The following is a 57421-nucleotide window of genomic DNA, read 5'->3' as shown; positions in this document are numbered from 1 at the left end:
GCCGCCGATGGCGTTCGCCTCCATCACCAGGTCGACGGGGGAGGCGAACTCCTTACCGTTGATCGTCACCGGGCGGCCCTGGTCGAAGCCGATGGTCACGTCCTCGGTGGCGATCTCGACCGAGGGGTCCCAGAACCGCACGCCCATGATCGGGTCGACGGTCTCCACGCCGGTGTCGAGGTGCTCGAGGGTCTTGGCCTCGTGGGTGGCGCCCCAGATGTTGGCGTCGGTCGAGTACGCCTTCTCGGTGCTGTCGCGGTAGGGCAGGTCGTGGGCGAGGAGCCACTCCGACATTTCCTTGCGGCCGCCGAGCTCGGTCACGAAGTCCGCGTCCAGCCAGGGCTTGTAGATCCGCAGGTGCGGGTTCGCGAGCAGGCCGTAGCGGTAGAACCGCTCGATGTCATTGCCCTTGAAGGTGGAGCCGTCGCCCCAGATCTGTACGTTGTCCTCGAGCATCGCCCGGACCAGGAGGGTGCCCGTGACGGCGCGGCCGAGCGGCGTGGTGTTGAAGTAGGAACGCCCGCCCGAGCGGATGTGGAACGCCCCGCAGGTGAGCGCGGCCAGACCCTCCTCGACCAGCGCCGCGCGGCAGTCGACCAGGCGCGCGATCTCGGCACCGTAGGTCTTGGCACGGCCGGGCACCGAGGCGATGTCGGGCTCGTCGTACTGGCCGATGTCGGCGGTGTAGGTGCAGGGGATCGCGCCCTTGTCGCGCATCCACGCGACCGCGACCGACGTGTCGAGACCGCCGGAGAAGGCGATGCCGACGCGCTCGCCGGCGGGGAGGGAGGTGAGGACCTTGGACATGGAAAGAGTATGCATCATCGCGCATATTCATGCAACACGGGGGCGCGGGTCGTCATCCGGGCCGCCGGGGCATGGCGACGTACGACCGTGATCCGTATGTGATCATCAGCCTTTACTCCCCTGACCAGGGGATTCACCGGATGAGCGGCAAGGCGGGGACACTAGATGACATACCGGCGCGCGGCGATACCGGCACTGGCCGGAGGTTTGCTGCTCACAGCGCTTCTTTGGTGGGCCGGAGCGAGTGCGCAGGCACTGCACCTGCCGGGCACCACTGGCGTGATCGGCGGCCGGGCCGCCGCTGAGCTCGAGCACTGGCTCGTCCCCTGGTCGTACGACCCTCCGGGCTCGCTTCCGCTCGGCGCCGAAGTGTCCGGCGGGATCGGGGACACGGCCGGGACCGACAGCACCCGCTACCTCGCGCTCTACACCACCGGGCTGCAGATCCGACCGCGGTGATCGCACTGTCCCTGGTGGTCCTCTCGTATCAGCCGGTCGCCGCCGCCCTCCAGACGGTCTCCCCGGACGGCGGGCTGTTCGCCGAACCGGGCGATCTCCTGCGACAGTGGCTGCTGCTCGGCGCCTGGGCCGGCCCGGCGGGCGCGCCGCTCGGCGACTGGCTCCTGTACCGGGCCGCCGACGTCCTGCTGCTCGTCGTGGTGTGGTGGGCGCTGCGGCGGCTGCCCGCACTGCTCACCCGGGCCACCTTCCCTGCGATGGCGGTGGGCGCGGTCTGCGCGACCGTCCTCGGGCTGCTGGCGAGCCAGCTGCTGCGGGTGGCGACGGACGGGGCGGGCCTGCGTTGGGGGCTGCTGCGGTTGTTCGCCGGCATCGGTGGTGGCGTCCCGGCCGCCCTGGTCTTCGGGCTGGTGGCGGGATTCGCGGCTGCCGTGGCGCTGCGGGTGGCCGTGGGCCGCGCGGAGACCGCCGACGTCACCGCCTCCGACCTGGGCTCGGCCCGGCCCTAACCCGTCGTGCGGGGACGGCACTCGGCATGATCGTCGCTGCTGAACCGGCCCGTTGTCCTTGAGCCGTCAGTGGCCGATGCGCGCGACCAGGAGCGCGATGTCGTCATCGGCCGCCGCCGGAACGAGGTGGGTGATCAGTGAGTCGCACACATGGTCCAGTTTTTGAGTCTGAGGATCCGCGAGGAGCTGCGTCAGCTCGGCCAGCCGCTCGTCCAGGTCGCGTCCGCGGGCTTCGATCAGTCCGTCGGTGTAGAGCACGAGGACGCCGCCGGCGGGCACCTCGATCTCGGTGGGGGTGAAGGCGACTCCCCCGACCCCCAACGGGACGCCGGGCGGGGTGTCCAGGAGCTGGACCGTGCCGTCGGGCAGCGCCAGTACGGGCGGCGGATGTCCGGCCCGCGTGACCGTGCAGCGTCCCGTGGCCGGATCGCACTCGATGTACAGGAGCGTGGCCAGCATCGGCTCGGCCAGATCGGAGAGGGCGGCTTCCAGCTGGTGCAGCAGCCGGACGGGCGACAGGTCGAGGCGGGCGAGGGCCCGTACGGAGGCGGACAGCCGGCCCATGACCGCTGCTGCGGCGATGCCGTGCCCCATGACGTCGCCGATGAGCAGGGCCGCCTTCCCGCCGGCCAGGGGCACGACGTCGTACCAGTCCCCGCCGACCTCGTTGACGTCGCTCGCGGGGAGGTAGCGGTGGCTGACCGCGATGCCGGGGGGCGGGGAGATGTGCTGGGGAAGCATGCTGCGCTGGAGGATCACCGCGGTCTCGTGCTCGCGATGGTAGAGCCGTGCGTTGTCGATGCTGAGCGCGGCGCGTGCGGCGAGTTCGGCGGCGAGGGTGACGTCTTCGGAGCCGAAGGGTCCGCTCGGGCCGGTGCGGTAGAAGGTGGCGACGCCGAGCACCGACTCCCGGGCCACGAGGGGTGCCATGAGGAACGAGTGCACACCTGCCGCCACCAGTTCCGCGGGTTTGGCCGAGTGCGGGGCCGCGGGGGCGATGGCCGGTTCGTCGAGGCGGGCGATCAGGAAGGGCTGCCGGGACGCGAGGGCCTGGGTGTAGGGGGCGGCTGCGGGGAAGGTGAGCGTCCCGCCGAGGCGGGCGAGGACGTCGGTCACCCTCGATCCGGACAGCGGAGCCTTGCCCAGCCGCCGCAGGGCGACCCCGCCGCTCAACCCCGTGCCGGGCTCGTCACCGCGGGCGAGGGCGTCCAGTACGTCCACGGTGACCGCCTCGGCGAGACGCGGCACGGCCAGGTCGGCGAGTTCCTGCGCCGTGCGCTCCAGATCCAGACTGGCGCCGACGCGCATGCTGGCCTCGCTGAGCAGGGCGAGCCTGCGCCGGCCCGCTTCGGCTTCCACGTGGTCGCGCTGCTGCTCGGTGATGTCGACGAGCGAGGCGATGACACCGATCGGCATCCCGGCGGGATCCTCCACCCGCACGTAGGAGCACGACCACACCCGGTCGTGGTCCGCCGCGGCCGGCGTCCGTCCCACACGGCGGCGGTCCAGGACCGGCTCCCCGGTCTCCATGACCTGCCGCATGGCCGCCTCCATCTCCAGGGCGTTCACCTCGGGGAGGATCTCGGCCAGGCGGCGTCCCACGTGCGCCGACTCGGGCAGCCCGTTCATGGCTTCGAGCGCGGCGTTGACCTGCAGGAACCGCAGCTGCGTGTCAAGGATGGCGATGCCGACGGGTGAGCGGGCGAACAGGCCGTCCCAGACCGCCGACGACCCGCGGATGCGCCGCGCCGCGTGGGCGTCGGCCGCGAAGACCAGCACCGATGCCGTGCCGTGCCGGCGGTCGGACACCGGAGAGGCCCAGATCTCCAGCTCCAGCGGATTCCCGTCGCGGTGCCAGGCGGTCACCGTGCCCATCACGCCCCGCCCGGACGCAGCGGCCTCCCAGAGCGAGCGCCCGAGGCTGCGGTCGGCTCCTGGATGCAGCAGGTCGGCGATGTTGCGCCCCAGCATCTGCGGCGGGGTATAGCCGAGCAATTCCTGCGCGATCTGGTTCCAGCGCACGATCGTCCCGTCGGCGCTGGTGGCGATCAGGGCGACCGGCAGCGCGCCCAGCCATCCGCCGGCGGCCTGCGCGGCTCCGCTGATCAGCTCGTCGACCGGGATGTGATCGTTCATGTGGCACCTGCACCCAACGCCGTGCCGCCCTTGCCCTGCCTTTCTCGGCGTGCCCTTCTCGGCGTGCCTTTCTCGCCCGCGCCCTGCCCCGCCCGTGCCTTCGTCGGACGTGTCGGACGTGTCGGACGTGGTCAGGCCCCGAGTCGCTCGGGCAGGGCCTCCGCGATCCGTGTCTGCACGAGTCCATCGTCTGCCGTTCGGCGCGGCGCCGCCTCCTGACCGTATGCGGCGACTGTGCTTCACCCATGAGGCGGCCGGGGGCCCAGAAGGCTGTCAGCAGCGACGGGTCTGGTACGGCACGGGGGCGGGAACCGGTGCGGGCGGTGCCGGGCACCGGCTCAAGGCGACGAGGAAGGTCAGCACGATTCCCCCCGCCACGACGAAGAGCGTGGTGCTGATCCCCTCGGCGGTGGCGATGCGAAGCCGTTCACCGGAGAGGCCGTCGAGGCCGGCGGTCGCTACCAGGACGAGGAGGGCGAGGCCGACGGCCGCGCCCGCCCCCGAGCCGGTGGAGGCGATGCCGGAGGCGATGCCTTGTTGTCGGTCGGGGATTCCGGTGGCGGCGGCGATGAACATGGTGGTGAAGACCACCCCGTCGCCGATGCTGAGTGCCACGAGGCCGGGGACGAGTTCGGCGTACGTGCCGTTCGGCGAGATCGCGAGGCCGAGTGCGACCGCACCGAGCGCACCGACGGCGAGGGCTGCGGCCAAGGTGCGCCGGAGGCCGAACCGCGTCACGAGCTGGCCCGCGGTTGTCGAACCGGCCACGACCACGGCCGTGGGGATGAGGAAGCCGGCGCCGGTCCGCAGAGCGTCGTAGCCCAGCACCTCCTGGAAGTAGAGGGACAGGAAGTAGAGCACGGAGCCGAAGGTCGCCATGAACATGAACGCGATGACGACACCGGTGATCAGATTCGGGTTGGAGAGCAGCCGGGGTGGCATGAGCGGGTCGGAGCTGCGCCGCTCGATGACGACGAAGGCTCCGATCAACAGGAGGCCCGCCGCCGCGCTGACCAGGATGACCGGCGAAAGCCAGCCCGATCCGGGGCCCTGTACGAGGGCGAACACGATGAGTGTGACGCCGAGAGTGACGCTGAGCGCACCGGGCAGGTCGAACGTGCGACCCTTTTCGCGTTCGCCGTCCCGGGGGATCACTACGAACGCGAGCAGCAGCGCGGGGCCGGCCAGGGCTACGTTGACGAGGAAGACCGATTCCCAGCCGAACGCCTGCGTCAGCAGACCGCCGAGCAGCACACCGATGACGAGCCCTGCCGCGCCTGACCCTCCCCAGACTCCCAATGCGCGGTTGCGTGCGCGGCCTTCGGCGAAGGTGGTGTTGATGAGTGCCAGGGTGGTGGGGAAGACGAGGGCCCCGCCGAGACCTTGGACCGCGCGTGCGGCGAGGAGCATTCCGGGGCTGGTCGAGAGTCCTCCCACGAGCGCTGCCCCGGCATAGAGTGCGAGGCCGGTGGCCAGGATGCGGCGCCGTCCGAGCAGGTCGGCGGCGCGCCCGCCGAACAGGAGGAAGCCGGCCGAGGCCACTGCGTAGGCGCTGATGACCGACTGGAGCGTCTGCGCGGAATAGCCGAGGTCGCGTGCGATGTCGGGGAGTGCCACGACCACGATGTACTGGTCGAGCGAGACGATCAGCATGGCGAAGGACAGGAGCGACAGCGTCCCCGTCTCACGGTTCCAACCGAAGCCGCCGGGCGCAGATGACGTCTCCTCGGGTCCCACGGCAGCACTCCTGATGGTCGGTCACGTCTGCCCATACGGGCCCGCCGGGACGGCCGTGCGGGGCGTACGGGCGTACGGGCACCTCCCCGAGGAGCACGGTTCCCAAGACCCTACACAGCTCACCCACACCATTCCCGTCAGCGACCCACGCCCGTCGGGACCACACCGCGGATGAGCCTGGCTCGTCGCCGGCCGATGGCGTACGTGGCGAGCCTGCCGGAACCGCTCAGGCGGGGAGGAAGTACCCGGTCACGTCGGCGAGGAGGCCGTCGCGGTGTACCGCGCTGCTCACACCGGTGGTGCGCGCCGACCGGCTTGCGCTCGTCGGCGCGCACGAAGGGTGAGCGGGCGGTCCCGTCGGCGCACCGCCCCCTCCCCCGCCGGGAAGGGGGTTGTCGGGGCCTACCGCAACAGCCGGGCGGCACCGACTCGGTGCAGATGGATGATGATGTCGTGCGACCGAGCGAGCGCGATCCGGGTCTCCGGCCCGCTGGGCCCCGGATAGGCGCCGCCGATGCTGCGGGTCGTACGGGGTGTGGCCAGCCAGGTACGGGCCGCGGGCGGGGCGGTACGCAGGTCCACGACGTAGTCGCGGTGGCGCACCCTGTCCAGGGTGTATTCGTTGCTGCCCGGTTTCGCGGGACCCACGGTGAAGGCTCGCAGTTGTCCGTCGTCTCCGACGGCGTTGAACGAGCCCTCGTCGAAGGTGGAGCCGATGCTCACATAGTTCTTGCCCAACTTGTCGCGCAGGTAGCTTCCTTGCACCTTGGGGTAGTGCTTCGGGTCGTGGGTCCGCAGCGCGACATGCCCGTTGTGGGCCGCCAGCACCACCTTGTTCCCGGTGCGCCTCTGCCACCAGTCGACGTTGTCCGCCATGATCGCGTCCCGGTAGTCCATGGCCTGCGCGCCCTGCTGCGGGTCGTCGAAGTCGAAGGCGTATCCCCTGGCCGTCTGATCGATGGCGGTGGCGTGCTGTACCGCCCAGGCGTAGGCCTCCGCGTCGCCCTCCGCCCCGGGCCCCTGCTGCGTGATCAGTTCCAGGGCACGTCCGGTCCTGTCGGCGATCTCCTTCCGTTCGGCCAGCGGCCGACCGGGATATTCCTTCATGTGGGCATCGGGGGTGGTCGCGGGCCGCAGGCCGCGGTACAGCTCGGTGAGGCGCGGCAGCAGCGCCGGGTGGGCCTGGGCCACGTAGCCGGTCACCTTGTCGTAGAGCTCCGGACCGGCGTACCCGAAGTCGTCACCCATGAACTGCACCGGATCGTGCGGATGCTGGAGGTTGTAACCGCGCATCCACCGCAGCAGGTTCAGGTATTCGGCGCTGTTCCAGAAGATGTAGCTGCTCTGGAATTCCTCGCGCATGATCCGCTCCGGATCGCCCTCGCCGCGCAGCACATAGTCGTTGAGCCGCAGTCCGGTGCTCCAGCTTCCCTCCAGGGCGAAGCTGCGGAAACCCTTCTCCTCCACGAGGTAGCGGAAGACCCGGTGCTTCATGGTGAGGAATTCGTGGGAACTGTGGGTGGCCTCGCCCAGACCCACCACCCGGGCGTCCTTCACCATGCGGCCGACCGGGCGCAGATCGTCCAGGTTCCCCTGGGGGTCGGTAGAGCGCAGAGGGTGTGCGTCGCGTTCCAGGGCGGGTACCGGCGACCGTGCCGAGGAGGGGGGCGCGGCGGCGACCACGGCACCGAGGGAAAGGAGCAGCACGGCCAGGGGTGTTGCCTTGCTTCGTTTCATGGTCCAAGACTTCCCGCCGGGAGGGACGGCGGCCATGGCCCCAACCCCCGGGCCGGGTCTGGAGCTACCCCTACCTGCGCTCCGGCGCCTGGGTGCGGCGGCACACGGGGCTGCTCGCCGAACGGGAAGTGGACTACGGGTACCGGCTGCTGGTGGCGGACCCTGGATCGGCTTCGGATGAGGAAAGGACCGTGTGACAGCGCCGGCCCAGGATGTAGCCCGGCCCGCGCGGCGCGCTGTGCGCGGGCCGGCGCGGGCGGCCGGGCGGGACGCTTCGCTTCCGGTCGAAGCCGAAGAGTCCCTCCCGTGCGCCGGCGGTCAGCGGTTGTCGTGCAGCTCTTGGTGCATCTGCGGCTGATCGTCCTGGCCCTGGGTCAGGGCGAACTTCTGGACCTCGTTGTACCCCTTGGACGCGATGCCCAGGATGTCCTTGTAGGGGTTGACGCCCACCGCCTTCTTGGCGGTGCCGCCCAGCAGGCCGCCGCCCACACCGCTGACGAGTCCGTGGCCGGCGGACAGGGGCTCGGCGGCCGCGCCGAGGATGCTCTTGGGCAGGCCGGCCATGTCGGCGTACTTGTCGGTGAGCGCGTGGCGCACCATCGCGATGAAGGCGTCGTGCGCGCCCGGCGGGTAGAACTTCTTGTAGAAGTCGACGGCCTGCTTGGTCATGAAGACGCCGTCATCGGTCTTCTTCCACTCCTTGTCCCGCTCCTGGTTCCACAGCGCCTCCACCTCGTCGGCGTCCTTGGGCAGAAGCCACTTGTCGGGGGTGCCGAGGTAGTGGTTGACGTAGTGCCAGGCGCACATGAACCCGCGCGCGTCGTCCTTGGAGACGTCGATGCCCAGCCGTGCCATGCCCTGGAGGATCTGGGTGGAGAAGACGCAGGCGGCGCCGGTGGTGTACTTCTGCGAGACCGGCTCGCCCCACTTCGCGTAGTCCCACTCACCGCCCTTCTTGTGGAGCTGGCGTACGGAGGCGTGCACGAGGCGCACCTTGGTGACGTTCGCGGCGAGCGTGCCGTCCCGCATGACGTTCTTGTTGCCCATGTCGAGGAACAGCCGGGATGACTGCGACAGGCGTCGGCCAGGGCCGTCGACGCCGCCCAGGCGGCCGGTGGAGCGGAGGGTGAACGCTCCGGTCGGGGAGAGGTAGGTGCCGATGAGGCCGACGGTGCCCTGGAGCATGGACACTTCGCCGTGGTGGTGGGCGAAGAAGCCCTCCGCCGCCTTGACGTCCGTCTCCGACCAGTCCGGCGGCGCGGCGGCGGCCTCCTTGAGGAACTCGGCCAGCCGCGGGGGCAGCTGCGACAGGTCCTGCCCCGGCTTGAGCGTGCCGATGGTACGGAACAGGGCGTTGACCCCGTCGATCTCCTTGTTGTCGATCAGGCTGGAGACGAGTTCGTCGGCTTTCGGGTCACCGACCTTGCTCGCCGCTTCCAGTTCCGCGGCGATCGTTGCTGTCGTCAGTCCCACAGCAGGACTCCCATCGGGGGTGCAGGGGGTTTCGCCGCAGCAGGCGCGCGTGTCGGCCGGCACCCGCCGGCGGCGGCCCGGCGCAGACCGCCGGGCAAGGGAAAGCCTGTGGCTGCCGCGGCGCGCAGGGAACTCCCTCCGGCAAAGGGATCGTTTCCCCCTCACCCGATCAGCCGCCGATCCCTTCCTGACCAGCGCCGGAAGGCACCGTGCGCCGTACCGGCCGGGTACGGCGCACGGAGGTGGGGGGCGGGGCTACTTGGGCGTGACCCAGACCTGGCGCTTGTTCGTGTTCGCGGTGTAGAGCTGGACCACGGTGCCGTTGGCGGTCGCGCCGCCGGTCACGTCGAGGACCTTGCCCGACGCCACGTGGACGATCTGGCCCTTGGCGTTGACGGACCAGCGCTGCGCCGCGGAGCCGTTGCAGTCGTAGAGGCTGATCTTGTTGCCGTTGGTGCTCGCGTTGCGCGCGTTGTCCAGGCACTTGCCGAACGCGCGGAACGTGCCGTCCTTGCCCAGGATCCACGACTGCGCCGCGGAGCCGTTGCAGGTGTAGAGCTGGATCTGCGTGCCGTTGACGGCCTTTCCGCCCTTGACGTCCAGGCACTTGGCGCCGAGTCCGGTCACCCTGCCCTGCGGGGACAGCGTGGCGCCGGCGCCGGCGGCGAGGAGGCGCAGGCCCTGGACGTCGAACTGCTGGACGTAGGTGCCCGCGCGCTTGTCCTGGTAGGCGTACGTGGGTGAGCACATGACCGGGAACTGGCCGGAGTCGGTCCCCTTGACGCAGTCGCTCTTGGTCAGGCTGCGGTTGGCGTGCGTCAGGCCCAGCGTGTGTCCGAGTTCATGGCTGATGTGGTTGCGCATGTACGTCTCGCCCATGGCGGCGGTGGGCTTGCCGGCCGAGGTGAAGAACTCGTCGTCGATGTAGGCGTGCCCGCTGGTCACGGTCTCGGCCAGGGAAGAGACGGTGAAGCCGCAGCTGAGGTTCGCACTGCCGGAACCGTCCCGGACGACCTTCCAGCCCGTGCTGCCCATGCTGCCGCCTTCGGCCGGCGGGACGCACGGGCGGTGCAGGAGCCCGACGACCACTTCGCCCCGGGGCCTGGCGTAGTCCCAGCCGACGGGCTTCGTGTCGACGGTGACGGGCAGGTTCGTGATGCGCCGCAGGTCCGCGGCGGAGGCCTGCACGTACGGGGCCAGCCAGTCAGCGGACTTCTGGTCGTAGAACTTGATCGTGTAGCCGGTCTGCAGCCACTTGGTGGCTCCGCTCAGCTTCCACCCTTCGCCCTGGGGCGGTGCGGGTGCGGCGGCCGCGGCCGACCTCGCCGCGGGCCGGGTCGCCTCCGCGCCGAGCGACATGACGCCGTTCTTGAAGGCGGTGCTGTCGCTGCTGTAGGTGGCGGAGTCCTCCGCGTGGGAGTCGGGCGCCTCCCCGGTCGGCGGCGCCGACTCGGAATTCGCCGAATCGGAACTCGCGGACTCGGACACGGTGTTCCCCGTGTCCCCGGTGTCCTCGGTGCCGAACGCGCTGGAGGGGAGTTGCAGACTTCCCGCGATCGCCGCCGCGGCAGCCGCGGCGACGATGGATATCCGGTGCTTGCCTGTCAATCGCAAGTGCTCATTGCCCTCTCATCGAGAATCACTTCCCGCCCCGGCCCCGGCACTGCGGTGGCACGGACGGGCGAGAATCGAATAGATGATAGGCCAGCACGTCAAAGCCCCCCGCACGCGGCCGAGTTGGCGGCCCGACCTCACCCGGTCAGGCGGGCTCGCTGTCGAGGCCGTGGCGTCCGGCTCCGGAGGCGAACCGGGCAGCCCCGGTCACCGCTTCGGCGGCGAGCGAAACGGTACCGTGACCGAACTCGACGGCAAGGGCGGTGCTCTCGTCGAGGCCTTCCTGTTCGAGGACCGACAAGCGGTCGTGGCGCATGCAGGTCTGCGGGAACCGCGCCAGGCGCGCCGCGAGTTCCTGGGCCTCCTCCAACGCCTTTCCGAGAGGGACCACGCGGTTGGCGAGGCCGATCCGGAGAGCCTCCGCGGCATCGACCGCCCGGCCGGTGAGGATCATGTCCATCGCCCTGCTCGTGCCGATCAGGCGCGGCAGCCGTACCGTTCCGCCGTCGATCAGCGGTACACCCCAGCGGCGGCAGAACACTCCGAACACCGCGCTCTCGTCGGCCACACGAAGGTCCGCCCAGAGCGCCAGTTCCAGACCGCCGGCTACCGCGTGTCCGCTGACGGCCGCGATGACCGGCTTGGAGAGCCGCATCCGGGAGACGCCCATGGGGCCGTCGCCGTCCGCGGCGACCCGGTTGCCGTTGCCGTCTGTGATGGCCTTCAGGTCGGCACCGGCGCAGAAGGTTCCTCCCTCACCGTGGAGGACCGCGACGGACGCTTCCGGGTCGGCGTCGAAGGCGCGGAACGCGTCGGCCAGCGCCGTCGCGGTGGGACGGTCCACCGCGTTGCGGACGTGTGGCCGGTTCAGGCTGATCGTCGTCACCGCGCCGCGGCGGCGGACGCTTACAGGATCGGAGGTCGTGTCGTGCACAGGATCGGAGGTCGTGTCGGGCTCGGATGCCATGGGGTGGTTGTCTCCTGGCTCGCGGTGGGCGGAAGGGGTGGCCGCCGGGCCTTCGTGCGTGGCAGCGGTCGGCCTCGCCGTTCATGACCGGCAGCCTAGCCAGCCCACGGCCCGGCCCACGTGTCTATGCCAGGAGACGTTCGAGGCTTTCGTTCGAGAAGAATTCCGCGGGCGAGGTGACCCCCGCCGCCACCCTGGCGAACCCGTCCATGGCCGGGCGGCTGCGCGACACCGCGCCGAGCAGCTGCGCCATCTCCGGTGGTGGTGGGTCCAGTGAGGCGAGTTGGGCCGTGAACTCGTACATCGGCATGACCTGGGTGTCCCTGGTCTCCTGGTAGTCCTTCATCGCCGTGTCGAAGCTCCGCCTGCCGGTGAAGGTCTGGTCGAGCGCCTGCGCACACAGTTCCGCGTCACGGAAGGCGTCCTGGATGCCCTGGGCGGTGATGAAGTCCTTGAGGTATCCGGCGTCGCCGACCAGTGCCCAGCCCTGGCCGTAGGGCTTGCGGAGGAAATTGGGGACCGCCGTCCCGACGAGGCGTTCCCCGCGCGTGGCGGACGCGGCCCGCTCGGCGAACGAGGGAACCAGCGCCATGGTGGCCAGGTAGCCCGCCTCGACGTCCGACCGGTTGGCCTTGAAGTCGCGCATCGGCAGCCCGCAGATGACCACGGTCCGGCCGTCATTGGTGGGCCAGGCGGCGAAGGCCCGGTCGGGCCGGACATAGGTCTCGAACCGGCCGTCCATCGGCAGCCCGGTCCAGTAGGAGTAGTAACTGCACTGGAGTTTCGGCTTCTCGGCGTACCGGACGGCGCCGACGGTCTTCGCGACGAGTGAGTGGATCCCGTCCGCGCCGATGACGACGCGGGCGTACTCCGTGACGGTGCTGCCTCCGCCCGCGCCGCGGCCCCTGATTCCCGTCACCGCATCGCCCTCGATCACGAGGTCCTCGACGGTGAAGCCCTCACGCACCTGCGCGCCGGACCGGTCGGCGGCATCGACGAGGATCTTGTCGAGGAGCGTACGGCGCGGGGCGTACGAAGCCTCGAACCCGCAGCCGGCCGGGGATCCTTCGATGACGAAGGGCCCGAAGTCGAAGGAGTACGTGGCGATCGCCGGACAGCCGGTCGCGACGACCTCGGGGAGCAGCCCCCAGCGGTCCAGGGCGGCGAGGCCGGGCGGGTGGATGAGATGGGTGGAGATCGTGTCGCTCGGGAAGGTCGCCCGGTCGACGAGGAGTACCCGGTAGCCCCGGCGGGCGAGGAGCATCGCGGTCGGTGCGCCCGCACACCTCGCCCCGATCACGATCGCGTCGTACATCCGGTTCGTCATGACGTCGCCTCCCGCCTCTCTGTCCCGTGGGGTCCCGTGCGGTCCCTTGGGGGTCCCTTGGGGGTCCCTTGGGGATTCGTACGGTGAAACGCTAGGCCGCGCGTCCCGCTCACCGCTTCCACAGAATGTCCACTCCTGAGGCGTGGGTCATTCTTCCCAGGCGTCAGACGAGGTCGTGCCGGTGGGCGTACGCGGTGGCCGCCGATCGCGAGGACACTCCGAGCTTGGCGAAGATGTTGCTGAGGTGGCGGGCCACGGTCTTCTCGCTCAGGAACAGGTCGTCCGCCACGGCCCGGTTCGACTTCCCCACCGCGACATGACGCAGTACGTCCAGCTCACGGGGCGTGAGCAGGCCCGCCGTCCTGGTCGTGGCCTTGAGCGCGAGCTTCTCGGCGCGCAGCAGGTCCGGTGCCGCCCCCAGCTCCCGGAAGACCGACTCGGCGGCCTCGATCTCCAGCTGTGCGGTGATCTCGTCGCCGGTCTCCCGGCACGACAGACCGATGAGCAGGCGGGTCCGCGCGGCGTCGTACGGCACGTCGAGCTCCCGGAACGTCGCCACCGCATGGCCGAGCACCACCTGGGCGGCGCGCGCGTCACCGGACGCGAGGAGCACAGCTCCCCTCGTCTGTCCGCTGACGGCGTTCAGCAAGGAGGAATCCATGGCCCCGGCGGCCGCGGCCAGTTCCTCCGCGGCCGCTCGCGCCTCGTCGACCTTCTCCGCCGCCAGCATGACCTCCGCGTACGCCGGCAGCAGCCGGCAGCGCGACGTACGGTCCTCGGCCGCGTCGAGCGCGGTGCGGATCGCGCGCTCCGCGGCGCCGGTGTCCCCGGCCGCGAGCAGTGACAGCGCGACTCCCGGCTGCGCGGTGTGCCCCAGTCTGCTGGCCTCGCGGTAGGCCCGCTCCGCCTGGTCGTGTTCACCGCGCAGCCGATGCAGCTCGCCGAGCTGGTAGTACGCGGCGTCGGCAGACTGGGTGGCCGCCACCGAGCGCATCCACCGGCAGGCGCGGTTCGCCTCGTCCAGGGCATCCGTCCAGTCTCCGTGCAGCCGCATGATCTCGACGCGGTGGGCCAGGCAGATGCCGCGGTACGGGACCAGCTCCTGCTGGGCCGCGCACCACCGGGACAGCTCGGCCGTCCATTCCCGGGCCCGGTGCAGATCGAATGCCTCGTGGCAGGTCGCGATGACCGCGCAGTACGCGAGCCCGGTCACGATCGGGGACACCTCGCCCGCCGTCACCGCGACCATGGCCTCGTCGAGGAGCCGTACCCCCTCGTCCACCTGCCCGAGCCTGATCCGGCTCTCGCCGAGGGAGACCAACGCGAAGTTCGTCAGGTCCGGGTCCCCGAACCGTGTCGCGAGGGTCAGCGCCTGCTCGGAGACGGCCTCGGCGTTCGCCGTGTCCCCCGCCAGGTAGCTCCGGAGCCCCTCCAGCGCCAGGAGGTACCCCTCCTCGACGCAGTCGGCCTGTCCGGCGTCGAGGAGCCGGCGCGCCCGCGCCGTCCAGCCGGCGGCACGGGCCCACTCCCCGCTCAGCACCAGGTCCAGCCCCAGCCAGAACACGCAGCGGACGGCCCGCGGCACATCGTCACGGGTCAGCCACGCATGGTGTGCCCTCGTCCACAGGTCGTCACTCTCGGGAGCCTTGCCGATCAGGTGCGCGGCGAGCGCGAGCCGCTCAAGGTCCTCCGGACCGAGCGGCTCGTGCCGGTCGGCCTCGGACAGGATCGCGAACACATCCCCCCACCTGTGGCGCGACGCTGCCTCATCGGCGGACCGTGGCGCTTCGGCTGGCTCCATGGGCCCAGTCTCCCAGCATCCGGAAACGCGCCCCGGGAACCACACCGACACACCTGGGCAGCATGGAGCGCATGGGCAACACGGATGCCGCAGTCCGAACCACGCACGGCCCGCGTGCGTCCTGAACGGCATGCCCCTCGCCACAGCCGTCGCCGTTCACCGGGTGGCGCACGCCCTGCGCCAGCTGGTCCGCTTCGGCCTGCGCCAGGCCGCCAGTTGCGCGTTCGCCGTGGCCCTGCTCGCCGGGGTGGGCCTGTCCGGACTGCTCCCCGAACTGCCGGTGGCACGCTACGACCTGCTGTTCGGCTACGGGATCCTGCTCAGCGTGGTCTTCCGCCTGATCGGCTGGGAACGCGGACGGGACCTCGCGGTGATCGCCGGCTGCCACCTGCTGGGCCTGGTCTTCGAGTACGTGAAGGTGTCGCTCGGCTCCTGGTCGTATCCGGAGCCCGCGATGCTGAAGTTCGGCGGCGTCCCCCTCTACGGGGGCTTCCTCTACGCGGCGGTCGGCAGCTACATCTGCGCCGCGTGGCGGCTGCTCAGGCTGGAGCTGAGCGGGTATCGCCCGGCCGCGACCGCGGTGGTGGCCGGCGCGCTGTACGTGAACTTCCTCAGCCACCACTGGCTGCCCGACCTGCGCTGGCCGCTCGCCGCCCTGCTGGTCGCGGTCACCGCGCCCGCCCGGGTGCGCTACACCGTGGGGAAGCACACCTACTCGATGCCGATGCCGTTGAGCTTCGTCCTGATCGGCTTCTTCCTCTGGCTGGCCGAGAACATCGCGACCTACGCCGGTGCCTGGCGGTACCCGTACCAACTGGACGGCTGGGAGCCGGTGTCGCTGCAGAAGTTCGGCGCGTGGGCGCTCCTGGTCAGCGTGCTGTGCGTACTCGGAGCCGCCGCGCGGCACCGGCCAGGGCCCCGCGCCGTGGGAACTGTATGACGTTCCCGCCGGGACACGGCTCGCGGATGTCGTGCCCGGGGCCACCGCCGCGCGGCCTGGCCGGTCGGCCCCTCGGCGGGCGTCGCTAGGCGGTGAGGAGCCCGGGCAGTTCGCGCATGTCGTGGAAGACAGTGGTGTCGGGGCCCTCGAGCCGTTCCGCGGGGGTCAGACCGCCGGCGTAGCCGAAGGCGCGCATTCCGGCGGCGCGCGCGGCCTGCACTCCGGGGCGGCTGTCCTCGACCACCACGCACGCGGCCGGGTCGACGCCCATCTGCCGGGCGGCGTACAGGAAGAGGTCCGGGGCGGGCTTGCCCTGCGGGACCTCCGTGGCGCTGTAGATACGGCCGGCGAAGCGTGCGTAGAGACCGGTTCGACCGAGGGTGTGGCGCATCTTGTCATGCGAACCGCTGGACGCGACGCAGGTGGGCAGGGTGATCGCGTCGAGTGCCTCGGGCAGCCCCTCCACGGGCAGCAGTTCCGCGTCGACCGCCTCCCGGTGGAGTTCCACGAACCGGTCCGCCCAGGTCACGGCTGCCTCCTCGCCGAGCCGGGCGGCCACCTGCTCGGCGACGGACGCGTTGGAACGACCGATGAACCGGTCGATGACCTCGTCCTCGGTGATCGGCCAGCCGAGTTCCGCTCCCAAGGCCACCTGGACGCGCGCGGCGATGCGTTCGCTGTCGACCAGCACTCCGTCACAGTCGAATATCACGAGCTCTATGGGCTTGATCATCCCCGTAGCGTAAGCGGTCTCGCCCCGCCCGTAGGCCGGTCGGGAGACAGGCCCTCAGGGCGTGACCACCGAGGCGGACCTCACGTCAGAGCGGGGCCCGGCGCGTTCACGGTCTCCCAGAGGCTGCCCAGGTGCGCGTGCAGGACGTCCTGGGCTTCCTCGGGGGTGAGGTGGCCGATGAGGACGTGCGCGGTGAGGCCGTCCGCGAGGGCGAGGAGGGTACGGGCCTCGTGCCGCGCGTCGAGGGGCACGGCGCGGTCGGCGCCCTCGCAGGCTTCGGAGATGAGGCGCGTGAACGTGTGCTGCAGCGCCGCGTAGTTCGCCTTCAGCGTCTCCGCGAGTGCCTTGCTGACGGCCGCCTGGGCGACGAACGCGAGCCAGACCCTGGCCTCGGCGCGGTTCTCCTCCCGGAGCAGTGAGATCTCGGTGGCCGCGTGCCCCAGGGCGGAGGCGGCCGACTGGGCCGGGCTCCTGACCAGGCGCGCCCGTACGCGCTCGCCGATCCGCTCGCCGATGTACCCGAGAGCGAAGACGAGCATCTCCTCCTTGGTGCGAAAGCACCGTTGGACGGCTCCCATCGACACCTGCGCGCGGGCGGCGACGTCGCGCAGGGTCACGCCCTCCAGTCCGCGTTCGTCGGCGAGATGGCAGACGGCGTCGGCGATGAGACGGCGTCGGCTCTCGTGGTCCACCTGCTTGGGCATGCCCTGTCGCCTCCCTGATTCACCGCGTCCGCTCCGCGTCGGTGCGAGCGCTCCGCGTCGGTGCGACCCACTCTATTCGATGCACCCGCATCGGATCCCGGGGTATCGTTCCGATGCAAGCGCATCGGAACAAGGGTGGAGATGGGGATGGGGAGCGTGCGAGTCGTGCAAGAGGAGTTGTGGCAGAAGCCCGCCACCGCGCAGGCGGAAGCCGTGCGGAGCGGCGAGGTGTCGGCCGTCGAACTGGTGGAGAGCCACCTGGAGCGGATCGCCGCGGTCAACCCGCGGGTGAACGCGGTCACGCAGCTCCTGGCGGAGCGTGCGCGCGAGGCCGCGGCGGACACCGACCGCCGGCGGGCCGCCGGTGAGGTGCTGGGGCCGCTCGCGGGCGTGCCGTTCACGGTGAAGGAGACCACCGCGGTCGAAGGCGTGCCGACCACGTTCGGCGTGGAGCGCTTCCGTGATCTGGTGGCGCCTGCCGACGCTCCCCCGGTGGCCCGGCTGCGCGCCGCCGGGGCCATTCCGATCGGGCACGCCAACATACCCACCCTGATCCTGGCCGGGATGCACACGCGCAGCGAGCTGTTCGGCGACACGGTCAACCCCTGGGACCCCGGCCGGACGCCGGGTGGCACCAGCGGGGGCGACGCGGTGGCCGTCGCCACGGGCATGGCGGCCCTCGGCCTCGGCAACGACTCCGGTGGCTCGATCCGCGTCCCGGCCCAGTTCTGCGGTGTGGCAGGGCTGAAGCCGACCACCGGGCGCTTCCCCGCCGACCACCGCCTCCTCGGTCCGGACGACCCCGGCCCGGCATCCCAGATGCTGGTCACCGACGGCCCGTTGGCCCGGACCGTGGGCGACCTGAGGCTGGCGTACGAGGTGCTGGCGGGCACCGACCCGCGCGACCCGCGAGCCGTACCGGTGCCCGCGTACGGCGAACCCCTCCGCGGACCGGTGAAGGTCGCGGTCGTGGCGGACCCGGGTGGGCGCGGCGTCCACCCCACTGTTCGCGCGGCCGTCGAGACGGCGGCCGACGCGCTCCGCGCCGCCGGATACGACGTGCGCGAGGTGGCGGACGTACCGAGGCTGGACGAGGCCCTCGACGCGTACGGCCGGATCACGGTGACCGAGTTCGCCCCGACCTGGCCGGCGGTGCGCGGCCTGCTCGGCGAAGGCGGGGACCGCTACATCGAGATGGCGATGGAGCAGACCCCGCCCGCGAGCGCGGACGAGTTGATGAGGCTGATGGGCACCTGGCTGAACATCCGCCGCTCATGGGCCGAATTCCTGTACGAGTACCCGCTCCTGCTCGGCCCGTCCTTCAGCGAGCCGCCGGTCGAGCCGGGGCTGGAGTCGCGCGACGGGGCGGGCCGGGACCGGGTCGCCTCGGGAATGCGCCTGTGCACGGTGACCAGCTTCGTGGGCGTACCCGCCGTGGCCGTGCCGACCGGGCTTGCCGACGGGCTCCCCTGCGGAGTGCAGATCGTCGGACGCGCCTTCCGGGAGGACCTGTGTCTGGACGCGGCGCAGGCGGTGGAGGACCGGCTCGGCCTTCTCACACCGATCGACCCGCGCGCGGCCGGTCCGGCGGTTTGAGCCCGCGGCCGCGTGTCAGGCGCCGTCGCCGGTCTCCGTCGGCAGGTCCTCGAACGCGGCCAGGGCGTCCGTCAGCGTATCGAGCGTCTCGTCCGCCAGGTCGCGCAGGAAGGCGGGGCACACCCAGGCGTCCAGGGGCTCGTCCCCGCCTGCTCCGCCGTCTTCCTGACCCTCTTGGACGTCCTCCTCGTCCTCCTCGTCCCACCCGTGATCCTCGGATATCTCGGCACGGCCGCCCGGGCTGCGCAGGAGGTAGCCGACCCGGTTCGCGTGGTCCGGATCGTCGGTGTCGGGATGCTCACCGGGGCCGTGGGCGCACGGACCGTCGCTCAGCAGCGCGACGGCGGCCTCGACTCCCTTGATCATCGCGTCGATCACCGAGCGCTCGGTGATCCGCTCCGACGCCGCGTACCAGCAGGTCGCGTTCATGGTCACGAGGTAGCCCGCCAGCACTCCGCGGGTCGGCCGGGTGGGGAGGCAGGCGGCCTCGTCGGCCAGCACCTCGTGCGGATCGCAGTAGGGGTAGTCGTTCACGATCCCCGACAGGGTGCTGATGCAACTGTGGTGGTACTTCGGCGCGCCCACCGGGATACGACGGACGGTGAGCGGGGCGATCACGTCCGCGGCGAGGCGCGCCCAGCCCGCCACGTTGCCCGGGCACAGCACCCGCCCGGGGTCGATGTCGCCGTCCCGCGCCGGGAGTTCGCCGGTCAGCAGTCCGTCGTCACCCAGCCAGATCTCGTCCTCCATCGAGTCCATCTCAGCCTCGTACGGGTGGTCCTCGTGCGAGCAGGCCCGGCCGCCCAGCTCCTTCGCCGCGGCGCGCAGGGCGTCGAGGGCGGCGCGCTCGGCCGCCTGCCCGGGACGCCAGGCGAGATGGCCCGACATCGCCAACAGTCCGGAGACCCACACATGCGCCTGCTCCCCGCCCGGGTCGGCGGAGAGCCTGCGGGCGCAGTCCAGGACGAAGGGGTCCGCTTCGTCCGCCGGGGACGTGTCGCGGATGTGCTGCCAGGCGCCGGCGAGCTGCTCGACAGTGAGGTCGGTAATGTCAATCACGACGGACACGACGAAGCCGTCGTACGGTGCGGTTCCCGGTTCTCCGTTCCCGGTTCGGACTCGGCCGCCCGCCTGCCCGCCGCCGCCCGATGCAGTGTTCATGTCAACGCCACTCCGGGATGGCTGTTCGCTGGGACGCCGGTCACGAGGCGTGCCGATCGTGGTCACGATCTGTTCCCGACGTGAAGGAGCCACTTCGTGCCCCTCCCCCGCATCCGACGGTCGAGCGTGATCGCCGGCCTCGTCGCCCTCGCGGCGCTCACCGCGACGGTGCCCGCGCAGGCCCACACCCCTCGGACCGCCTCGCTGCCGGCCGTCACCCCCCGGGCCGAGACCGCCCCCCTGTACGACGACGAGGCCGGCGGCAACGCGAACGCCGACGACCCGGCGATCTGGCGCAACGCGGCGGACCCCGGCCGCAGCCTCGTCCTGGCAACGGCCAAGGAGGGAGGACTGCGGGTCTACGACCTCGACGCCCAGCAGGTCCAGGCCGTGCCCGCGCCGAGCGGGCCGGCACCCGGCGACGCACCCGGCCGCTTCAACAATGTGGACCTCGTCCACGGGCTGCGGCTTTCGACGGGCCGCGTCGACCTGGCCGTGACGAGCGACCGCGGGAACGACCGGCTGCGCTTCTACCGCATCGACCCCGCCCGGCCCGGCGGGCCGCTCACCGACGTCACCGACCCGGCGGTCCGGCCGGTCTTCTCCGCCGACCAGGCCGAGGTCAACGAGCAGCGGACGGCCTACGGCCTCGCCACGTGGACCGACCGGGCCACCGGCCGTGCCTACGCCCTCGTCAGCCGGCGCGAGACGACCACCATCGCTCTGCTCGAACTCGTCGCCACCGGCTCCGGCACCGTCGACTACCGCAAGGTCCGCACGCTCGACCTGCCTTCCTCCTTCCGTCTGCCCGACGGCGCTTCCTGGACACCGTGCCTGGAGCCCGGTGAACTGCCCCAGGTCGAAGGCATGGTGGTCGACCCGGCCGACGGCACGCTCTACGCGGGCCAGGAGGACATCGGCATCTGGCGCCTGCGCGCCGACCTCACGACGACCCCGCAACTGATCGACAAGGTCCGCGAGTACGGGCGGCCCGGCACCTACGACGAGGAGACCGAGGAGTGCGCGCCGGGGCCCGACCCCGGATTCGGTGGCCGTCGGCTCGCCGCCGACGTCGAAGGGCTCACCCTGATCACGCAGCCCGACGGCGACGGTTACCTGCTCGCGTCGAGCCAGGGCGACAACACCTTCGCGGCCTACGACCGTGAGGTCGACGAGGACAACGAGTACGAGGGCGGTTTCCGCATCCCCGCGTCCGGCACGCTGGACGGCTCCGAGGAGTGCGACGGCGCCGCGGCCCTCAACGCCCCCCTCGGGAGCAAGTACCCCAAGGGTCTCCTGGTCGTCCAGGACGGCCACGAGACGCCGCAGGCCACGGCGCGCACCGCCACCGGCTTCAAGTTCGTGGACCTCGGCAAGGTCCTGCAGGCCCTGGACGACTGACGGGGCACGACGGATAGCCGCCGCCGGCCCGAGGAGCGCTCCGGCCGCGACTCGGACCGGCCGCTGTCCCGTCCGGTCCGCTGACGCCGCAACGGCGGATCGCGCCGGGAGGGGTGGTGGCGGGTTCAGGAACCGGCCGGGCGCGGGCCGGCGACCGCCTCGGCGAGCAGGCGGCGCCCGCCCGGAGTGGTGAGGACGCCGCGCAGGGCCGTGTCGCGTACGGCGCGGGCCGGTGCCGAGCGCAGCGTCCAGGCGCGGGTGGCGAGGTCGGTGCGGGCGAGCACGCGCAGGGCGTCGGCGCGGCGGGCACGGCGCCAGGCCGTGAGCGCGTCGGCCGCCGGGCCGCCGCGGGCGGTCGCACCGGGCAGCACGGCGGCGAGGGAGACGGCGTCCCGCAGGCCGAGGTTGAGTCCCTGCCCGCCGACCGGGCTGCACACATGGGCGGCGTCGCCGATCAGCAGTACCCGCCGGCTCCCGTGGGGTGCGGCGAGGCGCCGATGGGTGCGGAAGGTACTGGTCCAACGGCATTCGCGGACGGTCGCCGTCCATCCCCGGGCCGCCGCCTCGGCGGCGAGCACCGCCGGGTCGTCCGCGCCGCTCGGCGCGGGGCCGTGCGGCAGGTGCAGGACCACCCGGGCCCAGCCGTCGAGGTGCATCGGCAGTACCACGAGCAGGCCGCGCGGTCCGCCGATCATGTGCACGCGCGCCGGGTCCAGCGAGGGTCCCTCGACCCGCAGGTCGGCGAGCTGCCAGGTGCCGGAATGGGTCCGGCCGCGAAACGCCGTACCGGCCAGGGCGCGCAGGGTGCTCGACGCGCCGTCGGCCGCCACGACCCAGCGGGTGCGCAGCGGGTCGAGGGCGTCGGACCGTACGGTGACGCCGTCGGCGTCCTCGTCGACGGACCGGACGGCCGTCGCGCGGTGCACGCGCACCCCCGCGCGCTCGGCCTCCGCGGCGAGCAGGCCCTCGGTCGCGCATTGCGGGACGGTCAGGATGTACGGGTACGGGGAGCGCAGCCGTGCCAGGTCGAAGCCGCCGAGCCTGCGCCCTCGCGACCACATCTCCACCGTGTCCACGCGCCGGCCCAGCAGGTGCAGCGACTCGGCCGGCCCGCTGGGGGCCAGGGCCTCCAGGGTCCGCGCGTGCAGGTCCGTCGCCCGGGACTCGGTGACCGGACCGGGGCGGCGTTCCAGCACCACCACACCGAGCCCCGCCCGGGAGAGCAGCAGCGCGGCGCTCAGGCCGACCGGCCCGGCCCCCACCACCGCGACATCCGCGTCGACCGCCATGGCGGCACTCTAAGCCCTGTCGGCAACGTCGCGGGCCCGGCCGGCGCTACGTGGACGACAGGCCCTGGTCCCCGGACGGCGTGGTGATCCGGCGTACGGACTCCACCACCGCCGCCCGGTGGCGGGCGAGCTGTTCGGGCGCCCAGTCGGTGCCCGTCTCGCCGACCGCCGGACCGCCCACCGCCCCGAACCACGCCTGAGACAGGGCCATCACCAGCGTCAGCACGTCGGTCGCGGACATCCCGGCGTCGATCCGGCCCGCTTCCTGGGCATGCCCCACTGCCGCGATCTTGCCCTGGTAGGACGCCGCCGTCGCGTCCGTGGTCCCCGGACGCTCCAGCTGCTTCCACAGCACCAGCCGCATCAGCGACGGCCGCGCGACGAGGTGGTCGAAGACGTCGCCCGCGTAGCCGGGCAGGTCGTCGGCGTCGAACGGCACGGACTCCGAGCCCGTCTCCAGCGCCTGCTGGAGCACGGCGTCGAAGAGCTGCTCCTTGTTGCCGTAGTAGACGTAGATGAGCCGCTTGTTCGCCTGCGCGGCCTCGGCGATGCGGTCGACCCGCGCCCCCGCGATGCCGTACGTGGCGAACTCGGAGAAGGCCGCCTCGAGCAGGCGGGCCTTGGTCGCGCTGGAATCCCGTGCCATGCCTCACACCCTAGCAAGTAACTATCTGGTTATTGACATGGCCCGCAGGCGCGGTGCATGCTCTATCTATCCAGTTAGTTACCTATCAGGGAGACCACGATGGAGATCCGCGCACTGGGCAGCCAGGGACTGAAGGTCGGCGCCGAAGGGCTCGGCCTGATGGGCATGAGCGCCCACTACGGAGCCACGGACGAGACCGAGTCCCTCGCCACCATCGACCGCGCCCTGGAGCTCGGCGTCACGCTGCTCGACACCGCCGAGGGCTACGGCCCCTTCCTCAACGAGCAGCTCCTCGGCAAGGCGCTGGCCGACCGCCGCGACGCCGCCGTGATCGCCACGAAGACCGGCGTCGAGTTCACCGACGACGGCGCCTTCCGCGGCCACAACGCGACCCCCGAGTACATCCGGCGCTCGGCCGACCGCTCCCTGCGCCACCTGGGCACCGACCACATCGACCTCTACTACCTGCACCGCATCGACCCGAACGTGCCCGTCGAGGAGAGCGTCGGCGCGCTGGCCGAGCTCGTCGCCGCCGGCAAGGTACGGCACATCGGCCTGTGCGAGGCCGCGCCCTCCACCATTGCCCGCGCCCACGCCGTGCACCCGCTGGCCGCCGTACAGACCGAGTACAGCCTCTTCGAGCGCGGCATCGAGCACGACGGCGTCCTCGACACCCTGCGCGAGCTGGGCATCGGGCTCGTGGCCTACTCCCCGCTCGGCCGGGGCTTCCTCTCCGGCGCCATCACCAGCCCCGACGACTTCGCCGCCGACGACTTCCGCCGCACCGACCCCCGTTTCCAGGGCGAGAACTTCCACCGCAACCTGGCCGTCGTCGACCAGGTGCGCCGCCTCGCCGCCGAGAAGGGCGTCACGCCCTCGCAGCTCGCGCTGGCCTGGACACTGCGTCAGGGCGCGGTGCCCATCCCGGGCACCAAGCGCCGCCGCTACCTGGAGGAGAACGTCGCCGCTGCCGCTGTGACGATCAGCGACGCCGACCTGGCCGCCATCGACGCCGTGGCCCCGCACGGCGTGGCCTCGGGCGACCGCTACGCCCCCGAGCTGATGAAGTCGCTGAACGGCTGACCGCGCAGGCCGAACACGTACGCATGTCCGACGGAAGGGCCTCGGCACCGTCGTCGACATCGAGTGGAACTTCGGGGCGCCGGGCCCGACATCCGCGAGAACGGCCGGTCGTGGACGTACGACGGGGCCGCACGGGTTCAGCGGCCGCCGCGGTGGTCGTAGACGGTGAGGGACAGGGTCTTCATCGCGGCCTGGGCGCGTTCGGCGTCCAGGCCCTGGTCGACGGCTTCCAGAGCGGCGGCCGCCGACACCCGTACGGCAAGGGGCAGGCCGTCGTAGGCGGCGACCCGGTAGGCGACGGTGCGGCGGGCATCGCGTTCCGCCTCGGTCACACCGTCCGGGGTGAGGGGGAAGACCGCGGACTGGTAGGTCGCGATGCTCACGAGGACCGCGTCGGCGATCCCCTCCGCGTACCCGTCGACCCGGGCGGCGCCGCGCTCGGGCCGGAAGAAGTCCACCACCTGGCGGCGGGAGAGGAACGAGCCGATCCCCGCGCCGAGGCCGGCCGCGCCCCCGGCGACCACGGCCGTCATCCGGCCGCCCAGGAGAAGACCGAAACAGGCCCCGCCGACCGCGCCGCACATCACCAGCACGAACGTGATCATCAGGTGCAGGCGGGTGGCGATCGTGGACGTCATGCCCAGCAGTATGCACAGCACCCGGGAACGATTCGCCTGATGGCCCCGCCCCTATGGGATGGCTGTACTAGCTTTCTCCCGTGGACCAGTTGATCGCCGGAGACCCGACCCGCATAGGCCCGTACCGTCTGATCGCCCGGCTGGGCGCGGGCGGTATGGGCCTGGTGTATCTGGGTCGCTCCGAGGGCGGCCGCACCGTGGCCGTGAAGGTCGTGCAGGCCGAGTACGCCGGACACCCCGAGTTCCGGCGGCGCTTCGCCCGCGAAGTGGCGGCCGCGCGGCGGGTGGGCGGGAGTTGGACGGCGGCCGTGCTCGACGCCGACCCCGAGGCCGCCGTGCCGTGGGTGGCGACCCAGTACATCCCGGGGCCGGACCTGCGCACCGTGGTCGCCGAGGACTTCGGGCCGTTGCCCGAGCACTCGGTGCACACCCTCGCCAACCGCCTCGCCGTCGCCCTGCAGGCCGTGCACAAGGCGGGCCTGATCCATCGTGACCTCAAGCCGTCCAACGTCCTCGTGACCGTCGACGGCCCCCGCGTCATCGACTTCGGCATCGCCCGGGCGATGGACAGCCTCGCCGGGGACAGCCTGCACACCCACACCGGCATGCTGATCGGCTCCCCCGGCTTCATGTCGCCGGAACAGGTCCGCGGCCTCGAACTCACCCCCGCCAGCGACGTCTTCTGCCTGGGTGCCGTCCTCGTCTACGCCGCCACCGGGCGCCTGCTGTTCGGCGCCACGGACACCGGCCTGAACGCCCACCTCTTCAGGATCGCCGAGGAGGAGGCGGACCTGACCGGTGTACCGGAGACGCTGGTCGACCCCGTGCGCGACTGTCTGCACAAGGACCCGGCGAGACGGCCCACCCCCGAGCAGGTGGCCGCGCGCACGGCGACGGATCAGGCCGCGGAGTGGCTGCCGGGCGCGGTTCTGGCGCAACTCGGCCGCCATGCGGCCCAGTTGCTGGACTACGCGCCCGCAACACCCGATGGATCCCGCGCCGAAGCCCCCGCCGGGACACCCGCCGGCCAGCCGGACCCCCGTGTCCCGTCCGCGCGGCCCCAGGCCCAGAACCGAGCCCAGCCGCTGCCCCCTCCGCCCGCGTACGCCCCGACGGCCCCCGCGTACTCCGCCCCCGTGCAGGGGTTCGGACCGCCCCCGGGCCCACTCCCCGGCGCCTGGTCCGCGCCCCCGCCTCCGCCCTTCCTCGCGGACTCGGCCGCCCCGCATCCCAGGCGCTGGTGGGGCCTGGTCGTGATCGCCCTGGCGCAGCTGATGGTGCTGCTCGAAGCGACGACCTTCAACATGGCGGTCCCGTCGATCCAGGCCGACCTCCACCTGCCCGCCAGCGGTCTGGGCCCGCTGTTCAAGGCGTACGTGTTCGCCTTCGGAGGCCTGGTGCTGCTCGGCGGGCACCTCGCGGACCTCGTGGGGCGCAAACTCCTCTTCGTCGTCGGCCTGGTCGGATGCGCGGCGGCCTCAGCGCTCGGCGGCTCGGCCGGCGATTCCGGCATGCTGCTCTGGGCCCGCGCCCTGCAGGGCGTCTTCGGCGCGCTGCTGACACCGTCCGCGCTGGCCCTGGTGGCCACCGGCTTCACCGACCCGAAGGAGCGCGGCAGGGCCTTCGGGATCTACGCCGCGATCGCGGGCGGCGGTTCGGCACTCGGGCTGCTCACGGGCGGTTGGCTCGTCGAGCTCCTGGACTGGCGCCTGTCCCAGTACGCCGTCGTCCCCCTCGCCCTGATCGCCCTGGTCGGCGCCTTCACCCTGGTGCACGACCGCCCGGGCCGCACCGGAGCCCGCTTCGACGTGCTCGGGGTGCTGCTCGGCACCGGCGGGCTCGCCGCCCTCACCTACGGGCTCACCGAGGCCGAGCCGCGCGGCTGGACCGACCCGCTGGTCCTGGTCCTGCTCGTGGGGGGCGTCGGCCTGCTGGCGGCCTTCCTGTGGTGGCAGACCAGGACGTCGAGCCCGCGCCCCTCTCCGTACGGCGGCGTCACGGCCCGCGACCGCATCGGCTGCATCCTCGTCCTGTTCCTGGCCGGCGTCGGGATCGTCGCCTCGTACCCGCCCCTGACCTTCTACCTGCAGAGCGTCCTCGGCTACGCACCGGCCCTGTCCGGCGTGGCCTTCCTGCCCATGGTCGCCGCGATCGTCATCGGCTCGACCCAGGTCTCCGCCCGCCTGCTGCCCCGCGTGGCGCCCCGCGTCCTGATCGTGGCGGGCCTGGTCACCACGGCTCTCGGGCTGTTGCTCCTGACCGGCCTCAAGGCCGACGGCGCGTACGCGACCCACGTCCTGCCCGGGATGCTCCTCACCGGCTTCGGCATCGGCCTGGCCCTCATGCCGGTCTTCGCCACCGCGACCGCCGGCATCGTCCCGCAGGCCTCCGGCGCGACCTCGGCGACCCTCACCATGGCCCAGTACGTGGGCGGCGCGATCGGCTCGGCGCTGCTCAGCAGCGTCCTCGTCACCCGCCTGCGCGATTCGTCGTGGCCGTCCGGACCGATCACCGGAGCACTGCTGCGCGGCTACGTCAGCACCCTCTGGTGGGCGGTCGGCGCCCTGCTGCTCGCGGGTCTGATCGCCGGTCTGATGATCACCGCCAGGGCACGCGAGGGCGAGGCATCGCCCGTGGACCCGACAGGCTGGTGAGAGGTCCGGGTCAAGGCGCGATCGCGGACGGCCGGGAGGTGGTCGGTGGCGGGGTGACCGTCAGGGTGTGCGGCGCCTCCGCGAGCGGCGTGGGCAGGCGCAGCGGCGTACGGCCCGGGGTGAGGGAGCCGAGGACCCGGGGGCCCGCCGCGCCCGTGCACTGCGGCACGGTGCCCGGCAGGCCGTGCAGGGTGAGGTAGCCCAGCACGGCGAAGGCGTACGCCTCGTTGGCGGCGCTGGGCAGCCCGACCGCGTCCGAGGTGCGCAGCCGTACCGCCGCGCCGAGTTCCTGTCCGAGTGCGGCCATCAGGACGGGGTTGCGGGTGCCGCCGCCGGAGGCGAGCACCTCGGTGACTCCGTACGGGCGCAGCGCGTCGGCGACGGTGCGGGCGGTGAGCCGGGTGAGGGTGGCCAGGACATCGGGGGCCGCGAGCGGGCCGACCGCGTCCAGGGCCGTACGCAGGTAGCCGGAGTGGAACAGCTCCCGGCCGGTGGTCTTGGGGGCGGGCAGAGCGTAGTAGGGCTCGGCGAGCAGACGGTCGAGCAGCGGCCGGTGGACGGTGCCGCGGGCTGCCAGGCGGCCGTCGGTGTCGCGGTCGAGGCGTCCGGCGGTGAGGTGGCGGGCAGCCGCGTCGAGAAGGGCGTTGCCGGGCCCGGAGTCGAAGGCCTCCGGAATGCCGTCCGGGGTGAGCACGGTGGCGTTGGCGATGCCGCCGACGTTCAGGGCGGCCGGTACGCCGGGGTGTCCGCGGAGCAGCATGCGGTCGATGAGGCCGATCAGGGGCGCGCCCTGCCCGCCGGCGGCGACGTCCCGGGTCCGGAAGCCGGAGACGACGGGGAGTCCGGTCGCCTCCGCGATCCACGCGGGTTCGCCGAGCTGCAGGGTGCCGTGGACCAGGCCGCCGTCCGCCCAGTGGAAGACGGTCTGACCGTGCGAGGCGATCAACTCGGCATGTCCCTCACAGAGTTCGCGGTCGGCCCGGGCGGCGACACGGGCGAAGGACTGCCCGATCCGGGTGTCGAGGCGGCACACGTCGGCGAGGGTGGTGCGACCGGGCGGGAGCGCTGCCGCCAGCGCGTGGCGCAGCTCCTCGTCGTACGGCTCGCTGACCATGCCCAGCGGGGTGAGGCGCAGTTCGCGTCCGTCGCACGTGATGCGGGCGGCGCGGCGTCGACGGCGTCGCAGGACGTGCCGGACATCAGGCCGATGACGGTGGTCGGCGGCGTCGCCGGTGCGGGCGGCGCGGCGTGTCGGGTCATCGCAGTGGCCTCAGGTGGTCGTCGGGGCGCAGGGTGAGCAGGGCGGGTACGGACAGCGCGCAGGCGGCTGCCGCGTAGAGGGCCGGGATGTCCGGGTCGCCGGTGTGCCGTACGAGCGTGGTGACGATCAGGCCGGCGCATCCGGAGAAGACGGCGTTGGAGAGCGCGTAGGCCAGGCCCAGTCCCGTGCTGCGGACGCGCGTCGGGAACATCTCGGCGAGCAGGGCGGGGCCCGGACCGGCCAGGAGTCCGATCATCGCACCGGCCGCCGCCAGCAGTGCGGCTTTCGCCGCGACGGAGGTGGTGGGGTCGCGCAGCAGGTGCAGGATCGGTACGGCGCTCAGGACGACGAGGACGGACCCGGCGAGCATGACGGTGCGCCGCCCGATCCGGTCGCTGAGCGCCCCGGCGGGGAGGATCGCGGCGGCGAACCCGAGGTTGGCGATGAAGGTGGCGGCCAGGGCCTGCTGGAAGGTGGTGCCCAGAGTGGCCTGGAGGTAGGAGGGCAGGACGACGAGGAAGGTGTATCCGGCCGCGGACCAGCCCATGATCCGGCCGACGCCGAGGACGACGGCGCGGGTCGTGCCGGCCGCGCCCGGGGTGCCTGCCCGGCCCGGGGTGCCTGTCCGGCCCGGGGTGTCGGCGGTCTCGGGCGCGCCGTCGCGGGCCCGTCCCCGTTCGGCGGGTGCGGCGTCGGCGCCGGGCACCGCGGTCTCCGGCAGTCGCAGCCGCAGCCACAGGGCCACGGCACCGAGCGGCACGGCGAGCAGGAAGGGGATGCGCCAGCCCCAGGCGTACAGGGCGCTCTCGGAGAGCAGGGTCGCGAGGCCGGCGGCGACGCCCGCGCCGGTGAGGAGTCCGAGCGCGACGGTGAACGACTGCCAGGCACCGTGGCGGCCGCGCCGGCCCGGTGGTGCGCTCTCGGTCAGGAGGCTGACCGCTCCGCCGAACTCTCCTCCGGCGGACAGGCCTTGGACACTGCGCAGCAGGGTCAGCAGCCATGGTGCGACGGCGCCGGCGGTGGAGTACGCGGGCAGTAGTCCGATCAGGGTGGTCGCACCGGTCATCAGGGAGACGGCGAGGACGAGCGCGGGCCGGCGGCCCGCCCGGTCCGCGAGCCGCCCGAAGAGCAGCGCGCCCAGCGGGCGGAAGAAGAAGGCGATGGCGAAGGCGGCGTAGGTCGCGATGAGCGCCTGGGCCCGGTCGCCGCCGTCGGGGGTGAAGAAGCGAGCCGCGATGACGGTGGCGAAGGAGCCGTAGACGCCGAACTCGTACCATTCCACGAAGTTGCCGACGGACCCGGCGACGAGAGCGTGCCGGGCGGACGGCATACGGACGGGCACGGGCGGCACGGCGGGCGCGGCGGACACCGCGGGCCGGCTCTGTGGGCGGGGGGCGGGACGGGCCACAGTGGCTGGCTGCCCGGCCGGACGCCTGTCGATGCGTGGAGCGGCCGGAGTTCAACGGATCGGGCGCACGGTGCGGCGGCCGCGACGCGTGCGGGGGCCGCGAGACGATGGACGGATGGCAGACACCTTCACCAGCCGGACCGTCGACGTCCACACCGGCGCGTCGGAAACCGTCCACGACCTGACCGCAGCGTGTGCGGAGTTCCTGAGGGAGGCCGCCCGGGGGCGGGACGGGCTGCTCAATGTGTTCACCCCGCACGCGACGGCGGGACTGGCCGTCATCGAGACGGGCGCCGGCAGCGACGACGACCTGCTGGAGGCCCTGCGTACGCTGCTGCCCGCGGACGACCGCTGGCGGCACCGGCACGGCTCCCCCGGGCACGGCCGGGACCATGTGCTGCCCGCGTTCGTGCCGCCGCACGTGACGCTGCCGGTGGTCGGCGGCGAGCTGGCGCTGGGCACCTGGCAGTCGGTGGTGCTGGTCGACACCAACCGGGACAACCCCCGCCGCACCGTGCGGCTGTCCTTCCTGGGCTGACCGGTGCCGGCGGCACCCGCCTGACCGGCTTGTCAGTCAGTAGGTGGCGGCAGTAGGTGGTGGCTTCCCGTGGGCGGCCCGATGCTGGAGTCATGGGCGCCGAACGGAACGGAGGCGCTGGCCGCGGCCCCGCGAGCGCGGCGCAGCGGGCGGTACGCACCACCCTCGCCGCGTGTGCCGGGTTCTTCGTGTGCCTGTACGGGCTGGACCGGCCCGTGGCGGCGACGTACGCCCTGTTCTCGGTGGTGTCGATGGCGGCCCTCTCCCATGTCCCCGGCACCGGGCGCCAGCGTGCCGCCGTCATGGTCAGGACGACGCCCGCGGCCTGGGCGCTGGTGACGGCCGGCACCTTCCTCGCGGTGCGGACCTGGAGTGCCGTGGCCGGCATGCTGCTGGTCGGCTTCGTCCTGGCCTTCGTGGCGGCGGCCGGGCCCCGGGCGGCGGGCGCCGCTCCCGGGCTGCAACTTCTCTACATCCTGCCGTGCTTCCCGCCCTACGCGCCGGACACCCTCGGCGAGCGCCTCGCGGGGGCGACCTTCGGCCTCGCGCTGCTGGTCCTCGCCGAGACCTTCGTGCTGCCCGAGCCGCGCGCCCCCTCCTACCGGCGGCTGGCCGCCGAGGCGGCCGACACCATCGCCCGCTGTGCCGCCGAGCTCGGCCGCGCACCGTACACGCTGTCCGCCGCTTCGGCGGAGGAGGCCCGGGCGGCGGGCGAGTCGCTGCGGCCCTTCCGGGTCGCGGAGGCCGACCGACCCGCCGGGCCGGGCCTGCGGGACCGCGCCCTCGCCCACGCGGGCCTGGCCGCCCGCACGCTCCTCAGCCGCCTGGCGAACCTTCCCGCGCCGCCCCCGGGCGGCGTGCCGCCGGAGGGGCCGGACGTACTGCTCGCGGTCGGCGCGGCCGCCACCGAGACCGCGGCCCTGCTCAGGGGCACGGAGGACGCGACGGACGCGGCCGACGGCCTGCGGCGCGTACGGGAGGAGGCCGCTGCCGCGGCGGCGAAGGAGCAGCTCCCGTCCGCCGCGCGGGGCCGCCGCCTGGCGACGCTGATGGAGGTGGCGGACGCCGCCGTGGCCTTCACGACGGCGGCCGAACTGGCGGTACGGGGCCGGCGCGCGCGGCTGCCGGCCGAGATCGACACGGCCCGCTTCTGGTACGCCGGTCGGAGTGCGCCCCGTCTGTGGTGGCACCGGCTGGCGGCGCACGCCGGTCCTCGCTCGGTGTACTTCCAGAACGCCGTCCGGATCAGCCTCGCGCTCGCGGCCGCCCGTACGCTCGCGGGCGTGGAGTCGCTGCCCCATGGCTTCTGGGCGATGCTGGCCGTGCTCAGCCTGACCCGGACCACGGCCTCGCAGACCCGGGTGACCGTACGTCAGGCACTCACCGGCACCCTGCTCGGCGCCCTGGTCACCGCCGTCCTGCTGGCCCTGATCGGCGGCCGCACCACTGTCTACGCCATCGCTCTGCCGGTCGTCATGCTCGTCGCGTTCCGGGTGGGTCCGGTGCGGGGCGTGGGCTGGGCCCAGGGCATGTTCACCCTCGTCGTGGCCTTCGTCTTCGCGCAGCTGGCCCCGGTGACGTGGCGGCTGGCCGAGGTCAGGATCCTGGACGTGGTCGTCGGCAGCCTCATCGGCATCGTGTTCGGGCTGCTCGCGTGGCCGCGGGGCGCGCAGGAGGAGCTGCACCGGGCGGTCGCGCTGCTGCTGACGCGGTCCGCCGAGACGGTCGACAGCGCCACGGTCGCCGTGGTGGTGGGCCGGCCGGGAGGGGCCTACGACGACCGGCCGCTCCAGCACGCGCTGACGCTGGCGGAGTCCGCGTACGCGCAGCGCCAGAGCGAGCCCCGGTTGCCCACCGACTCCGCTCCGGACTGGCACGCGGCCATGATGACGGGCCATCACGCGCTGTGGGGATCGCGGCGGGTGCTCGGCCGCAGCGGTCCGGCGCTCGGGCCGGAGAAGGGGGCGGGGCTGCACGGCCGAGCCACCGGGGTGGCCACCCGGCTGCGCGAGGTGGCGGAATGGGCGGGTACGGACCCGGCGGCGAGCGGACCGCCCACACCCAGGCCCGACGCCTGGCCCACGCCCGGGCCCGATGCCGGGCCCGACGCGCCGCCGGGTGCCGCCCCCCTGCGGTTCTTCGCGGCCCTCGCCTGGCTCGACTCGCTCACCATCGACATCGAGCGCATGACGGCACCCGCCCGCTCACCGCGGTGATCTGGCCGGCGGCGGGCGGACGGCTCCCGCAGCCGGGTGCCGTCCGCCCGGGGTGGTCCGGGGTCAGGGCGCCATCTCGTACGCCCCGGCCAGTGCCTCCACGCGCGCCCAGACGCGTGCGGAGCGGTCGGCGTCGACGACCGGGCGCCGGACCGCGCCGAGTGCCCAGCCCTGCTGGTCGGCGGTGGCGGAGTCCTTGCCGTACAGCTCGACCGCGTGCGCGGAGAAGTCCCGCACGAGGACCCCGAACAGTTCGTCGAGCACGTCCTCGTCCAGACCGGACAGCTGTGCCTGCTCCAGGATCAGCTGGCCGTGCACGACCAGTGCGAACAGCTGGCCCACGGCGAGGAGGAGATCGAGGTCGCGGCTCTGCTCCTCGTCCGGGGCGGCCGTCCTGACGAACTCGCACAGCGCGTCGGCCTGCTCGCGGAACCGGCCGACGTTGGGCACGGCCGCGTACGCGTCGTAGGCCGGGCGCCAGTCGTGGAAGCGTACGGAACCCAGTCCGCGGGCGGGCCCCTGGCGGAACAGGAACGCGTCGTCGGCCGCGTCGAGGCGGCTCGGCACGGGCGCGTACTCGGCCGGTTCCAGCAGGTGGTTGCGCATGAACTTGAGGATCAGCGCGAGGTTGACGTGGACCGTGCCCTCCAGCTTCGGCAGCCCGCGGATCTCGACGGCCGCCTGGGCGAAGTAGGTGTCCTTCTCGAAGCCCTTGGCCGCGATGACGTCCCACATCAGGTCGATGACCTTCTCGCCCTCCGTGGTCACCTTCATCTTGGTCATCGGGTTGAAGAGGAGGTAGCGGCGGTCGTCCGGTCCGGCCGAGCGGAAGTAGTCGACGGCGCGGTCGCTGAACAGCTTCATCCCGACGAGGCGGACGTAGGCGTCGGCCAGCTCGCGGCGCACGTGCGGGAAGGCGGTGACGGGGCGGCCGTAGAGGATGCGGTTCTGCGCGTGGGTGACGGCCTCGTACATCGCGTGCTCGCAGATGCCGATCGACGCGGTGCAGAGGTTGAACTTGCCGACGTTGACGGTGTTGAGGGCGGCGTCGAAGGCGGCGCGGCCGGTGTGCAGGACGTCGGCGGCGCCGACCGGATAGTCGACGAGCCGGAACTCGCTGACGTACTTGGAGGAGTCGACGACGTTCTTCACCAGCTGGTACGCGGGGTGGCGGCTGTCGGCGGCGAAGAAGACGTAGCCGTCGGGCCCGTCGACGTCGGTGCGGCGGCCGAAGACGGAGACGAGACCGGCGGCGTTGCCGTTGCCGATGTAGTACTTGGACCCGCTGGCCCGGAAGCCGCCGTCACCGTCGGGCTCCAGCAGCATGTCGGTCGAGTAGATGTCGGCGCCGTGGGTCTTCTCGGACAGGCCGAAGGCGAACACCTCGCCCTCGCGGAGGAGTTCGGCCGCGCGGTTGCGGGCGGCGGCGTTGTCGCTCTGCCAGACCGGCCCGAGGCCGAGGATGGTGACCTGCCAGGCGTACCAGTAGTCCAGGCCGTAGAAGCCGAAGATCTCGTTGAGCGCGGCGATCCGTGCGGTGTCCCAGCGCTTGTCCGGCTCCTCCTGGCCTGCGGCGGGGGCCGGGGTCAGGAAGGTCGCGAAGAGCCCCTCCTTCGCGGAGAACGCGAGGAAGTCCGCCAGCCAGGCGCGCGAGCGGTAGTCCTCGATGAGCCTGCGCTTGCCGCGGTCCTCGAACCAGTCGACGGTGGCGCGCAGCAGCCGGCGGGTCTCGGGGTCGAAGTGCGCGGGGTCGTACGTGCGCGGGTTGAACAGCAGCGGGTCGGTCATGGAGGTTCGCCTTTCGGTCGGGAGAGCAGAGGGATAGGGGGTCAGGGATCAGGGGTGAGGGGTGAGGGCGATCAGGGGGTCACGAGGCGGTGGAGCGTGGCGAGTACGTCCTCCAGCCAGGCGAGCTGCATCCGCTCGTAGGCGATGCCGCCGCGGAGCACGACGTACTGGAGCTCCCGCCCGGCGTCCGACACCACGGGGGCGTCCGGCCCGGTGAAGTCGCGCAGCTCCCCGGCGAGGTAGTGCGTGAGCCGGTCGGCGTGCGCCTGGTGGTGCCGCTCGACCTCGCGGATCAGTGCGGCCGGGTCGTCGAAGGCGGCGCCGCGGATCTTCACGGCGAGCTCGTGCCGGACGCTGTCGGGCTGGATCGGCTCGTGGAGCCAGGCGGAGAGGGCGGCCCGGCCCGCCGCGGCGACGGAGTACTCCTTTTTGTCCGGCCTCGTCCGCTGGGGCACTTCGCGGGCGTCGACCCAGCCGTCGCCCTCCATGCGCTTGAGCACGCGATAGATCTGCTGGTGGGTGGCGGTCCAGAAGTAGCCGATGGACCGGTCGAACCGGCGGGCCAGCTCATATCCGGAGCCCGGCTTCTCCAGCAGGGAGACGAGGATCGCGTGCTCAAGTGCCATGCCCCCGATCCTTCTATGCAACTCGTTGCATAGACAAGCGCCACCGCCCCGGTGAGACGCGGCTCACGGCTCCGGCTCTGGGGCTGCGCCGCCGCCCGTCGAGGAGCAAGTCGGCGTTCACCTGGGCGCGTTGCCGTTGCGGGATCACCGGGTTAGATTCCTAGAAACTGTTTCTAATTCGAGCGGGGCTGACGTGTTAGAGCTGAGGGGGAGCGGGGCCGAGCCTCTGGAGGCGGGGGATCCGCGCCGGATCGGGTCGATTCCGCTGGCGGGCCGGCTCGGGGCCGGAGGCATGGGGCGGGTCTACCTCGGGGTCCAGGAGGGCCGGTACGTCGCCGTCAAGCAACTGCTGGCCTCCGTCGTCGGCGAGGACGAGGACTTCCTGCGCCGTTTCGGGCACGAGCTGGACAACCTCGCCCGGCTGCCGGCGGAGGCCACCGCGCCGCTGCTCGCCAGCGACCGCACCGCACGGCCCCCGTGGTTCGCCACCGCGTACATCCCCGGGCTCACCCTGCGGGAAGCCGTCGGGCTGCACGGTGGCCCGCTGCCCGCGCACGCGCTGTGGCTGCTGCTGCGGGAGGCGGCGGCGGGCCTGGCGTCGGTGCACGCGCTGGACATGGTGCACCGGGACCTCAAGCCGTCCAACGTGATGCTGACCCTCGACGGCCTCACCCTCATCGACTTCGGCGTCGCCCGGGCCGCCGAGCAGAGCCAGCTGACCAGGACCGGCATGGTCGTGGGCACGCCCGCCTACATGGCGCCCGAACAGGCTTCGGGCACACGGAGGCTGAGCGGCGCCACCGACGTGTTCGCGCTGGGTTCGGTACTCGCGTACGCGGCGTGCGGACAGCCGCCCTTCGGCGACGAGTCGGGGCACGGCGTGCTGTACCGCATCGTCCACGAAGAGCCCGACCTGGAGCCGCTGCGGGAGCTGGAGCCGGACCTCGCCGAGCTCGTCGCGGCCTGCCTCGACAAGGACCCCGAGGGCCGGCCCACCGCCGCCGAACTCCTCGAACGCGCCTCCCGGCACGGTCCGGTCACCACCCCGCTGTGGCCGGAGGCCATCACCGAGCGGCTGGCCGAGCGGGCCGCCTTCGCCGCGAACGTGCAGGAGGCCGACGTACCGACGCTCCCGCTCACCGGCGGGAACCCGGAACCGGAACCGGAGAAGGAGCCGGAGAAGGGAAGCGGGCCGGAGCCCACGCCCGCGGTGGAGTCGCTCCCGGAACGACCCGGGCGACCCGAGCGGCCTGAGCGCCGCCGCCGTACCCGCGTCTTCCTCGCCGTCGTCCCCGTCGTGGTGGTCGCGGGCGGTACGACACTCGCCATCCAGCACCTCCCGTACACGTCCTCGCCGCAGGCCGGGCCCCGGACCACCCCGTCCACCCAGGTCACGGCGCCGGCCGACCCGGCAGCGGCAACGGCGGGCGGCAGCCCCCCGGGGGCGGCCTCACCCGCGCAGTCGCCGGCCCAGGACAAGGGCGAGGGGGACGGCAACGGCCAGGGGCAGGGTGGGCCCGGCGGGTCGATCGCGGTCGCCGGGGGCGCCGGAACCGGTCCCGGACCCGGCAACGGAAGCGCCAGCGGCAGTCGGAGCGTCTCCGGCGGCTCCGCGAGCTCCGGAAACGCGGGCGGCACCAGCAGCTCGCGTCCCCCCGGCGGCGGGACGTCCACTGCCCCGACGGCCCCGGCGCCCCCCGCGTCCGGCACCTACCGCTACAGCAACGGCAACAACGGCAAGTGCATCACCCAGGTCTTCGGGGCTTCGGACTTCGGCGAGTGCTCGGACACGACCGCCCGGTGGACCGTGAAGGGCACGTCGGACGGCAGCTTCAAGCTCGTCAACCAGCAGAGCGGCCAGTGCCTGTACTCCAACGGGCTCGGCCAGGCCGTCTTCGTGGGCGACTGCGCCCAGGACATCGGCCGGCTGTGGCGTACGGGTTCGGGCGGCAGTCTCCGCAGCGACTACGGCGGCGGCTGCCTCGACCTGGGGATGAACAGCGGCCTGGTGACGAAGACGTGCGGCGGGGAAGCGTCGCAGCGCTGGACGAGGCAGACCTAGGAGACAGGCCCAGGAGGCGGACCCGGGCCGCGGGCCCAGGTCCGCCGTGTCGGCTACTGCCCCGCGGGGCCCTCCTCGTACGGGAACCGGGCGAGTGGGGCCTCGCGCTCGAAGAACGTCTTGGCCCGGATCGCCGCGCGCTCGTCGTTCCGTACGTGGCCGGGGCGGGTGCCGTTGCCGAGCAGCACACCGCCGAACCGCATCCGCAGGTACGCCGCGGTGTGGTTGAGGGTGGTCGTCAGACCGTCGGCGACCACCTCGTCCCTGTCCGCCATGACCGTCACCCCCCACAGGGTCCGGCCCGCCATCCGCTGCTTGAAGTCCGAGCCGGGCACCGAGAGCCAGCCCGACCAGTAGTCGAGGTAGCGCTTGGTGTGCGCGGAGAGGGAGTACCAGTACAGGGGCGAGGCGATCACGATGTCGGTGGCCTCCAGCGTGGCTCGGCGGAGCAGTTCCTCGTTCTCGTCGACGGGCCGGGAGCCGGTCTCGTGCCGCCCGTCCTCGAAATCGGGCAGCGGCAGTGCGGCCAGGTCCACCCAGCGCTGCGCGACGCCGGCGGGCAGCTGTTCGGCGGCCGCCCGCGCGAGGATCTCGGTGTTGCCGTCCGGGCGGGAGCTGCCGAGGACGAAGAGGAACGAGCGGTCCGCGTCACGGGGCGTCTCGGTGGTCATGTCTGCTCCGGTTGCCAGACCCCCGGTCACGGGGGTATCGGGTGCGTTCCACCCCTCCAACCCCCTGAGTCCCAAAGGTTATTCCGGCGGACGGCGGCCGGCGGCCGGCGGCCGGGGCAGCGAACGTCGCTAGGCGCAGGCCGGGCACAGCCCCCGGTAGGTGATCTCGACTTCGGACACCGTGAAGCCGAACCGTCCCTCGGCCGGGAGGCCGGCCAGAGCGTCGCCGGCCGGGTGGACGTCGCGGATGAGGCCGCAGTTGGAGCAGACGAGGTGCTGGTGCGGGTGGTGTGCGTTGGGGTCGTAACGCTTCGCGCGGCCGGTGGAGACCTCCACGACCTCACCGAGGGAGACCAGCTCGCCCAGGGCGTTGTAGACGGTCGCCCGGGAGATCTCGGGCAGCAGCCGCGCCGCGCGGGCGTGCACCTCGTCGGCCGTGAGGTGCACGTGGTCGCCGTCGAGGACCTCCGCGACGACCCGCCGCTGGGATGTCATCCGCCAGCCACGCCCCCGCAGCCTCTCCAGCAGGTCACTCATATCGGTTCCCCTCTTCAGGTTCGGTGGGCCCGACGTTCCTTGCGTGCACGTCCGGGATCCGATGGGATATGGAGTTGACGGCCTTCTTGACTTGGACTCTGTCCATCGTAGGATCGGTTTCATCGATAGCAAAGAGGCAGGCGACTCCACAGCGGCGGGAGACGGAGACGAGACCGTCCGGGACGGTGACCACCTCGGCGCCGAGGAGAACGACCAGGCCGAGGGCATGTACCGGGGCGCTGCGCCCCGACGACGTTCCACCGCATTCAGTTCCTGAACACCGTGATCCGCCTGGAAGGATTCCCATGTCTGAGAACCATGATGCAATCGTCACGGATGCCAAGTCCGAGGGCGGAGGTGGCTGCCCGGTCGCGCACGAGCGCGCCCCGCACCCGACGCAGGGCGGCGGCAACCGCCAGTGGTGGCCCGAGCGGCTCAACCTGAAGATCCTCGCCAAGAACCCCGCCGTGGCCAACCCCCTCGGCGAGGAGTTCGACTACGCCGCGGCGTTCAAGACCCTCGACCTCCCGGCGGTCAAGCGGGACATCGCCGAGGTGCTGACCACCTCGCAGGACTGGTGGCCCGCCGACTTCGGCCACTACGGCCCGTTCATGATCCGGATGGCCTGGCACAGCGCCGGCACCTACCGGATCAGCGACGGCCGCGGCGGCGCCGGGGCCGGCCAGCAGCGCTTCGCCCCCCTGAACAGCTGGCCGGACAACGGCAACCTCGACAAGGCCCGCCGCCTGCTGTGGCCGGTCAAGAAGAAGTACGGCCAGAGCCTCTCGTGGGCCGACCTGATGATCCTCACCGGCAACGTGGCCCTGGAGCAGATGGGCTTCGAGACCTTCGGCTTCGGCGGCGGCCGCGCCGACGTCTGGGAGCCTGACGAGGACGTCTACTGGGGTCCCGAGACCACCTGGCTCGACGACGAGCGCTACACCGGCGACCGCGAGCTGGAGAACCCCCTCGGCGCGGTCCAGATGGGCCTCATCTACGTCAACCCCGAAGGCCCGAACGGCACTCCGGACCCGCTCGCCGCGGCCCGCGACATCCGTGAGACCTTCCGCCGGATGGCGATGAACGACGAGGAGACGGTCGCCCTGATCGCGGGCGGTCACACCTTCGGCAAGACCCACGGCGCGGGTCCCGCGGAGAGCGTCGGCGAGGACCCCGAGGCGGCTCCGATCGAGCAGCAGGGCCTCGGCTGGAAGAACGCGTACGGCACCGGCAAGGGCGCCGACGCGATCACCAGTGGCCTCGAAGGCATCTGGACGAACACCCCGATCACCTGGGACAACAGCTTCTTCGACATCCTGTTCGGCTACGAGTGGGAGCTGTTCAAGAGCCCGGCCGGCGCGCACCAGTGGCGGCCGAAGGAGGGCGCCGGCGCGGGCACCGTACCCGACGCCCACGACCCGTCGAAGAGCCACGCCCCGACGATGCTCACGACCGACCTCTCGCTCCGGTTCGACCCGGCGTACGAGCAGATCTCGCGGCGCTTCCACGAGAACCCCGCCGAGTTCGCGGACGCCTTCGCCCGCGCGTGGTTCAAGCTGACCCACCGCGACATGGGCCCGATCGTCCGCTACCTCGGCCCCGAGGTCCCGACCGAGACACTGCTGTGGCAGGACCCGCTGCCGCCGGTGACGCACGAGCTCGTCGACGCCGCGGACATCGCCTCCCTCAAGAGCCGGATCCTCGCGTCGGACCTGTCGGTGTCGCAGCTCGTGTCCACCGCGTGGGCGGCGGCCTCGTCCTTCCGCGGCAGCGACAAGCGCGGCGGTGCCAACGGTGCGCGGATCCGCCTCCAGCCGCAGAGCGGGTGGGAGGTCAACGAGCCCGACGAGCTCGCCACGGTGCTGCGCACCCTGACGGGGATCCAGGAGGCCTTCAACGCCGCGCAGACCGGTGGCAAGCGGGTCTCGCTCGCCGACGTGATCGTGCTGGCCGGCGCCGCCGGCGTCGAGCAGGCCGCCAAGGACGCCGGCTTCGACATCGAGGTCCCCTTCACGCCGGGCCGCGCGGACGCGTCGCAGGAGCAGACCGACGTGGAGTCGTTCGCGGCGCTGGAGCCGACCGCCGACGGGTTCCGCAACTACCTCGGCAAGGGCAACCGCCTGCCCGCCGAGTACCTGCTGCTCGACCGGGCGAACCTGCTGACGCTGAGCGCCCCCGAGCTGACGGTCCTCGTCGGTGGCCTCCGCGTCCTGGGCGCGAACCACCAGCAGTCGCCGCACGGCGTCTTCACCACGACCCCCGGGTCCCTGACGAACGACTTCTTCGTCAACCTGCTCGACCTGGGTACGGCGTGGACGGCGACGTCCGAGGACGCGAACACCTTCGAGGGCCGTGACGCCGCCACGGGTGAGGTCAAGTGGACCGGCACCCGGGCCGACCTCGTCTTCGGGTCGAACTCGGAGCTGCGCGCGCTCGCGGAGGTCTACGCGAGCGACGACGCGAAGCAGAAGTTCGTGAAGGACTTCGTCGCGGCGTGGGACAAGGTCATGGACCTCGACCGGTTCGACCTCGTCTGATCATGACGTCCGGGCCGGCCCGCGTCGGCCGGCCCGGGCGTCCTCGGCGGGACTCCGCTACGCGGACGCCCTGCCCCGGCCCGCGGGCCCGCCGTTCGTGGGCGGGTACCCGGGCCTCGCCGGTATGGACGGCCGTGCGGGCGCCGAGGGCGGCGGCGGGAGGGACGGCTCGTACAGCCAGGCCGAGAACAGGTCGTCCAGCGGCTCGGCAGTGTAGCGGGCCACATGGGTGGTGAAGGCGGCGGTGGTCACCACACCGTGGCGGTGCACGGCGGCCCAGTCGCGCAGCATCTGGAAGAACGCGCCGTCGCCCAGGGCGCAGCGGATCGCGTGCACGGCGAGACCCCCGCGCTCGTACAGCCGGTCGTCGAACATCAGCTTGCGGCCCGGGTCGACCAGCCGCAGGTCCTGCGCCTGCGAGCCCAGCAGCCGGTGCGCGGTGGCCGCCAGCTCGTGCGCGGTACGGCCGCCGGAGCGCTCCGACCAGAGCCATTCCGCGTATTTCGCGAAGCCCTCGTTCAGCCAGATGTGCCGCCAGTCGGCGATGGTCACGCTGTTGCCGAACCACTGGTGCGCCAGCTCATGGGCGATCAGGCGCTCCGAACCGCGTACGCCGTCCACGTGGTTGGCGCCGAACAGGGACAGACCCTGGGCTTCGACCGGGACGTCCAGTTCCTCGTCCGCGACGACCACCGCGTACTCGCCGAAGGGATAGGGCCCGAACAGCTCCTCGAACAGCCGCATCATGGCGGGCTGCCGGGCGAAGTCGCGGGAGAACCGCGGCAGCAGATGCGCCGGCACGTGGGCGCTCTGCGGAACGCCGCCGAGCCCGGGGTCCCCGAGCAGCACCGTCTGGTACATGCCGATGGACAGGCCGACCAGGTAGCTGGAGGTCGGCGCGGACTGCTCGTACACCCAGGTGGTGGTGCTGGCCTTCGTGGTCCTGGTGAGCAACCGGCCGCCGGCCACCACCGTGTAGGGGGAGGGTGTGTTGACGGAGATGTGGTACGAGGCCTTGTCGGCCGGCCGGTCGTTGCACGGGTACCAGGAGGGCGCGCCGACGGGCTGGCTCGCGACGAGCGCGCCGTCGGTCAGTTCCTCCCAGCCGAGGCCGCCCCAGGGGCTGCGCACCGGCTTGGGGTTGCCCGCCCAGTGCACCTCCACGGTGAAGGCGGCGCCGGCGGGCAGCGGCTTGGCCGGCCGGATACGGAGCTTGCCGCCCCGGTGCGCGTAGTGCGGCGCCCGGCCGTTCACCAGAACCCGGCCGATCTTGAACTCGGCCAGGTTGAGGTGGAACTCGGTGAGCGGTGCCCGCCCGGCGATCGCACTGAGCCGGGCCGTCCCGGCCAGCCGGTTGGGTCCGGGACGGTAGTCCAGAGCGAGTTCGTACCGGTGCACGCGGTAACGGGAGTCGCCGTTGGCCGGAAAGTACGGGTCCGATACCGCTGTCTTCTGGCCGCTCACTGCCGCTTCCGCTCCCTGCGCTGTGCTCGTACGACGTGCCGGTGTTGACGAGGACGGGCCCTGTCAGGACCGCCAGGCCTCGATCGGATTGCCCAGCCAGCGGGTGTCGGCGGGGACGGATTCCCCGGCCATCACGAGCGAGGCGGGACCCAGTGTGCTGCGGGCCCCGACCGTGCTCCCGGGCAGGACGATTCCGCCCGGGCCCAGGGTGGCGCCCTCACGGAGGACCACAGTATCCGTCCTCAAGATCCGGTCATGGAAGAGGTGTGTCTGCAGCACACAGCCACGGTTCACGCTGACCGCGTCGCCCAGCACCACCAGGTCCGTCTCGGGCAGCCAGTAGCTCTCGCACCACACGCCCCGGCCGATCCGGGCCCCGAGCCCGCGCAGCCACAGGGCCAGCAGCGGCGTACCGGGCACCGATCCGACCAGCCACGGCACGGCCAGCACCTCGACGAAGGTGTCGGCCAGCTCGTTGCGCCACACGAAGCCGCTCCACAGCGGGTGCTCCCCCGCCCGGTGCCGGCCCACCAGCAGCCACTTCGCGGCCACCGCGACCGCGCACGCGGCGGCGCCGGCGGCGAGCAGGGTCGCCCCGGAGAGCAGCGCGGTCCCCCAGATCCCCAGGCCGCTCGCCGTGATCAGCGCGCAGAGCGCCGCCACGGTCAGTACGGCCAGCGCGGCCGAGCAGAACACCGGGACGAGCCGGCACAGCTCCACCAGGCCGCGCGCCCACAGCAGGCGCGCGGGCGGGTCGTACGTCCGGCTCGCGTCGGCGTCCGCGGCGGACCGCGGCAGCCGGACGGGCGGCAGGCCCAGGTACGAGCTGCCCTTCTTGGCCTTCTTCGGGGTGGCGGACAGCACGCCGACCAGCCCGTCGTCCGGTACGTTGCGGCCCGGCGCGGTCATTCCGGAGTTGCCGAGGAACGCCCGCCGGCCGATCTCGGAGTGTCCGATCCGCATCCAGCCGCCGCCCAGTTCGTAGGGCGCCGTCAGGGTGTCGTCGGCGAGGAACGCGCCTTCGCCCACGGTGGTGAGGCTCGGGAGCGCGAGCACGGTGGAGACCTCCGCGCCGCGGCCGATCTTCATGCCGAGCAGCCGCAGCCACACGGGGGTGATCAGCCCGGCGTACAGCGGGAAGAGCGTCTCCCGGGACAGGTCCATCAGCTGGGTGACCGCCCAGGCCTGCCATCCGACCCGGCTGTGCGTCGGGTGGTTCCCCGTGCGCAGTCCGAGACTGAGCAGGCGTACCGAGATCAGCAGGAGCAGCGCGTACGCGAACCCGAAAGCGAGCGCCCCGGGCACCACGGCGAGCAGCGCTCCGCGCAGCGCCCGGGCGAGCCCGGCGTCGGCGGGCACGAACCGGCTCACCGCGAGCAGGGCGGGCACGGTGGCGAGCACGGGCAGTGCGGTGAGGCCGAAGCCGGTCGCTCCGTACATGGCACGCCAGTGGACGGCACGCGGCGGGCGTTCCTTGGGCCAGTTGCGCTTGGCCTTGCCGAGCTTGCCGGCGGGCGCCCCGGCCCAGCGCTGGCCGGTCGGAACCTGTCCGACCACGGCGGAGCCGGGGGCCACCTCTGCCCGCTTGCCGACCCGCGCGCCGGGGAAGAGGATGCTGCGGGTGCCGACCACCGCGCCCGCACCGACCTTGACCGGGCCGATTTCGAGCCGGTCGCCGTCCAGCCAGTGCCCGGAGAGGTCCACCTCGGACTCCACGGCGCAGCCGCGGCCGAGCTTGAGCATGCCCGTGACCGGGGGCAGCGAGTGCAGGTCCACCTCGGGGCCGATCTTGGCACCGAGGGCCCGTGCGTAGCGTTCCAGCCAGGAACCGGTGAGTGAGGTCGCGCCGACGTACTCGGCCAGCCGCTCGGCCGTCCACAGCCTCAGGTGCACGCTTCCGCCGCGCGGGTGGCGTCCTGCCTTCACCCCGCGCAGCAGCAGGCGGGCGCCGCCGGCCGCGATCGCGAGGCGGCCCGGCGGGCTGAAGAGCAGCGCCGCACCTGCGGCGACGAGCCACCAGGAGGCGGTCGGCGCCCACGGATAGCCCCCGAACAGGTGCAGTACGTTGCCCAGGGCCAGCAGCGCCACGGTCCAGCGCAGGCCGACCAGGGTGAACAGCGGGAGCAGCAGGAGCGACTGGATCACCTTGGAGCGGAGCGGGACCGGAGCGACGGTCCGGGCCGCGTCGTCGTCCTGTACGGACTTCTCCAGCCGCCGGGCGAGCTTGCGCAGGGTGGGCTGCTGATAGATGTCGAGTACGGCCGCGCGCGGGTAGCGGGTCCGCAACCGGGTGGTGAGCTGGGCGGCGGCGAGGCTGTTGCCTCCGATCGCGAAGAAGTCGTCGGCGGCGCCGGCGACGGTCACCCCGAGGGTCTCGCTCCACTGCTCGGCGAGCCAGGCCTCGGTTCCGTACAGCTGCTCGGCGGGGCCGGTGGTCTCCAGTTCGGGCAGGGGCCAGGGCAGCGCGTCCCGGTCCACCTTGCCGGAGGTGCGGGTCGGCAGCTCGTCGACCGGCGCGAGCAGCGGTACGAGGGCCGCGGGCAGCTCGGCGCGCAGCCGCTCCACGGCCGCCGCGCGGTCCCAGCCCTCCTGGGTGACCAGGTAGCCGACGAGCAGCTGATTGCCGCTGCGTGCCGTGCGGACGGCGGCGGCCGCGCCGGCGACGCCGGGCAGGGCCTGCAGCGCGGCGTCCACCTCGCCCAGCTCGATCCGGCGGCCGCCGAGCTTGATCTGCTCGTCGCCGCGGCCGAGGAAGACCAGCCCTTCCGGTTCCGCGCGGACGAGGTCACCGCTGCGGTAGGCGCGCTCCCAGCCGAGGGATTCCAGCGGGGCGTACTTCTCGGCGTCCTTCTCGGGGTCGAGGTAGCGGGCGAGGCCGACGCCGCCGATCACGAGCTGGCCGCTGCCGCCTATCGGCACCGGCTCGCCGGACTCGTCGACCACGGCCAGCTCCCAGCCGTTCAGCGGCAGGCCGATCCGGATCGGTTCCTCGCCGGTCAGGAGCGCGGCACAGGCGACGACGGTGGCTTCGGTGGGGCCGTAGGTGTTCCAGACCTCGCGGCCCTCGGTGACCAGGCGCTGGGTCAGCTCGGGCGGGCAGGCCTCGCCCCCGAAGATCAGCAGCCGGACCTCGTTCAGCGCCTCGGGCTCCCAGAGCGCGGCCAGGGTCGGCACCGTGGAGACCACGGTGATCTCCTGTTCCACCAGCCAGGGGCCGAGGTCGGCGCCGCTGCGCACCTGGGAGCGGGGCACGGGCACGAGGCAGGCGCCGTGGCGCCAGGCCAGCCACATCTCCTCGCAGGAGGCGTCGAAGGCGACGGACAGTCCGGCCATGACCCGGTCGCCGGGTCCGATCGGCTCCTCGGCGAGGAACAGAGCGGCCTCGGCGTCCACGAAGGCGGCGGCGCTGCGATGGCTGACGGCGACGCCCTTGGGCTTGCCGGTGGAGCCCGAGGTGAAGATGATCCAGGCGTCGTGCTCGGGGCCGGGCCGCGCGGCGGACACGGGAACGTCCGCCAGGCCGGTGACGTCGACGCGCTGTCCGGCGCCCAGCACGGCCCGTACCCCGGCCTCGCCGAACACCAGCTCGGCCCGCTCGTCCGGGTCCTCGGCGTCGACGGGCACGTAGGAGGCTCCCGCGGCGAGCACGGCGAGGATGGCCACGTACAACTCGTTGGTCCCGGACGGCACGCGTACGCCGACCCGGTCGCCGAGCCCCACCCCGGAGGCCGCGAGGGCGCGCCGCCGGCGCTCGACCTCGGCGGCCAGGGCCCGGTAGGTCAGCTGCCCGGTGCCGTCGTCCAGGGCGAGCTCGTCGGGGTACGCGTGTACGGAGGCCTCGAGGATGTCGACGAGGGTGCGCGTCGGGGCGGCGGGCCCGGCGGAGAACCGGGCGGATTTGCCGGACTCCTCGGACGTCTCCTCGGACGCCTCCTCGTGCGTCTCCTCGGACGTCTCGCCGTCGTCGAGCAGAGTGAGTTCACCGCGCTCAGGTGTGGCAGCCATCGGCCCTCGTGTCTCGTTCCCGGCAAGCATCCGGGTCGCCGGGCGGAGCCCGGGTCTGCCCAGGTTGTTCCGGTCCAGCGCCAAACAACCCACCAGTCTAGTGCGCCATCAAGGATTTTCTCGTTGAAGCCTTGCGCGTGGCTGGGAAGGGACGGTAATGCGCATCGCCTACGCTGCGAGAACCGACCGAGAACTGACACCTCGTCACGAAAGGGGAAATGCCATGCCTTCCCGCCTCAACCCGTACATCAGCTTCGACGGCGACGCCCGCCAGGCCCTGGAGTTCTACAAGGGCGTTTTCGGCGGCACCCTGACGCTGCACACCTACGGTGACTTCGGCGGGAACGAGGCCGGAGACGCCGGCGACAGGATCATGCACGGCATGCTCGAGACCGGCAGCGGCTTCACCCTCATGGGCGCCGACAACCCGCCGGGAACGGAGCACAAGCCCGGGAACAACATCGCGGTGAGCCTGAGCGGGAAGGACGCCGGCGAACTGCGCGGCTACTGGGAGAAGCTCTCCGCCGGCGGCACGGTCGCGGTCCCGCTGGACAAGCAGATGTGGGGCGACGTCTTCGGCATGTGCATGGACCGCTTCGGCATCACCTGGATGGTCAACATCAGCGAGCAGCGGGCCTGAACGGCCGACGCCGACAGGGGTTCGACGTGCGGGCCGTCCCGCGGGTCGGAAGACTGGAGGCATGGCAGACAAGGCAGCGCTTGAGGGCGGCCCGGACGACCTGCGCGAACGGATCGTCGCGGCCCCCGCTCCCGGAGAAGACCTGAAGATCCCGCACCGCGGCGGATACGAGCACTTCAAGCCCACGTCGCGGCACCGGGCCGGCCCGGAGGGCGAGCTGCCCGTGTACGAGTGGTGGGAGCGGACGGAGATCGCCGAGTAGAGCGGTGCCGCGCCACGCACCCGCCCGGTTCACCCTTCGACGCCCGTGGAGGTGTGCGCCGCGCCGACGGGCTTCGATTCGGGTGAGCCCCGCTGGCGCAGGTACACCGCCAGGATCGCCATCGACGCGACACAGCAGGAACATCGTGCGCACCTCTGTCACCCTTCAGTTCACACCGGTAGGGGCGCCCCTGCCTCGGGACGCAGCCCGCGGCGGTGATCCTCCAGCCCTCCGGGAAGAGGGCCAGGAAGACGCTGTCGCCCGCGTAGACGACGCGCGCCCGGGCACCGTAGACCGTCGACTCACGCGCGCGGCCCCTGGCCGGGGTGAGCTCCAGGGACCTCAGGGCAGCCGTGCACGGCGCGTCCTGCTCCAGTTCTTCCCGCGTACCGGGTGCCAGGGCCTCGCACGCCAGCCGGGTGTCACCGTCCGCGAGGGCGACCTCGAACGCGGTGGCCGCGGAATGCTCATGCGCACGGGTAGGCGGGCGCCGAGCCTCGCGGCCGGTCGCCCGAGCCGGGGCTACCGTGGAGGAGTCCCCCGCCCTGCGACCTGCGGATGAGGCTGGCAGCTGTGTCGACGTCGAGCCATGAAGTCTTTGGTGCACCGTGCTGGGTCAGCCTGATGACTCGGGATCTTGATGCCGCACGGCGGTTCTACGGCACCGTGTTGGGCTGGGAGTTCCGCAGCACCCGCCTCGGCGAGGGTTTCACGGTCGCCATGCGCGACGGAGCTCCCGTGGCGGGCATGGGCGCACTGGCCCGGAGCCTCAGCGTGCCGGTGGCGTGGACTCCGTACTTCGCCGTCGACGACGCCGATGTCACCGCCTCGCGCATCCGCGAACGCGGCGCCACCATGGCCGTCGGCCCCCTAGCCTTCGGCACCGGACGGGCCGCCCTGGCCGCGGACCCCGCCGGGGCCGTCTTCGGCTTCTGGCAGGGTGAGGTCATCCCGGACTGGGCGGTGGGCCGGGGAAGCGCCCCGGCCTGGCTGGAACTGCGTACGCGCGACGCGTTCGCCGCGGCCATCTTCTACGGCGAGGTCCTCGACTGGGCCGTCGAGCGCCCCGGCTCCTGCACCGTCTCCTACGAGCACGACCACGTCGTGCTGCGGCACGGCCACGACACCGTCGCGCGGATCAGCGGCGGCGCGCTGGAGGAGGACCCGGACCCGCAGGTCCGCCCCCGCTGGCACGTCCACTTCCACGTGCCCGATCTGGAGGGCGCGATGGACGCCGCCACCGCTCTGGGCGGCCGGGTCGCCGGTCCCGTCCGTACGACGAGCTCCGACCGCTCGGTGACCCTCAGCGACCCCGAAGGCGCGCTCTTCACCGTGATGAGCCCTCAACACCCTGCGGCCTGAGGCCGCTTCCCGCCAGGGGACCTCTGACGCAGCCGCCCCTTGGTGGCCTGCCCGGCCGGGTGGTTCTACCGTGGAAACAGCGGGAGCCTGGAGCGGCCATGATGATCAGGTCTGGTGGGGCCGGGCGGCTGTCCCCCTTCGGGCGGATGGCCAGCGCGATACGCCGTACGCGGGCCGGACGCCGGTGGGGCCGCGTACGTGATCTGGGGCTGTGGCAGTTGTCGCTGGGGTTCGCGGCGCTCGGGTTCCTGACGCTGGTACCCCTGCTCGTCGTCGTGTCCGCGGCGGATGCGGCCGGCGGGCAGGGGTTCGCGCAATGGCTGGGGGACGGGCTCGGCGTGTCGGCCAGGGCCACGGAAGAGATCGAGCGCCTGTTCGCCCTGCCCGGCCAGGCGTGGCGGACCACGACCGCGTTCGGCCTCGCCCTGCTCACCGTGTTCGGTCTGTCGTTCGGCACGATGCTGCAGAGCGGCTACGAGAAGGTCTGGGACCTCCCCCCGGCCCGCTGGTGGGCCAGGTGGCGGCACGTGCTGTGGCTCGCCGTACTGATCGGCTTCCTGTACCTGTCGGCGATCTCGCCGCCTTGGCGCGCGTCCCCGGCCCGCGGCTTCGTCACGGTGCTGATCGGCACGCTGTTCTTCTGGTGGTCGCAGCGACTGCTGCTGGGTGGCCGGATCGCGTGGACGGCCCTGCTTCCGGGCGCGGCGGCCACCATGCTCGGGCTCCTCGGGCTCAGGGCCTTCTCCCGGCTCGTGTTCTCACCGCTGATCGCGTCCAGCGCCGTCACCTACGGCCCGTTCGGAACCGTCCTCGTCATCCAGTCGTGGCTGGTCGGCGTCGGCGTCGTGGTGTTCGGCGGCGCGCTCGCGGGCAGACTGCTCCACGATGAGCTACCTCGCCTGGGCGGCCCGAGGAGAACGGGTCGCTGAGGCCCGGTCCTGATCCCGACCGGAATCAGCTGGTCACGGACCTGGTTGGGACAGATGTCGCTACTTCTCCGGGAGGCGGTCCCATGATCCAGGTGTCCATCCCGCTGGTCCCCTCCGCCGACGGCGTTCTGCTGATACCCGCCGACCATGTCACCGAGCTGCTGCGCAGCCTCGCGGCCGACTGGCTGCACTCCACCGACTCCGGAGAGATGCGCGGCGATGCACAGACCGTGCTCGATCTGGCCGGGGTGCTGGACCAGCTCGCGGATCAGATCGACGTCGAATGCATCGGGTTCGCCTCCGCCCCGCGTCAGTAGCCGGGCGGGGCGGACGGTCCGTGCGTTCTGTTCCGGGGGCGCCGTCAGTACACGAGCTTGTACGTCACGTCCTTCGCGACCGGGGACGGTGCGGTGTCGGTGTAGACGAGCCGGATCATGGTGAAGCGCTGGACGTCGGTTAGGTCGGGCCAGGGCTTCGGCTCGCTCAGGGTCACCTTCACCGGGTAGGGGTGGAAACGGCCTGCCGCGCAGTAGGGGCGGCAGTCGTTCACCATGTCGGTGCCGGTGGCCGTCGCGGTCCGCGGCCCCCAGGTGTCCCAGCGCAGCCCGACGAGGCGGTTGTTGCCGTCCCCGCAGGCCAGCAGGTATTCCTCGGGGCGCACCTGGGCCTCCGAGAAGCAGTCGGCGACCACGACCGTTCCCGGCGTAGGGGTCGGTGCGGCCTCCGGCTGCGCGGAGGCGGGAACAGCGGCCGCCGCGAGGGCTGCCGCCGCGCACAACAAGGTGGCCGTCCGCACTCTGGAGCGGGGTGCGCGGGTGAGCCGGCCGTCTCCTGAAGCCTCCACGAGACCCTCCTCGCTTGCCTGTCACCGTCCACGCTGCGGCCATGCCCAGCTTCCCCCATCCGGGCGGACCGCGCACCCGCTGGAGCGGCCGCGGACCCGTGGAACCAGGTGAATCAGGCATGTCAGGGGCATCAGGGGCATCAGGGTCGGAAGTAGTCGGCGTGCGCGGCGGCCCACTGGGCGAAGGACCGCGGAGGCCGGCCGACCACGTGCCGGACCGTCGTCGTCACGTCGGCGACGGTGTCGGGCACGGTCGCCCACATGTGGAGCATGAACTCGATGCCCTCCTCCGGCCAGCCCTCGGCCCGCCACTGTCGGCGCGCCTGCTCTCCGGTCAGCTCGGTGAAGCGGACGTCACGTCCGGTGGCCGCCGCGATGGCGGAGACCTTGTCAGCCGGTGTGAGGGCTTCGGGGCCCGACACGACGTAGCGCCGGCCCGCGTGACCTCCCGAGGCGAGCACGGTCGCGATGACCTCGGCGACGTCCGCCTCGTCGGCCGAGGCGGTCCTGCGGCTCCCGTACGGCTCGCGGACCTCCGCCGTGTCGCGGATGACGTCGGCCCACCCCAGTGCGTTGCACATGAAGCCGATGGGCCAGACGAACGTCCACTCCAGACCGCTGTCCCGCACGGCCTGGTCCAGTTCTCCCCCTTCGCCGGGCGACAGGACCGTCATCCGCCGTACGCCCGCCGCACGGGCCGTCGCCACGATCTGCGGTCCGGTCGGCAGCGGGGTGTGGTCATGTCCGGTGGCTCCGAGCAGGTGCATGGCGGAGACCCCGGACAGGGCGGCTTCCAGCGTCCGCGGTTGCGTCAGGTCGCCGCCGATCAGCTCGACACCGTCCGGCAGACCGACCGCCTCGGCCGGAGTACGGGTCAACGCCCGGACCCTCTGCCCCGTTCGGACGAGCTGCCCGACGATATGACGGCCCAGCGTTCCCGTCGCGCCGGAAACCAGGATGGTCACGCTCAACTCCTTCCCCTCCGTGCGCCGGCCCGGGCACACATCGGGAACGGTAGGTGCCATCTAGGTCAGGACATGGCCTAGGAGCAGCGGACGGGCCCGTCACGTGTACGCGGCGGGCCTGTCCTTCTCATGGCCGTCCCTAGACGGTCGTGGTCAGGACGCCGCTTCCCGGCCGGCTCGACGTGCTGCCCGCCACGACGAGGGCGAGCAGCACGGCGGCGGCCTCGCTCTGCAGGATCCGGGCGGCCTGCCGCAGCCGGTGCGGGTCCGGGGCCGGGATCGACAGGGCGAGGCACTCGGCGTTCGGGCCCGCGGTGATGGGGACCGCGGCGCACACCGTGCCCAGTGCGTACTCCTGCAGGTCCAGCAGGGGTTCGTTCGGCTCGCGCGCGTCGAGCTGGTGGAAGAGCACCTGCTGGCTGGTGATGGTGTGGGAGGTGAAGCGGACGGTCCCGTGCCGGGACAGGTGGTCTCTCCGGCCGTCGTAGTCGAGCTGCGTCAGCAATGCCTTGCCGACGGCGGAGGCGTGGGCCGCCGCCCGGAAGTCCACCCATTCCTCCACCAGCGGTGTGGCCGGGCCGTCGGCGTACTGGGTGATGGAGACCTCTCCGTCGGTGTACCGGGCCACGTAGACGGCGGCGCCGACGGCGTCCCGCACCCAGGCGAGGGCCTCGTGCAACTGACCGCGCCCGTCCGCGTCGACCGCTCCGGTCAGCAACAGGGCCGTACCCGCCACGTAGGCGCCCGGCCCGATCGCGGTGGCCAGGTTCGCCCTGGTCAACTGCTCCATCACCCGGGCCAGCACCAGTTGGGGCAGTTTCGTCTCACGGGCGATCTGCGTCAGGCTCACGCCGCCCGAGTGGCGGTTGATGATCTCCAGGACACGCAAGGCCTGGTGAACGGATTCCAGCGCGGCAGGGGCCGGCTGTCCCTCGGGGGACCTGCGTGCGGCCTGGGTCAGATGGGGCGGCTTGAGGGCCTCGCGCGACCACGCGTTCGCCTCGTCGGTCAGGTGCAGCGGATTGAGCCGGGCGTGCCGGGCGACGGCGACCGCGACCTGTGGGCCCGGGTAGAAGACCTCGCCCAGGTCCGGGTCCGCCGTGTACAGCCGCGCGGTGACGGCCCCGCGCAGCTGTGCGGGGAGCCGGTAGCCGGTGCGCCCGCAGTAGCCGGGACCACCCGCGAGGGTGGTGAGGTCCTGGGTGGTGATGGGTGGGGAGCTCCAGATGACGGAGGCTCCGAGCGCGTCCTCCAGGTCGTCGGGGATCTCGGGCAATGCGGACAGGCCCTCGTCCGGAGGCAGCAGCGCGGCCTGCCGCTTCCAGTGGCGGGCGGTGGCGACCTCGGCGCGGGAGAGGTGGTGGAGGTAGAGGCAGTGGGCACCGGTCCTCGAATCGGCTCCGGCCGCGTACTGGAACCAGAACTGTGCGCTCTCCGTCTTCCCGGCCAGGTGCAGGAGGCTGCCGAAGAGCAGCGCCGATTCCCCGCTGTGGGGCCAGGATCCGGCGGCCAGGGCGAGCTCGGCGAAGCCCCTGTTCTCCACGAGGTGCCGGGTCAGCTCCTCCAGGCTCCTGGCGGCCCGCACATGGCAGGCCGCGTCCAGCACCAGGTGATCGGCCGGCGCCGCCGGCGCCCCCTGTGCCGGCAGCGGCACGGTGCCCCTCGCGCAGGCCTTCGCCTGGCGGGCGCGGTCGGCCACGACGCGGCGGGCGATCCGGCGGCGGGCGGCGTACTCGTCGTATCCGGCGTACTCCTCCGCCAGCACCGCCGCGTTCTCCAGGGCCGCGTCCAGTTCGCACAGCTCCATGTCGCGGTCGCGTGTCCTGTCGCTCACTGGGCCTTCTCCTCTCCCGGGATCCAGTCCACCCCGAGCTTGCGGGACAGGGTTCGGCGTGCGCCGCGGATGTGCGAGCGGACCGTCGCGGGGGCGATCCCCATCATCCGCGCGACCGTGTCGCACTCGTTGCCCAGCAGGAAGGCCAGCAGCACCACGTCGTAGTGCCGCTCGGGCAGGTCCGCGATCGCCGCGTACAGGCCGAGCTTGGACTCCAGCAGCTCCAGCCGCTCCCGGGAGGAACGGCGCAGCGCCGCGAACCACGCCGTCTCCACCATCGCCACCGGCCGGTTCAAGGCAGCCATCCGCCGCTCGACGTGCTCCCGCAGTGCGGCCCAGGCGAAGGCGTGCAGACTCGCCTCCTGCAGGGCGTGCGGCCACACCTTGAGCAGGAAGGTAAAGACGTCGTCGACGACGTCTTCGGCGTCTTTGCGGCCGCCCAGCTGCAGATGGGCGTAGCGCAGGTAGGCCCGGTGCTGCTGGGAGTGGAAGGCGGTGAAATCCACCGGCAGGACTCCCGCCAGCTCGCTGGAGACCGCCCGGTCTCCCGATGGGTCGAACTCGCCCTCACTCATGCACTCCTCCACGGCTGACATCAACGGCGAACACACGCAACGCGGTGGCGGCTATCAGCACGAGGGCGGCGATCTCGGCAACATTCACGACGGCGGAAACCCTTCAAGTGGCGTGTGCGAAACGGGCGTGCCTGCCCCCGGACGCGGCAGCTGTGGAGCATCGAGCGCCCCTACGGACCACCCCATCGGAAAAGGCGCCCGATCGTGCACGCCGGTACCCGGAAATCTTCTGGAACAGGCGCATCCACTTCTTCGCGCGCCCCTCACGCCCGCGCGCGCCGCCTCACGGACGCGGGCGCCACCTTGCGGACGCGGGGCGGCACCTCGCGAGCGTGGGGGCGCTGCCTCGCGAACGTGGGCGTCAGCGGGTGAGGGCGGTCGCCAAGTGCGGGTAGTCCAGCACCAGTCCGTCGCCGTCGAACTCGACGTCGCTCCGGAAGTCGCCGGACTCGTAGCGGACGCGCGCGCCGTGCTCGGCGCGGGCGAGGTGTGTGTACGTCTGCCGGTTCGCGCTGACTTCGAGGTCGGGGACGGCGACCCAGGCCATCAGGAAGTGGTGCGGGGCGGTCCCGGGCCGCCGGTGCAGTCCGTGACGGAGTACGGGCATGGTGTTGGTCAGCGGGCACAGGCCCAGGTCGCAGTCGAGAGCGCCGTCGAGATCGGGCCGGTACTCGCCGTCGGCCGTCCAGCGGCCCGCTTCGTTGCGCAGGTCCAGCGTCCTGGTCGACGCCGCCGTCTCGACCGTGACGTGCAGGCGAGAGGTCACGTACGCGTCGGTGGTTTCGAGCGTGTACGTCACCCAGTACGGCTCGGGGACCAGACCTACGGCCCGCCCGCGCGCGCCGAGGCGGCCGTCGGTGAGGCCGAGCCACGCCGTCGAGTACCCCCTGTCGGGGAGGATCGCCCAGGTGCGCGCGAGGTGACGAATACTCATACGGGTGAGCGTACGTCGCGGCGGCGTCCCCGTGACGAGGTGCGCGGGGCGCGCCGGAACCGGTACCGAGCCGGTCGGAGAAGCGATGATGGACGCATGAGCGAACACCGGTTCACCTTCGACGACGGCAACACGACGTTCACCCCCGGCGAGCCGCGCCCGCCCGTCTACCGTCACCGCCTCCGCTTCGAGAACGTGGCGGGCGAGGGCTGGACCGGTCCCGAGGGCAACACCCTGCGGGCCGCTTCGGATCTCACCGTCGTCACGTGCGCCTGCGGCTTCGACACGGGCGCGATCGCCAGCGACGACGCGCGGCTCCTGTACGAGGAGCACCGCAACCTGATCCGCGACGAGATCACCGCCGGAGGCCGACCCTGACCGGGCGTCGCGCGGCGGCGGCGGGCGGTCGGGATGCCGGGCCCGGCGCCGAAGGCCGCGGGACGGACCCGGGGCGTCGGCGGATCCTGACGTTCGCCGCCGCCGCGCTCGCCTCATCGCAGTCGTGGCTCGCTTCGGCCGCCGCGGCCTCGCCTTCGTCGGCGACGTCGTCGTCGACCGGAGTAGTCCCCCGGGCGCCCGGGCTCGACGTGCGGGCCGAGAACGCACTCCCCGGGGCCGCCGACTGGCGGATCACCAGGACCGGCGGAGCGCGGGCCCTGGAAGGTTTCGCCGACCGGTCCAGTGTGCGCTCCGGTGAGTCGTTCGCCCTGCGCGTGTCGACGACGTCCACCTCCTACACCGTGTCGGCCTACCGGATGGGCTGGTACGGCGGGGCAAGGGCCCGTCTGGTCTGGCGCTCGGCGCTCCTGCCGGGTGTACGACAACCGCCGGCCCGGCTCGATCCGGACACGCGAATGGCTCGCGCCGAGTGGCGGCAGACGGCGGAGGTGGACACCTCGGGCTGGCCGGAGGGCAGTTACCTGCTGCGACTGGACAGCGGCGACGGGCGGGCGCAGCGGTTCGTGCCCGTCACGGTCCGCACTCCGTCGGCGGCCGGCCGCATGGTGGTGGTGAACTCGGTCGCCACCTGGCAGGCGTACAACCGGTGGGGCGGAGCCGACCTCTACCGGGGGGCGACCGGGAAGACGGGGTCGCGGTCCCTCCAGGTCTCCTTCGACCGCCCCTACGCCAACAGGAAGGGCGCCGGCCAGTTCCTCGTCTACGAGGCACCCCTGATCGCGCTGGCCGAACGGATGGGCCTTCCGTTGGCCTACGCCACCGGAGCGGACGTGGCCCGTGAGCCGGAACTCCTGCGCGGAGCCGTCGCCATGCTGTCCTTGGGGCACGACGAGTACTGGAGCCCCGAGCAGCGCCGGCACGTGACCGAGGCGCGCGACGCGGGCATGAATCTGGCCGTGTTCGGCGCCAACTGCTGCTACCGGCGGGTGCGCTTCGAGGCCTCGCCCGTGGGAGAGGACCGGATCGTGGTCTGCTACAAGCACGACTACGCCCGTGACCCCGGCTTCCGGCGCGGGCATCCCGCAACGAACGACTTCCGGCGCGAGCCCGCACCCGATCCGGAGAGTTCGCTGCTCGGCGTGATGTACGACGGCTATCCGGTGGACGCGCCGTACGTGGTGTCGAATCCGGACCACTGGCTCCTGACGGGTACCGGGGCGCGGTCGGGCGATTCGTTCCCCCACCTGGTGGGGATCGAGTTCGACCGGGTGAACCCGGTCCACCCCACCCCGCGGCCGGTCGAGATCCTCGCGCACTCCCCGGTGGTGAGCAAGGGCCGCGCGTCGCACGCGGATACCGCGTACCTCTCGCTGCCGGGCGGGGCGGGCGTCTTCGCGACGGGCACCATGCGCTGGGTCGAGTCCCTCGAGGCCGGAGCCGATGGCGCGGGCAAGGCGGGTCACGGCTTGGACGCGAGGACAGGGGCGTTCACCCGCGCGGTCACGGCGAACGTGCTGCGGGCGTTCGCGCAGGGGCCGGTGGGGCGGGCACGGCCCGCTCGCGACAACGTCGCCGTCCACTACGGCCATGAGTGGGCCGCTCCCGGCGCGTAGCCCTAGGCCTCGTACACCGACCCGCTATCGTCCCGTTTCGTCTTGATTCTCCGCCGACTTCAGGGGTGTGCGTTGCGTCGTCTCACTGTTGCTCTCGCCCTGCTGGCCACCCTCGGATCCGGCTCGTTCCTGGGCTCGCAGGCCGTATCGGCCGACCGCGCGACCTCGGGCCACGGCCGGGGTACGAACATCCTGGTCGTCGGCATCGACAGCCGCGCCGGGCTCTCCGCCGCCGAGAAGCGACGGCTCCACGTGGGCGGCAAGGGGTGCAACTGCACCGACGTGATGATGCTCGTGCACCTGTCCCAGGACCAGCGGCGCGCGAGTGTCGTCTCCATCCCGCGTGACTCCTACGTCGAGTACGCCGGTACCGCGGGCACCACCGGCGGCACCGGGGAGGCCGGTCCACCCCGCCTGGGCAAGATCAACGGCGCGTACGCGCTCGGCGGCGGCCCGCTGACGGTGCGCACGGTCGAGAAGGCCACCGGTCTGCGCATCGACCACTACCTGGAGACGGGTTTCACCGGCTTCGAGCAAGC

General features: G+C 72.4%; 44 protein-coding genes and 3 pseudogenes (2 of these 47 running past the window's edge). 18 read left to right on the top strand and 29 right to left on the bottom strand.

Annotation, left to right across the window (positions count from 1 at the left end; translation table 11 throughout):
- Nucleotides 1-807, bottom strand: partial view of an argininosuccinate synthase gene (gene argG, locus ACGFYQ_RS13465; protein WP_393743182.1) — the 5' portion only. It extends 639 nt beyond the left edge of the window; only the first 807 of its 1446 coding nucleotides appear in the window; the start codon lies at nt 805-807; its stop codon lies beyond the left edge, outside the window.
- Between the two features lie 165 nt (nt 808-972).
- Between argG and ACGFYQ_RS13460 the strand changes: the two are divergent.
- Nucleotides 973-1775: pseudogene (locus ACGFYQ_RS13460) on the top strand (hypothetical protein).
- A gap of 66 nt (nt 1776-1841) precedes the next feature.
- On the opposite strand, the gene ACGFYQ_RS13455 reads toward ACGFYQ_RS13460, so the two are convergent.
- From ACGFYQ_RS13455 to ACGFYQ_RS13420, 8 genes are all read right to left on the bottom strand, one after another.
- Nucleotides 1842-3911 (bottom strand): SpoIIE family protein phosphatase, encoded by a 2070-nt coding sequence (locus ACGFYQ_RS13455; RefSeq protein WP_393743180.1) that lies wholly within the window; start codon nt 3909-3911, stop codon nt 1842-1844.
- A 273-nt stretch (nt 3912-4184) separates the two neighbouring features.
- Nucleotides 4185-5648, bottom strand: a complete 1464-nt coding sequence (locus ACGFYQ_RS13450; RefSeq protein WP_393743178.1) for an MFS transporter — start codon at nt 5646-5648, stop codon at nt 4185-4187.
- Between the two features lie 402 nt (nt 5649-6050).
- Nucleotides 6051-7385, bottom strand: a complete 1335-nt coding sequence (locus ACGFYQ_RS13445; RefSeq protein ID WP_393743176.1) for an erythromycin esterase family protein — start codon at nt 7383-7385, stop codon at nt 6051-6053.
- Between the two features lie 318 nt (nt 7386-7703).
- Nucleotides 7704-8858: an oxygenase MpaB family protein gene (locus ACGFYQ_RS13440; RefSeq protein WP_393743174.1), complete on the bottom strand. Its 1155-nt coding sequence runs from the start codon at nt 8856-8858 to the stop codon at nt 7704-7706.
- 255 nt (nt 8859-9113) lie between these two features.
- Nucleotides 9114-10466: a ricin-type beta-trefoil lectin domain protein gene (locus ACGFYQ_RS13435; RefSeq protein WP_393743172.1), complete on the bottom strand. Its 1353-nt coding sequence runs from the start codon at nt 10464-10466 to the stop codon at nt 9114-9116.
- 151 nt (nt 10467-10617) lie between these two features.
- On the bottom strand, nt 10618-11439 hold the full coding sequence (locus tag ACGFYQ_RS13430; RefSeq protein ID WP_393743170.1) for a crotonase/enoyl-CoA hydratase family protein: 822 nt from the start codon (nt 11437-11439) through the stop codon (nt 10618-10620).
- A gap of 124 nt (nt 11440-11563) precedes the next feature.
- Nucleotides 11564-12766, bottom strand: coding sequence for an NAD(P)/FAD-dependent oxidoreductase (locus tag ACGFYQ_RS13425; protein WP_393743168.1), 1203 nt, complete (start codon nt 12764-12766; stop codon nt 11564-11566).
- A gap of 163 nt (nt 12767-12929) precedes the next feature.
- Nucleotides 12930-14504 carry a LuxR C-terminal-related transcriptional regulator gene (locus ACGFYQ_RS13420; protein WP_393743166.1) on the bottom strand — a complete coding sequence of 525 codons (1575 nt, stop codon included), beginning with the start codon at nt 14502-14504 and terminating at the stop codon, nt 12930-12932.
- A gap of 193 nt (nt 14505-14697) precedes the next feature.
- On the opposite strand from ACGFYQ_RS13420, the gene ACGFYQ_RS13415 reads away from it, so the two are divergent.
- On the top strand, nt 14698-15507 hold the full coding sequence (locus ACGFYQ_RS13415; protein ID WP_393743164.1) for a DUF817 domain-containing protein: 810 nt from the start codon (nt 14698-14700) through the stop codon (nt 15505-15507).
- A gap of 85 nt (nt 15508-15592) precedes the next feature.
- Here ACGFYQ_RS13415 and ACGFYQ_RS13410 read toward each other — a convergent pair whose 3' ends face one another.
- Together ACGFYQ_RS13410 and ACGFYQ_RS13405 are read right to left on the bottom strand one after the other, a co-directional pair.
- Nucleotides 15593-16240: an HAD family hydrolase gene (locus ACGFYQ_RS13410; protein WP_393743162.1), complete on the bottom strand. Its 648-nt coding sequence runs from the start codon at nt 16238-16240 to the stop codon at nt 15593-15595.
- Between the two features lie 80 nt (nt 16241-16320).
- The gene (locus tag ACGFYQ_RS13405; RefSeq protein ID WP_393743160.1) at nt 16321-16944 is read right to left on the bottom strand and encodes a TetR/AcrR family transcriptional regulator; all 624 of its coding nucleotides are present in this window, start codon (nt 16942-16944) and stop codon (nt 16321-16323) included.
- A gap of 156 nt (nt 16945-17100) precedes the next feature.
- Between ACGFYQ_RS13405 and ACGFYQ_RS13400 the strand changes: the two genes are divergently transcribed.
- Nucleotides 17101-18540, top strand: coding sequence for an amidase (locus tag ACGFYQ_RS13400; protein WP_393743158.1), 1440 nt, complete (start codon nt 17101-17103; stop codon nt 18538-18540).
- 15 nt (nt 18541-18555) lie between these two features.
- Here the strand turns inward: ACGFYQ_RS13400 and ACGFYQ_RS13395 are convergent, their stop codons facing one another.
- On the bottom strand, nt 18556-19599 hold the full coding sequence (locus ACGFYQ_RS13395) for a hypothetical protein (protein ID WP_393743156.1): 1044 nt from the start codon (nt 19597-19599) through the stop codon (nt 18556-18558).
- Nucleotides 19600-19797: 198 nt separating this feature from the next.
- Here ACGFYQ_RS13395 and ACGFYQ_RS13390 point away from each other — a divergent pair, with 198 nt between their 5' ends.
- Nucleotides 19798-21102: a phytase gene (locus ACGFYQ_RS13390; protein ID WP_393743154.1), complete on the top strand. Its 1305-nt coding sequence runs from the start codon at nt 19798-19800 to the stop codon at nt 21100-21102.
- Nucleotides 21103-21227: 125 nt separating this feature from the next.
- Here ACGFYQ_RS13390 and ACGFYQ_RS13385 read toward each other — a convergent pair whose 3' ends face one another.
- The gene (locus ACGFYQ_RS13385; protein WP_393743152.1) at nt 21228-22391 is read right to left on the bottom strand and encodes an FAD-dependent oxidoreductase; all 1164 of its coding nucleotides are present in this window, start codon (nt 22389-22391) and stop codon (nt 21228-21230) included.
- A 46-nt stretch (nt 22392-22437) separates the two neighbouring features.
- Nucleotides 22438-23037, bottom strand: coding sequence for a TetR family transcriptional regulator (locus ACGFYQ_RS13380; RefSeq protein WP_393743150.1), 600 nt, complete (start codon nt 23035-23037; stop codon nt 22438-22440).
- A 99-nt stretch (nt 23038-23136) separates the two neighbouring features.
- On the opposite strand from ACGFYQ_RS13380, the gene ACGFYQ_RS13375 reads away from it, so the two are divergent.
- On the top strand, nt 23137-24120 hold the full coding sequence (locus tag ACGFYQ_RS13375; protein WP_393743148.1) for an aldo/keto reductase: 984 nt from the start codon (nt 23137-23139) through the stop codon (nt 24118-24120).
- 137 nt (nt 24121-24257) lie between these two features.
- Here ACGFYQ_RS13375 and ACGFYQ_RS13370 read toward each other — a convergent pair whose 3' ends face one another.
- The gene (locus ACGFYQ_RS13370) at nt 24258-24758 is read right to left on the bottom strand and encodes a hypothetical protein (RefSeq protein ID WP_393743146.1); all 501 of its coding nucleotides are present in this window, start codon (nt 24756-24758) and stop codon (nt 24258-24260) included.
- 80 nt (nt 24759-24838) lie between these two features.
- Between ACGFYQ_RS13370 and ACGFYQ_RS13365 the strand changes: the two genes are divergently transcribed.
- Nucleotides 24839-27412 (top strand): MDR family MFS transporter, encoded by a 2574-nt coding sequence (locus tag ACGFYQ_RS13365; protein ID WP_393743144.1) that lies wholly within the window; start codon nt 24839-24841, stop codon nt 27410-27412.
- A gap of 10 nt (nt 27413-27422) precedes the next feature.
- Here the strand turns inward: ACGFYQ_RS13365 and ACGFYQ_RS13360 are convergent.
- Nucleotides 27423-28612: pseudogene (locus tag ACGFYQ_RS13360) on the bottom strand (anhydro-N-acetylmuramic acid kinase).
- 56 nt (nt 28613-28668) lie between these two features.
- Nucleotides 28669-30003 carry an MFS transporter gene (locus ACGFYQ_RS13355; RefSeq protein WP_393743301.1) on the bottom strand — a complete coding sequence of 445 codons (1335 nt, stop codon included), beginning with the start codon at nt 30001-30003 and terminating at the stop codon, nt 28669-28671.
- Between the two features lie 193 nt (nt 30004-30196).
- On the opposite strand from ACGFYQ_RS13355, the gene ACGFYQ_RS13350 reads away from it, so the two are divergent.
- Both ACGFYQ_RS13350 and ACGFYQ_RS13345 read left to right on the top strand, forming a co-directional pair.
- Complete coding sequence (locus tag ACGFYQ_RS13350; protein WP_393743142.1) at nt 30197-30619, top strand: YjbQ family protein; 423 nt, start codon at nt 30197-30199, stop codon at nt 30617-30619.
- Between the two features lie 92 nt (nt 30620-30711).
- Nucleotides 30712-32835: an FUSC family protein gene (locus ACGFYQ_RS13345; RefSeq protein ID WP_393743140.1), complete on the top strand. Its 2124-nt coding sequence runs from the start codon at nt 30712-30714 to the stop codon at nt 32833-32835.
- Nucleotides 32836-32898: 63 nt separating this feature from the next.
- Here the strand turns inward: ACGFYQ_RS13345 and ACGFYQ_RS13340 are convergent, their stop codons facing one another.
- Both ACGFYQ_RS13340 and ACGFYQ_RS13335 read right to left on the bottom strand, forming a co-directional pair.
- Entirely contained in the window at nt 32899-34623 is a 1725-nt protein-coding gene (locus tag ACGFYQ_RS13340; protein WP_393743138.1) for an acyl-CoA dehydrogenase family protein, read from the bottom strand.
- A gap of 71 nt (nt 34624-34694) precedes the next feature.
- Nucleotides 34695-35249, bottom strand: a complete 555-nt coding sequence (locus ACGFYQ_RS13335) for a PadR family transcriptional regulator (RefSeq protein WP_393743136.1) — start codon at nt 35247-35249, stop codon at nt 34695-34697.
- Between the two features lie 193 nt (nt 35250-35442).
- Here ACGFYQ_RS13335 and ACGFYQ_RS13330 point away from each other — a divergent pair, with 193 nt between their 5' ends.
- Complete coding sequence (locus ACGFYQ_RS13330; RefSeq protein ID WP_393743134.1) at nt 35443-37311, top strand: protein kinase; 1869 nt, start codon at nt 35443-35445, stop codon at nt 37309-37311.
- A gap of 53 nt (nt 37312-37364) precedes the next feature.
- Here ACGFYQ_RS13330 and ACGFYQ_RS13325 read toward each other — a convergent pair whose 3' ends face one another.
- Together ACGFYQ_RS13325 and ACGFYQ_RS13320 are read right to left on the bottom strand one after the other, a co-directional pair.
- Entirely contained in the window at nt 37365-37982 is a 618-nt protein-coding gene (locus ACGFYQ_RS13325) for a flavodoxin family protein (protein WP_393743132.1), read from the bottom strand.
- 129 nt (nt 37983-38111) lie between these two features.
- Nucleotides 38112-38519 (bottom strand): Fur family transcriptional regulator, encoded by a 408-nt coding sequence (locus ACGFYQ_RS13320; RefSeq protein WP_393743130.1) that lies wholly within the window; start codon nt 38517-38519, stop codon nt 38112-38114.
- Nucleotides 38520-38824: 305 nt separating this feature from the next.
- Between ACGFYQ_RS13320 and katG the strand changes: the two genes are divergently transcribed.
- Nucleotides 38825-41056 carry a catalase/peroxidase HPI gene (gene katG / locus ACGFYQ_RS13315; protein ID WP_393743128.1) on the top strand — a complete coding sequence of 744 codons (2232 nt, stop codon included), beginning with the start codon at nt 38825-38827 and terminating at the stop codon, nt 41054-41056.
- A 57-nt stretch (nt 41057-41113) separates the two neighbouring features.
- On the opposite strand, the gene ACGFYQ_RS13310 is transcribed toward katG, so the two are convergent.
- Together ACGFYQ_RS13310 and ACGFYQ_RS13305 are read right to left on the bottom strand one after the other, a co-directional pair.
- Nucleotides 41114-42520 (bottom strand): M1 family metallopeptidase, encoded by a 1407-nt coding sequence (locus tag ACGFYQ_RS13310; RefSeq protein ID WP_393743126.1) that lies wholly within the window; start codon nt 42518-42520, stop codon nt 41114-41116.
- Nucleotides 42521-42583: 63 nt separating this feature from the next.
- Nucleotides 42584-46525 (bottom strand): Pls/PosA family non-ribosomal peptide synthetase, encoded by a 3942-nt coding sequence (locus ACGFYQ_RS13305; RefSeq protein WP_393743124.1) that lies wholly within the window; start codon nt 46523-46525, stop codon nt 42584-42586.
- Between the two features lie 223 nt (nt 46526-46748).
- Between ACGFYQ_RS13305 and ACGFYQ_RS13300 the strand changes: the two genes are divergently transcribed.
- Entirely contained in the window at nt 46749-47165 is a 417-nt protein-coding gene (locus tag ACGFYQ_RS13300) for a VOC family protein (protein WP_393743122.1), read from the top strand.
- Between the two features lie 61 nt (nt 47166-47226).
- On the top strand, nt 47227-47427 hold the full coding sequence (locus tag ACGFYQ_RS13295) for a DUF5988 family protein (protein ID WP_393743120.1): 201 nt from the start codon (nt 47227-47229) through the stop codon (nt 47425-47427).
- Nucleotides 47428-47456: 29 nt separating this feature from the next.
- Here ACGFYQ_RS13295 and ACGFYQ_RS13290 read toward each other — a convergent pair.
- Nucleotides 47457-47558 (bottom strand): annotated as a pseudogene (locus tag ACGFYQ_RS13290) (DUF6766 family protein); the annotation flags it as partial.
- A 493-nt stretch (nt 47559-48051) separates the two neighbouring features.
- Here ACGFYQ_RS13290 and ACGFYQ_RS13285 point away from each other — a divergent pair.
- The 3 genes from ACGFYQ_RS13285 to ACGFYQ_RS13275 all read left to right on the top strand — a co-directional run bounded on the left by ACGFYQ_RS13285 (nt 48052) and on the right by ACGFYQ_RS13275 (nt 50035).
- On the top strand, nt 48052-48789 hold the full coding sequence (locus ACGFYQ_RS13285; protein ID WP_393743118.1) for a VOC family protein: 738 nt from the start codon (nt 48052-48054) through the stop codon (nt 48787-48789).
- Nucleotides 48790-48887: 98 nt separating this feature from the next.
- Entirely contained in the window at nt 48888-49718 is an 831-nt protein-coding gene (locus tag ACGFYQ_RS13280) for a ribonuclease BN (RefSeq protein WP_393743116.1), read from the top strand.
- Nucleotides 49719-49801: 83 nt separating this feature from the next.
- A complete protein-coding gene (locus tag ACGFYQ_RS13275; protein WP_393743114.1) occupies nt 49802-50035 on the top strand; it encodes a DUF6213 family protein in 234 nt (77 codons plus the stop codon).
- A gap of 44 nt (nt 50036-50079) precedes the next feature.
- Here the strand turns inward: ACGFYQ_RS13275 and ACGFYQ_RS13270 are convergent, their stop codons facing one another.
- The 5 genes from ACGFYQ_RS13270 to ACGFYQ_RS13250 all read right to left on the bottom strand — a co-directional run bounded on the left by ACGFYQ_RS13270 (nt 50080) and on the right by ACGFYQ_RS13250 (nt 54870).
- Nucleotides 50080-50562 (bottom strand): hypothetical protein, encoded by a 483-nt coding sequence (locus ACGFYQ_RS13270; protein ID WP_393743112.1) that lies wholly within the window; start codon nt 50560-50562, stop codon nt 50080-50082.
- A 140-nt stretch (nt 50563-50702) separates the two neighbouring features.
- Nucleotides 50703-51527: an NAD(P)H-binding protein gene (locus ACGFYQ_RS13265; protein ID WP_393743110.1), complete on the bottom strand. Its 825-nt coding sequence runs from the start codon at nt 51525-51527 to the stop codon at nt 50703-50705.
- Between the two features lie 139 nt (nt 51528-51666).
- A complete protein-coding gene (locus tag ACGFYQ_RS13260) occupies nt 51667-52488 on the bottom strand; it encodes an IclR family transcriptional regulator C-terminal domain-containing protein (protein WP_393743299.1) in 822 nt (273 codons plus the stop codon).
- Nucleotides 52489-53357: 869 nt separating this feature from the next.
- The gene (locus ACGFYQ_RS13255; RefSeq protein WP_393743108.1) at nt 53358-53936 is read right to left on the bottom strand and encodes an RNA polymerase sigma factor; all 579 of its coding nucleotides are present in this window, start codon (nt 53934-53936) and stop codon (nt 53358-53360) included.
- Between the two features lie 361 nt (nt 53937-54297).
- The gene (locus ACGFYQ_RS13250) at nt 54298-54870 is read right to left on the bottom strand and encodes a putative glycolipid-binding domain-containing protein (RefSeq protein ID WP_393743106.1); all 573 of its coding nucleotides are present in this window, start codon (nt 54868-54870) and stop codon (nt 54298-54300) included.
- Nucleotides 54871-54966: 96 nt separating this feature from the next.
- Here ACGFYQ_RS13250 and ACGFYQ_RS13245 point away from each other — a divergent pair, with 96 nt between their 5' ends.
- The 3 genes from ACGFYQ_RS13245 to ACGFYQ_RS13235 all read left to right on the top strand — a co-directional run.
- A complete protein-coding gene (locus ACGFYQ_RS13245) occupies nt 54967-55248 on the top strand; it encodes a hypothetical protein (protein ID WP_393743104.1) in 282 nt (93 codons plus the stop codon).
- A gap of 209 nt (nt 55249-55457) precedes the next feature.
- Nucleotides 55458-56882, top strand: a complete 1425-nt coding sequence (locus tag ACGFYQ_RS13240; protein ID WP_393743102.1) for a N,N-dimethylformamidase beta subunit family domain-containing protein — start codon at nt 55458-55460, stop codon at nt 56880-56882.
- A gap of 72 nt (nt 56883-56954) precedes the next feature.
- Nucleotides 56955-57421, top strand: partial view of an LCP family protein gene (locus ACGFYQ_RS13235; protein ID WP_393743100.1) — the start only. Its footprint extends 922 nt past the window's final position; only the first 467 of its 1389 coding nucleotides appear in the window; the start codon lies at nt 56955-56957; the stop codon falls past the right edge of the window.

Origin of the sequence: Streptomyces sp. NPDC048258 (assembly GCF_043201995.1) — a bacterium.
Classification (GTDB): Bacteria; Actinomycetota; Actinomycetes; order Streptomycetales; family Streptomycetaceae; genus Streptomyces.
This window is presented reverse-complemented; position numbering and strand designations above follow the sequence as displayed.

What these genes read in the sequence shown, in the direction of transcription:
- ACGFYQ_RS13455 (WP_393743180.1), bottom strand. Translation starts at nt 3,911, where the DNA reads ATGAACGATCACATCCCGGTCGACGAGCTGATCAGCGGAGCCGCGCAG.
- ACGFYQ_RS13445 (WP_393743176.1), bottom strand. Translation starts at nt 7,385, where the DNA reads ATGAAACGAAGCAAGGCAACACCCCTGGCCGTGCTGCTCCTTTCCCTC.
- ACGFYQ_RS13430 (WP_393743170.1), bottom strand. Translation starts at nt 11,439, where the DNA reads ATGGCATCCGAGCCCGACACGACCTCCGATCCTGTGCACGACACGACC.
- ACGFYQ_RS13425 (WP_393743168.1), bottom strand. Translation starts at nt 12,766, where the DNA reads ATGACGAACCGGATGTACGACGCGATCGTGATCGGGGCGAGGTGTGCG.
- ACGFYQ_RS13415 (WP_393743164.1), top strand. Translation starts at nt 14,698, where the DNA reads ATGCCCCTCGCCACAGCCGTCGCCGTTCACCGGGTGGCGCACGCCCTG.
- ACGFYQ_RS13410 (WP_393743162.1), bottom strand. Translation starts at nt 16,240, where the DNA reads ATGATCAAGCCCATAGAGCTCGTGATATTCGACTGTGACGGAGTGCTG.
- ACGFYQ_RS13405 (WP_393743160.1), bottom strand. Translation starts at nt 16,944, where the DNA reads ATGCCCAAGCAGGTGGACCACGAGAGCCGACGCCGTCTCATCGCCGAC.
- ACGFYQ_RS13385 (WP_393743152.1), bottom strand. Translation starts at nt 22,391, where the DNA reads ATGGCGGTCGACGCGGATGTCGCGGTGGTGGGGGCCGGGCCGGTCGGC.
- ACGFYQ_RS13380 (WP_393743150.1), bottom strand. Translation starts at nt 23,037, where the DNA reads ATGGCACGGGATTCCAGCGCGACCAAGGCCCGCCTGCTCGAGGCGGCC.
- ACGFYQ_RS13375 (WP_393743148.1), top strand. Translation starts at nt 23,137, where the DNA reads ATGGAGATCCGCGCACTGGGCAGCCAGGGACTGAAGGTCGGCGCCGAA.
- ACGFYQ_RS13370 (WP_393743146.1), bottom strand. Translation starts at nt 24,758, where the DNA reads ATGACGTCCACGATCGCCACCCGCCTGCACCTGATGATCACGTTCGTG.
- ACGFYQ_RS13355 (WP_393743301.1), bottom strand. Translation starts at nt 30,003, where the DNA reads ATGCCGTCCGCCCGGCACGCTCTCGTCGCCGGGTCCGTCGGCAACTTC.
- ACGFYQ_RS13350 (WP_393743142.1), top strand. Translation starts at nt 30,197, where the DNA reads ATGGCAGACACCTTCACCAGCCGGACCGTCGACGTCCACACCGGCGCG.
- ACGFYQ_RS13345 (WP_393743140.1), top strand. Translation starts at nt 30,712, where the DNA reads ATGGGCGCCGAACGGAACGGAGGCGCTGGCCGCGGCCCCGCGAGCGCG.
- ACGFYQ_RS13340 (WP_393743138.1), bottom strand. Translation starts at nt 34,623, where the DNA reads ATGACCGACCCGCTGCTGTTCAACCCGCGCACGTACGACCCCGCGCAC.
- ACGFYQ_RS13335 (WP_393743136.1), bottom strand. Translation starts at nt 35,249, where the DNA reads ATGGCACTTGAGCACGCGATCCTCGTCTCCCTGCTGGAGAAGCCGGGC.
- ACGFYQ_RS13325 (WP_393743132.1), bottom strand. Translation starts at nt 37,982, where the DNA reads ATGACCACCGAGACGCCCCGTGACGCGGACCGCTCGTTCCTCTTCGTC.
- ACGFYQ_RS13320 (WP_393743130.1), bottom strand. Translation starts at nt 38,519, where the DNA reads ATGAGTGACCTGCTGGAGAGGCTGCGGGGGCGTGGCTGGCGGATGACA.
- katG (WP_393743128.1), top strand. Translation starts at nt 38,825, where the DNA reads ATGTCTGAGAACCATGATGCAATCGTCACGGATGCCAAGTCCGAGGGC.
- ACGFYQ_RS13305 (WP_393743124.1), bottom strand. Translation starts at nt 46,525, where the DNA reads ATGGCTGCCACACCTGAGCGCGGTGAACTCACTCTGCTCGACGACGGC.
- ACGFYQ_RS13300 (WP_393743122.1), top strand. Translation starts at nt 46,749, where the DNA reads ATGCCTTCCCGCCTCAACCCGTACATCAGCTTCGACGGCGACGCCCGC.
- ACGFYQ_RS13295 (WP_393743120.1), top strand. Translation starts at nt 47,227, where the DNA reads ATGGCAGACAAGGCAGCGCTTGAGGGCGGCCCGGACGACCTGCGCGAA.
- ACGFYQ_RS13285 (WP_393743118.1), top strand. Translation starts at nt 48,052, where the DNA reads ATGACTCGGGATCTTGATGCCGCACGGCGGTTCTACGGCACCGTGTTG.
- ACGFYQ_RS13280 (WP_393743116.1), top strand. Translation starts at nt 48,888, where the DNA reads ATGATGATCAGGTCTGGTGGGGCCGGGCGGCTGTCCCCCTTCGGGCGG.
- ACGFYQ_RS13275 (WP_393743114.1), top strand. Translation starts at nt 49,802, where the DNA reads ATGATCCAGGTGTCCATCCCGCTGGTCCCCTCCGCCGACGGCGTTCTG.
- ACGFYQ_RS13255 (WP_393743108.1), bottom strand. Translation starts at nt 53,936, where the DNA reads ATGAGTGAGGGCGAGTTCGACCCATCGGGAGACCGGGCGGTCTCCAGC.
- ACGFYQ_RS13250 (WP_393743106.1), bottom strand. Translation starts at nt 54,870, where the DNA reads ATGAGTATTCGTCACCTCGCGCGCACCTGGGCGATCCTCCCCGACAGG.
- ACGFYQ_RS13245 (WP_393743104.1), top strand. Translation starts at nt 54,967, where the DNA reads ATGAGCGAACACCGGTTCACCTTCGACGACGGCAACACGACGTTCACC.